General features: G+C 34.5%; 46 protein-coding genes (1 of these 46 running past the window's edge). 22 read left to right on the top strand and 24 right to left on the bottom strand.

Annotated features, from left to right (window positions below; all coding sequences use genetic code 11):
• A partial coding sequence (locus BSF42_RS22530; protein ID WP_216360290.1) for a hypothetical protein occupies nucleotides 1–2,195 on the top strand: 2,195 nt, incomplete at its 5' end.
• A 45-nt stretch (nucleotides 2,196–2,240) separates the two neighbouring features.
• Nucleotides 2,241–3,491, top strand: a complete 1,251-nt coding sequence (locus BSF42_RS17700) for a gliding motility-associated C-terminal domain-containing protein (protein WP_095954430.1) — start codon at nucleotides 2,241–2,243, stop codon at nucleotides 3,489–3,491.
• Nucleotides 3,492–3,567: 76 nt separating this feature from the next.
• Here BSF42_RS17700 and BSF42_RS17705 read toward each other — a convergent pair whose 3' ends face one another.
• Both BSF42_RS17705 and BSF42_RS17710 read right to left on the bottom strand, forming a co-directional pair.
• The gene (locus tag BSF42_RS17705; protein ID WP_095954431.1) at nucleotides 3,568–3,900 is read right to left on the bottom strand and encodes a YegP family protein; all 333 of its coding nucleotides are present in this window, start codon (nucleotides 3,898–3,900) and stop codon (nucleotides 3,568–3,570) included.
• 157 nt (nucleotides 3,901–4,057) lie between these two features.
• A complete protein-coding gene (locus tag BSF42_RS17710) occupies nucleotides 4,058–4,804 on the bottom strand; it encodes a DUF1349 domain-containing protein (protein ID WP_095954432.1) in 747 nt (248 codons plus the stop codon).
• A 135-nt stretch (nucleotides 4,805–4,939) separates the two neighbouring features.
• Between BSF42_RS17710 and BSF42_RS17715 the strand changes: the two genes are divergently transcribed.
• The 3 genes from BSF42_RS17715 (at nucleotide 4,940) to BSF42_RS17725 (ending at nucleotide 7,486) form a co-directional block, all read left to right on the top strand.
• Nucleotides 4,940–5,683, top strand: coding sequence for a response regulator transcription factor (locus tag BSF42_RS17715; RefSeq protein WP_253251104.1), 744 nt, complete (start codon nucleotides 4,940–4,942; stop codon nucleotides 5,681–5,683).
• A gap of 86 nt (nucleotides 5,684–5,769) precedes the next feature.
• On the top strand, nucleotides 5,770–6,894 hold the full coding sequence (locus BSF42_RS17720; RefSeq protein ID WP_095954434.1) for an XdhC family protein: 1,125 nt from the start codon (nucleotides 5,770–5,772) through the stop codon (nucleotides 6,892–6,894).
• Nucleotides 6,884–7,486: an NTP transferase domain-containing protein gene (locus BSF42_RS17725; protein ID WP_095954435.1), complete on the top strand. Its 603-nt coding sequence runs from the start codon at nucleotides 6,884–6,886 to the stop codon at nucleotides 7,484–7,486. Before BSF42_RS17720 ends, BSF42_RS17725 begins: the two co-directional genes overlap by 11 nt.
• A gap of 383 nt (nucleotides 7,487–7,869) precedes the next feature.
• On the opposite strand, the gene BSF42_RS17730 is transcribed toward BSF42_RS17725, so the two are convergent.
• The gene (locus BSF42_RS17730; protein ID WP_095954436.1) at nucleotides 7,870–9,021 is read right to left on the bottom strand and encodes a cysteine desulfurase family protein; all 1,152 of its coding nucleotides are present in this window, start codon (nucleotides 9,019–9,021) and stop codon (nucleotides 7,870–7,872) included.
• Nucleotides 9,022–9,346: 325 nt separating this feature from the next.
• On the opposite strand from BSF42_RS17730, the gene BSF42_RS17735 reads away from it, so the two are divergent.
• Genes BSF42_RS17735 through BSF42_RS17745 form a run of 3 tightly spaced genes read left to right on the top strand, consistent with a single transcriptional unit; the run spans nucleotide 9,347 to nucleotide 13,175 of the window.
• Entirely contained in the window at nucleotides 9,347–9,985 is a 639-nt protein-coding gene (locus BSF42_RS17735; protein WP_095954437.1) for a 2Fe-2S iron-sulfur cluster-binding protein, read from the top strand.
• Entirely contained in the window at nucleotides 9,982–10,962 is a 981-nt protein-coding gene (locus BSF42_RS17740) for a xanthine dehydrogenase family protein subunit M (protein WP_095954438.1), read from the top strand. The genes BSF42_RS17735 and BSF42_RS17740 overlap by 4 nt, the downstream gene beginning before the upstream one ends.
• A gap of 8 nt (nucleotides 10,963–10,970) precedes the next feature.
• Nucleotides 10,971–13,175 carry a xanthine dehydrogenase family protein molybdopterin-binding subunit gene (locus BSF42_RS17745; RefSeq protein WP_095954439.1) on the top strand — a complete coding sequence of 735 codons (2,205 nt, stop codon included), beginning with the start codon at nucleotides 10,971–10,973 and terminating at the stop codon, nucleotides 13,173–13,175.
• A gap of 215 nt (nucleotides 13,176–13,390) precedes the next feature.
• On the opposite strand, the gene BSF42_RS17750 is transcribed toward BSF42_RS17745, so the two are convergent.
• The 12 genes from BSF42_RS17750 to BSF42_RS17805 form a co-directional block, all read right to left on the bottom strand.
• A complete protein-coding gene (locus tag BSF42_RS17750) occupies nucleotides 13,391–13,954 on the bottom strand; it encodes a DUF2911 domain-containing protein (protein ID WP_095954440.1) in 564 nt (187 codons plus the stop codon).
• A 218-nt stretch (nucleotides 13,955–14,172) separates the two neighbouring features.
• Nucleotides 14,173–15,972 carry a glycoside hydrolase family 2 protein gene (locus tag BSF42_RS17755; RefSeq protein ID WP_095954441.1) on the bottom strand — a complete coding sequence of 600 codons (1,800 nt, stop codon included), beginning with the start codon at nucleotides 15,970–15,972 and terminating at the stop codon, nucleotides 14,173–14,175.
• Nucleotides 15,973–16,093: 121 nt separating this feature from the next.
• On the bottom strand, nucleotides 16,094–18,514 hold the full coding sequence (locus BSF42_RS17760; protein WP_095954442.1) for a glycoside hydrolase family 2 TIM barrel-domain containing protein: 2,421 nt from the start codon (nucleotides 18,512–18,514) through the stop codon (nucleotides 16,094–16,096).
• A gap of 160 nt (nucleotides 18,515–18,674) precedes the next feature.
• The gene (locus BSF42_RS17765; protein ID WP_095954443.1) at nucleotides 18,675–19,862 is read right to left on the bottom strand and encodes a glycoside hydrolase family 88 protein; all 1,188 of its coding nucleotides are present in this window, start codon (nucleotides 19,860–19,862) and stop codon (nucleotides 18,675–18,677) included.
• 229 nt (nucleotides 19,863–20,091) lie between these two features.
• Nucleotides 20,092–21,612: a RagB/SusD family nutrient uptake outer membrane protein gene (locus BSF42_RS17770; protein WP_095954444.1), complete on the bottom strand. Its 1,521-nt coding sequence runs from the start codon at nucleotides 21,610–21,612 to the stop codon at nucleotides 20,092–20,094.
• A 184-nt stretch (nucleotides 21,613–21,796) separates the two neighbouring features.
• The gene (locus BSF42_RS17775) at nucleotides 21,797–24,799 is read right to left on the bottom strand and encodes a TonB-dependent receptor (protein ID WP_095954445.1); all 3,003 of its coding nucleotides are present in this window, start codon (nucleotides 24,797–24,799) and stop codon (nucleotides 21,797–21,799) included.
• 216 nt (nucleotides 24,800–25,015) lie between these two features.
• A complete protein-coding gene (locus BSF42_RS17780) occupies nucleotides 25,016–29,107 on the bottom strand; it encodes a two-component regulator propeller domain-containing protein (RefSeq protein WP_095954446.1) in 4,092 nt (1,363 codons plus the stop codon).
• Nucleotides 29,108–29,199: 92 nt separating this feature from the next.
• Nucleotides 29,200–30,828: a hypothetical protein gene (locus tag BSF42_RS17785; RefSeq protein WP_095954447.1), complete on the bottom strand. Its 1,629-nt coding sequence runs from the start codon at nucleotides 30,826–30,828 to the stop codon at nucleotides 29,200–29,202.
• Between the two features lie 271 nt (nucleotides 30,829–31,099).
• A complete protein-coding gene (gene uxuA, locus BSF42_RS17790) occupies nucleotides 31,100–32,284 on the bottom strand; it encodes a mannonate dehydratase (protein WP_095954528.1) in 1,185 nt (394 codons plus the stop codon).
• Between the two features lie 129 nt (nucleotides 32,285–32,413).
• Nucleotides 32,414–33,226: an SDR family oxidoreductase gene (locus BSF42_RS17795; protein WP_095954448.1), complete on the bottom strand. Its 813-nt coding sequence runs from the start codon at nucleotides 33,224–33,226 to the stop codon at nucleotides 32,414–32,416.
• Nucleotides 33,227–33,386: 160 nt separating this feature from the next.
• The gene (locus tag BSF42_RS17800; protein WP_095954449.1) at nucleotides 33,387–34,049 is read right to left on the bottom strand and encodes a bifunctional 4-hydroxy-2-oxoglutarate aldolase/2-dehydro-3-deoxy-phosphogluconate aldolase; all 663 of its coding nucleotides are present in this window, start codon (nucleotides 34,047–34,049) and stop codon (nucleotides 33,387–33,389) included.
• Between the two features lie 3 nt (nucleotides 34,050–34,052).
• Nucleotides 34,053–34,502: a YhcH/YjgK/YiaL family protein gene (locus BSF42_RS17805; protein WP_095954450.1), complete on the bottom strand. Its 450-nt coding sequence runs from the start codon at nucleotides 34,500–34,502 to the stop codon at nucleotides 34,053–34,055.
• A 226-nt stretch (nucleotides 34,503–34,728) separates the two neighbouring features.
• Between BSF42_RS17805 and BSF42_RS17810 the strand changes: the two genes are divergently transcribed.
• Nucleotides 34,729–35,736 (top strand): LacI family DNA-binding transcriptional regulator, encoded by a 1,008-nt coding sequence (locus tag BSF42_RS17810; RefSeq protein ID WP_095954451.1) that lies wholly within the window; start codon nucleotides 34,729–34,731, stop codon nucleotides 35,734–35,736.
• A 184-nt stretch (nucleotides 35,737–35,920) separates the two neighbouring features.
• Here BSF42_RS17810 and BSF42_RS17815 read toward each other — a convergent pair whose 3' ends face one another.
• Nucleotides 35,921–37,090 carry a DUF4861 family protein gene (locus BSF42_RS17815; RefSeq protein ID WP_095954452.1) on the bottom strand — a complete coding sequence of 390 codons (1,170 nt, stop codon included), beginning with the start codon at nucleotides 37,088–37,090 and terminating at the stop codon, nucleotides 35,921–35,923.
• Between the two features lie 214 nt (nucleotides 37,091–37,304).
• Between BSF42_RS17815 and BSF42_RS17820 the strand changes: the two genes are divergently transcribed.
• The 3 genes from BSF42_RS17820 to BSF42_RS17830 all read left to right on the top strand — a co-directional run bounded on the left by BSF42_RS17820 (nucleotide 37,305) and on the right by BSF42_RS17830 (nucleotide 40,744).
• Nucleotides 37,305–37,940 carry an HAD family phosphatase gene (locus BSF42_RS17820; RefSeq protein WP_095954453.1) on the top strand — a complete coding sequence of 212 codons (636 nt, stop codon included), beginning with the start codon at nucleotides 37,305–37,307 and terminating at the stop codon, nucleotides 37,938–37,940.
• 126 nt (nucleotides 37,941–38,066) lie between these two features.
• Nucleotides 38,067–39,989, top strand: coding sequence for a metallophosphoesterase (locus BSF42_RS17825; RefSeq protein WP_095954454.1), 1,923 nt, complete (start codon nucleotides 38,067–38,069; stop codon nucleotides 39,987–39,989).
• A 386-nt stretch (nucleotides 39,990–40,375) separates the two neighbouring features.
• Nucleotides 40,376–40,744: an STAS/SEC14 domain-containing protein gene (locus BSF42_RS17830; RefSeq protein ID WP_095954455.1), complete on the top strand. Its 369-nt coding sequence runs from the start codon at nucleotides 40,376–40,378 to the stop codon at nucleotides 40,742–40,744.
• A gap of 69 nt (nucleotides 40,745–40,813) precedes the next feature.
• On the opposite strand, the gene BSF42_RS17835 is transcribed toward BSF42_RS17830, so the two are convergent.
• The 3 genes from BSF42_RS17835 to BSF42_RS17845 are packed head-to-tail and all read right to left on the bottom strand — an operon-like array spanning nucleotide 40,814 to nucleotide 42,034.
• Nucleotides 40,814–41,086 carry a hypothetical protein gene (locus BSF42_RS17835; RefSeq protein WP_095954456.1) on the bottom strand — a complete coding sequence of 91 codons (273 nt, stop codon included), beginning with the start codon at nucleotides 41,084–41,086 and terminating at the stop codon, nucleotides 40,814–40,816.
• A gap of 32 nt (nucleotides 41,087–41,118) precedes the next feature.
• Nucleotides 41,119–41,511: a hypothetical protein gene (locus BSF42_RS17840; RefSeq protein ID WP_095954457.1), complete on the bottom strand. Its 393-nt coding sequence runs from the start codon at nucleotides 41,509–41,511 to the stop codon at nucleotides 41,119–41,121.
• A 40-nt stretch (nucleotides 41,512–41,551) separates the two neighbouring features.
• Nucleotides 41,552–42,034, bottom strand: coding sequence for a hypothetical protein (locus tag BSF42_RS17845; protein ID WP_095954529.1), 483 nt, complete (start codon nucleotides 42,032–42,034; stop codon nucleotides 41,552–41,554).
• A 273-nt stretch (nucleotides 42,035–42,307) separates the two neighbouring features.
• On the opposite strand from BSF42_RS17845, the gene BSF42_RS17850 reads away from it, so the two are divergent.
• Both BSF42_RS17850 and tnpA read left to right on the top strand, forming a co-directional pair.
• Complete coding sequence (locus BSF42_RS17850) at nucleotides 42,308–42,781, top strand: CinA family protein (protein ID WP_095954458.1); 474 nt, start codon at nucleotides 42,308–42,310, stop codon at nucleotides 42,779–42,781.
• Nucleotides 42,782–42,996: 215 nt separating this feature from the next.
• Nucleotides 42,997–43,458 carry an IS200/IS605 family transposase gene (gene tnpA / locus BSF42_RS17855; protein WP_095954459.1) on the top strand — a complete coding sequence of 154 codons (462 nt, stop codon included), beginning with the start codon at nucleotides 42,997–42,999 and terminating at the stop codon, nucleotides 43,456–43,458.
• Between the two features lie 881 nt (nucleotides 43,459–44,339).
• On the opposite strand, the gene BSF42_RS17860 is transcribed toward tnpA, so the two are convergent.
• Nucleotides 44,340–45,257, bottom strand: a complete 918-nt coding sequence (locus BSF42_RS17860; protein WP_095954530.1) for a DsbA family protein — start codon at nucleotides 45,255–45,257, stop codon at nucleotides 44,340–44,342.
• Between the two features lie 282 nt (nucleotides 45,258–45,539).
• On the opposite strand from BSF42_RS17860, the gene BSF42_RS17865 reads away from it, so the two are divergent.
• From BSF42_RS17865 to BSF42_RS17885, 5 genes are all read left to right on the top strand, one after another.
• Nucleotides 45,540–46,238 (top strand): hypothetical protein, encoded by a 699-nt coding sequence (locus BSF42_RS17865; RefSeq protein WP_095954460.1) that lies wholly within the window; start codon nucleotides 45,540–45,542, stop codon nucleotides 46,236–46,238.
• Between the two features lie 57 nt (nucleotides 46,239–46,295).
• A complete protein-coding gene (locus tag BSF42_RS17870; protein ID WP_095954531.1) occupies nucleotides 46,296–47,018 on the top strand; it encodes a DUF1963 domain-containing protein in 723 nt (240 codons plus the stop codon).
• 18 nt (nucleotides 47,019–47,036) lie between these two features.
• Complete coding sequence (locus BSF42_RS17875; protein ID WP_095954461.1) at nucleotides 47,037–47,786, top strand: DKNYY domain-containing protein; 750 nt, start codon at nucleotides 47,037–47,039, stop codon at nucleotides 47,784–47,786.
• 126 nt (nucleotides 47,787–47,912) lie between these two features.
• Nucleotides 47,913–48,389, top strand: coding sequence for a TlpA family protein disulfide reductase (locus BSF42_RS17880; RefSeq protein WP_095954462.1), 477 nt, complete (start codon nucleotides 47,913–47,915; stop codon nucleotides 48,387–48,389).
• An 11-nt stretch (nucleotides 48,390–48,400) separates the two neighbouring features.
• Nucleotides 48,401–49,015 (top strand): thioredoxin family protein, encoded by a 615-nt coding sequence (locus BSF42_RS17885; RefSeq protein ID WP_095954463.1) that lies wholly within the window; start codon nucleotides 48,401–48,403, stop codon nucleotides 49,013–49,015.
• 142 nt (nucleotides 49,016–49,157) lie between these two features.
• Here the strand turns inward: BSF42_RS17885 and BSF42_RS17890 are convergent, their stop codons facing one another.
• The 4 genes from BSF42_RS17890 to BSF42_RS17910 form a co-directional block, all read right to left on the bottom strand.
• On the bottom strand, nucleotides 49,158–50,390 hold the full coding sequence (locus tag BSF42_RS17890; protein WP_095954464.1) for a PQQ-dependent sugar dehydrogenase: 1,233 nt from the start codon (nucleotides 50,388–50,390) through the stop codon (nucleotides 49,158–49,160).
• Nucleotides 50,391–50,743: 353 nt separating this feature from the next.
• Nucleotides 50,744–51,037, bottom strand: coding sequence for a DUF3861 domain-containing protein (locus BSF42_RS17900; RefSeq protein WP_095954532.1), 294 nt, complete (start codon nucleotides 51,035–51,037; stop codon nucleotides 50,744–50,746).
• 19 nt (nucleotides 51,038–51,056) lie between these two features.
• A complete protein-coding gene (locus BSF42_RS17905) occupies nucleotides 51,057–51,788 on the bottom strand; it encodes a LytTR family DNA-binding domain-containing protein (RefSeq protein ID WP_095954466.1) in 732 nt (243 codons plus the stop codon).
• Complete coding sequence (locus BSF42_RS17910) at nucleotides 51,785–52,834, bottom strand: sensor histidine kinase (RefSeq protein WP_095954533.1); 1,050 nt, start codon at nucleotides 52,832–52,834, stop codon at nucleotides 51,785–51,787. Before BSF42_RS17910 ends, BSF42_RS17905 begins: the two co-directional genes overlap by 4 nt.
• A 264-nt stretch (nucleotides 52,835–53,098) precedes the next feature.
• Here BSF42_RS17910 and BSF42_RS17915 point away from each other — a divergent pair, with 264 nt between their 5' ends.
• The 3 genes in view from BSF42_RS17915 to BSF42_RS17925 are tightly spaced (at most 19 nt apart) and all read left to right on the top strand, a layout consistent with a single transcriptional unit that may run on beyond the window.
• A complete protein-coding gene (locus BSF42_RS17915; RefSeq protein WP_095954467.1) occupies nucleotides 53,099–54,259 on the top strand; it encodes an efflux RND transporter periplasmic adaptor subunit in 1,161 nt (386 codons plus the stop codon).
• A 5-nt stretch (nucleotides 54,260–54,264) separates the two neighbouring features.
• Nucleotides 54,265–57,435 carry an efflux RND transporter permease subunit gene (locus tag BSF42_RS17920; RefSeq protein WP_095954468.1) on the top strand — a complete coding sequence of 1,057 codons (3,171 nt, stop codon included), beginning with the start codon at nucleotides 54,265–54,267 and terminating at the stop codon, nucleotides 57,433–57,435.
• 19 nt (nucleotides 57,436–57,454) lie between these two features.
• A protein-coding gene (locus BSF42_RS17925) for an efflux transporter outer membrane subunit (protein WP_095954469.1) crosses the window boundary here: on the top strand, nucleotides 57,455–57,671 show its 5' portion. The gene runs 1,190 nt beyond the window's last position; only the first 217 of its 1,407 coding nucleotides appear in the window; the start codon lies at nucleotides 57,455–57,457; the stop codon falls past the right edge of the window.

The raw sequence follows: 57,671 nt of genomic DNA on the forward strand, positions 1-57,671 counted from the left end.
TTATAAACAGCAATGAAATTTCGGTAACAGGATCGAGCTTGACTTCTACCGTAAACGGAGTGGCAAGTACTGCTTTGGATTTAGCACCTATAATTTCTGCAGCTACCACCAATACACTAAGCCTCTCGGGCAATACTTTAACTTCAGATGTAAATGGGGTAGCTTCAACTACAGATGCTGTTGAAAGTGTTTCTAACGCATCAGCAGTAAATACAGCAACGGTTACTGTAAATGGAATTGCCAGTACGGGAGCTCCAATAATAAACAGCAATGAAATTTCGGTAACAGGATCAAGCTTAACTTCAACCGTAAACGGAGTGGCAAGTACGGCCTTGGATTTAACGTCTGTCATTTCTGCAGCTACTACAAATACATTAAGCCTCTCAGGCAATACTTTAACTTCAGATGTAAATGGGGTAGCTTCAACTACAGATGCTGTAGGAAGTGTTTCTAACGCATCAGCAGTAAATACGGCGACGGTTACTGTAAATGGAATTGCCAGTACGGGAGCTCCAATTATAAACAGCAATGAAATTTCGGTAACAGGATCAAGCTTGACTTCTACCGTAAACGGAGTGGCAAGTACGGCCTTGGATTTAACGTCTGTCATTTCTGCAGCTACTACAAATACATTAAGCCTTTCTGGTAATACTTTAACTTCAGATGTAAATGGGGTAGCTTCAACTACAGATGCTGTAGGAAGTGTTTCTAACGCATCAGCAGTAAATACGGCGACGGTTACTGTAAATGGAATTGCCAGTACGGGAGCTCCAATTATAAACAGCAATGAAATTTCGGTAACAGGATCAAGCTTGACTTCTACCGTAAACGGAGTGGCAAGTACGGCCTTGGATTTAACGTCTGTCATTTCTGCTGCTACAACAAATGATTTAACAGCACTAAATGGAAATCTAATATCAACGGTAAACGGTGTCGCGTCGACTCCTGCTGTTCCAATTTTAGTAACGGCAGATAATGGATTAACAACTACAAACGGAAATGTGCAATTAGGAGGAACACTAACAAGCCCGACAACAATTATAACAGACCCAACAAATACTTTATCTATTCAAGGATTGACGTTTGGAAATCCGTTTGATGATGTGATTGTCATTGATCAATTTGGACTACTAAGATCACTTCCTTCAAAAGAATTGAACATGAATGATTGGAGCATTAATGGGAATATGAACATTCAGTCGTCATTTCAATTTTTAGGAACACTAGACGATGCCGATTTAGTTTTTAGAAGAAATAATATTTTATCAGGAAGACTACAAACTAACAATACTTCCTTCGGAGTGAATGCTTTGGTTGATTCTTCAGGCGGAGCTGATAATGTTGCTGTAGGAACATCAGCGCTTGAAAATAATAATTCAGGTCAACGTAATAGCGCATTAGGTTTCTCTGCAATGGCAGAAAATACCACAGGAACAGAAAATACTGGAGTTGGTTATTATGCACTTAATTCCAATACTATTGGAGGTCAAAATACTGCTTTTGGTAATTATGCATTTCAAGGGAATACAACAGGAAATCGTAATACATCCATAGGTTATTATTCTGGTTATATGGGAGTTGGGGAAGATATTACTCTGCTAGGGGCTTTTACGACATTTACAGATGGAATAGTTAATGCTACAGCAATAGGATCTGGAGCTAGTGTGAACACAAGTAATAGTTTGGTTCTAGGGGCTCTTGAAACTAATATAGGTATAGGCACTTATTCGCCAACGAATCCATTGCATGTAATAACGTACGACAATTTGGATCCAATTCGTTTTGAAGGATTAAAACCAAGTACCTCAAGCAGCGATTTAGCGGTTGTCATAGATGCAACAGGAGTTTTAAAAACTAAGGCTGTAGTCACTGGAATTAGATCAATTTCGGGTAATTACGCATTTACTCCAGATGATTACACAATTATAGCTAGAAATCTAACAAATGATATTACCATTACACTTCCTGATGCACCGCTGAATAGTGGCAGAATTTTAATAATCAACCAATTTAATTTAGTAAAACCAGATACCTCACCTCTTGTAGTTAATTTTAATGTACCCGTAATTTATTCAGATACGGAAGCATTTCCATACATCTCGACAAGTATTTTTGGAGGCCCTAGGGGACAAAGTGTAAAAATTACATTGCAGTCTGATGGAGTTGATTGGTATGTAGTAAGTTATACTATATGATTGGGTAAATTGCAGGTAAATTTTTGAAAAATAAATTAAAAGATTATGAAGAAGATCTATATAAAAATAAGTATTACATCACTGTTTTTTATCGGGAATCTCACGGCACAAACTGTCAATGTTGGAGATCTATCGATCTTAAATAATACTGATTTTTCAACGCTGTTCAATTTTGAGAATACAGCAGATGGAGATGTACTAAATGACGGAAGATTATATGCTTATGCCAACTTTAAAAATGATGGTCTGGTTACTTTTACAAATACAGAAAATGGAACAACTTTTTTTACAGGAACACAAATTCAGTTAATAGAAGGTTCTCAAAATGCTCACTTTCAGAATATTGTTTTTGATAATACATCGGCAATTGCCCCGTTTCATTTAAAAACGATAATTAATGTGGGTAAAAATGCATCTTTTAAAAACGGAATTGTTGATGCTGAAAGTTTTAATGGTAAAATGGTTTTTGAAGAAAATGCATTTCATTCTGATGCAAGTAACCTTAGTTTTGTTGATGGAAAAGTAGAGAATCTGGGGAATTTAAAATTTGAATTTCCTATTGGAGACGATGTTTATTTCAGACCCTCAATACACGACAAAGCAGACGATTCTCAAAATGTTTATACTACACAATATCAGTTTAAAAACGCTGGACCTGCTTATCCGTATACGAGTAAGGAAGAAGGAATTATTTCAATTGATGAAATGGAATATTGGAACTTAACTCAGGATCAGGGAACCGAAAAAATTGTATTAAGCCTTACTTTAGATGCTAATACAACTCCAGCCTTGTTTTTTCAGGAAGATGCAGATACAGAACTTGCTATAGTTCGCTGGGACAATACAACATCAAAATGGATTAACGAAAAAGGGGTAACGACAGATTTATTGACTGGTGCAGATTACACCAAAATGGTCACAACCCAAGTAAGCGGTTATGGAATTTTTACCATTGCGATAGTAGAAAAAGCCAATCCAGAGCCACCCGGAGATTTGGAAATTTTCAATGCCCTTTCTCCAAATGGAGACGGTATAAATGATAGTTTTCATATAAAGGGAATAGTTAATTACCCAGATAATAGAGTGGAAATTTACAATCGCTGGGGCGTAAAAGTTTATGACGCGCAGTCTTATAATGAAAGCGATGTTATGTTTAAAGGATATTCTGATGGACGAGGAACAGTAAAAAGAAGCGAAGGTCTTCCAGCAGGAACTTATTTTTATATTTTAAAATATGTAAAAGATTCGAAAACAATAGAAAAAACGGGATATCTCTATATTGGTATTGATAATTAGAGAGAGCTTTTTAGCATTTTGCATAAAAAAAAACGAGACTAAAATAGTCTCGTTTTTTACTTTTTATATTTTGAAATTATGTTGTCTGATCATCTGTTGCAGCGTCTGGAGCATTGGTTTTAACCGATTCAATACCTTTATCTCTTGCAGAAGTGCTTTCATACATTTCACTTGAACCAATGATCTGGCCGTTTCCAGCTTTTAAAGTAAAATAAGGTTTTCCGCTTTTAGATTCCTCTTTGCTATAACGACTTTCATCCTGCGAGTTTGTTTTTACAGAATCAATGCCGTTTTTACAACCATCTTTTGAGGCATAACCTTCACTTGTTAAAATTGTCTGACCGTTGCCGGCTTTTAAATTAAATTGAAATTCCCCATTGGTTCTTTTAGTAATTACAAATTTTCCCATATAGTTTTTTATTTTAGTTAGGTAATAATTTATTTTTGATAGTCATAAAAATACAAAACTTAGTCATATAAATCATACGTTAATTTGAAAAAATCATTACCTAAACAATAAAAAAAATAGCATAAGTATTTATAAAAGAGTCTTTTCTGAAAACTAATTATATTCCTAAACGAAAATCAGAAACACTTTTTTCTTCCAGACTGATTTCTTCAAAAACACTTTGAGTTCCTTTATCGACGGGACATTGCGTACTGATTCCCGTCCAGATTTCTTTTGGATAATTGTTTTTATACAGACGCACCATCTGCCAGTTTTTCTTATCAAGAGAATAATAACTAGCAACAGTTTTAGTATCAGATGAAATTTTCATGTAAACAGAAGGCTCTTTTACAACATCGTGATTGTTATCATCAGAAGTTCCCATCGTGCGTACCGTTACCATTCTGTGATTACCTCTTTCGTCTTGTTCAAAACAAAACTTCTGGTATAAATTATCATTCGCATAAATATATAATACACCAGCATTATACAATCCCTTTGCTTTAAATTCAGGAGTTACTTTTGCTGTAAGCGTAAATGGTTTTGTGTTGTCTATTTTAGATAAAAGCATTGGCGCGGTTGTATTTGATAATTTCCCGTCTGGGTCTGAGAAATAATCTGATTTTTCGCCTGCTTTAAAGACAATTTTTTCACCTGCCTCAGTTTTTATAAGTGTGTCAGCACCATTAACCGCTTTTGTAAAGTGAATCCCTGATAATTTAATATCGCAAGGAGAACCATTTACAAACGCTGAATCTTTAGAATTTGCTGCACTCGTCGTTTTTGCTGTTTCATTTTTAGAATTACAGCTGATCAATAAAGATAGGCTTAGGATAACAATTGATTTGTCAAAAAATGTTTTCATAAATTATTTTTTTGGGATAGAAAGTGATATTTTTAGTTTTCCAAAAATAGAATTGCTTTTAAAAATGGGCAATACGTAAAATTAACCAATTATACTTTCTAAATGCCACAGAATCTCTCCATCGAAAATCAATTAATGACTACGTTTTTAGAACAAAAATTTGAAATAGGAGAATCGAATGATATAGAAATGTATAGGCAGTTTGTAAGCAATTATGTAAAGATTGAACAATGTGTGGCTGTTTTGTCTGATTTTCGATCGGACTGCAGTTATATTTATGCAGGAAGTTTTGGGTCTGTTTTTGGACTTCCAAATGAAAATTCAGAAATTGATTCTGCTTTTGAAGAATGCATTTTTACCAAAATCAATCCAGATGATTTGGTCGAACGTCATGCATTAGAACTTCATTTTTATCAATTCTTAAAAGAAATTCCTACAGAAGAATATAGCAATTACAGTACTTCCAGTCGTCTTAGAATGCGAGATTCACCTGAAAAAAGTACGTATATAAATCATCGTACAATTTATCTCAAAACCTTTAGCAACGGAAGTATTTCTCTGGCGTTATGTCTGTATCTGCCATCTACAGATTTACAGCCTCGAACTGGTATCGATGGCAAAATTATCAATATCCAAACAGGTGAAGTAATTGAATCCGATAAATATAAAAAGCATGCAGAAAATATACTTTCAAAAAGAGAACTAGAAGTACTAAATAGCGTAGCAAAAGGAAATAAAAGCGAACAAATTGCCGGCGAAATGAATATTTCAGTTTATACCGTTAGACGCCACAGACAGAATATTATAGAAAAACTAAAAGTTACCAATACAGCAGAAGCAGTTCAAACTGCTTTTGTCATGGGAATTATATCCATTTAAATACGTGATCTCTTTTTATTAATTTGTATTTTTATAATAGATTACACAAAATACATCAACGCCAATTTTGTTGATGCAAATTATTTATGAAAGAAATCAACCAAATACTTAAAGCATATTCAAAGGCAAAATTATCAGGAAAAAAAACAGCTTTGGCCACAGTCGTTAAAGTTGAAGGATCATCTTATCGGCAGCCTGGCGCACGCATGCTTGTAACTGAAGATGGTGAACTTACAGGCGCTATCAGCGGAGGCTGTCTGGAAGGAGATGCACTTCGAAAAGCACTTCTTTCTATCCATCAAAAGCAAAATAAACTAATTACTTACAATACCAGTAATGAAGATGATGCCGAAGTCGGTTTACAGCTTGGATGCAACGGAATTGTACATATTCTGTTTGAATTTATTGAAGATGCCGTTGAGCATAATCCAATTCAGCTTTTACAGCAATTAGAATTAGAAAGAAAAGAAGCCGTAATAGTTACCGTTTTTTCCCTAAAAAGAAATGCTTTTCAGATAGGAACAACATTGTTTTTTAGAAAAGATAGTCCGATTTTAAATCATAACAACGAAGTTTTGAGTTTAGTTTCGGAGTTAAAAGAAGTTCTTGAAACCAAAATATCTGTCGTAAAAAAACTGCAGCAGGAAAATGATAATGAAGCTTTAATCGAATATATAAAACCGCCAATTTCGCTCGTTATTGCAGGTGCAGGAAATGATGTACAGCCTTTAGTACAAATGGCATCCATTTTAGGGTGGAAAATTACTGTTGGTGAAGGCCGAATTGCCCATTCATCAATAAAGCGCTTTCCTAAAGCAGATCAGGTGTTTACTGCAAAATCCGAACAATTTTTAGAAAATATTACAGTAGATAATCAAACCTATTTTGTTTTGATGACGCACAATTACAAATACGATTTGGGAGTTCTAAAATTACTCTTAGAAACAAATTGTCAATATATTGGAATTTTAGGCCCAAAATCAAAACTAAATCGAATGATCGGTGATCTGGAAAAGGAAGGGGTTTATGTAAATGAAGAACAGCTGAAAAGAATTTACAGCCCAGTAGGATTAGATGTTGGTGCCGAAACAGCAGAAGAAATTGCACTTTCAATTGTGTCTGAAATTAAAGCATTTTCTACCGAAAGATTTGGTACTTCTTTAAAATATAAAGCGGGAAAAATTCACGACGAAATCGAGTATGAAAAATAAATTTCATGATAAAACAGGAATTGTCATTTTAGCTGCAGGAAATTCATCACGACTTGGCAGACCAAAACAGTTGTTAGAATATAAAGAATCTACACTTTTAAAAAACACGATTTCAGAAGCTCTAAATGTTCCAAATTCATTTGTAATAGTCGTAACAGGTGCAAACAATCAAAACATCGAAAAGGACCTTGATTCTGCTGCAATTACATTATGTTTTAATGAAGATTGGGAAACTGGAATGTCATCTTCAATCGTAAAAGGATTAAAAGAAATATTGCATTTAAACTCAGATTCTGAAAATTGTATTCTAGCAGTTTGTGACCAGCCTTTTGTTACGAGTTCAATATTTGAAAATCTTATAAGCGAATATCATAAAACCCAAAAAGGAATTGTCACTTCAGCTTATTCTGAAACCTTAGGAACTCCGGTTTTATTTCATAAAAAATATTTCAATGAATTGTTGGATTTGAAAGGGCAGGAAGGAGCGAAAAAAATCATTAAAAAATATTTAGAAGATACAGTTTCAGTTCCTTTTGCAAAAGGCAATATTGATATTGATACGGAAGAAGATTATACTACGTTGATTTCTTGATTTCTTGATTTTAAGGTTTAAGGTTTAGAGGGACAAAGGGACAGAGGAGCAAAGGTGTGCAGAGGTTCAAATATTTTTATATTTCGCTCCGCTGGAGCTATTTAACTTTGGCTATTTTTGTTTCTATAAATATAACGCCCTCCTAGGGCTTGGTAAACTCTTTTTTAAATTATTAAATAAAGCTTTTTCAAGCTTTGGTAGCAAACTCCTTTAGGAGTGTAATATTTATAGAATAGATTAAGATTTTTATTTCTAAGCCCCATTGGGGCGATATCTTACTACGGATTAAAGTTTTATACCATAATTGCAAAAAATAAAAAAATTGCTCCCGAAGCATCGGGACGGTGTCTTTGCGAGATTATTCGTAAAAACAAAATAAAAACTTAGTGCCCTAGCGCCTTTGTGGCAAATTCACCAGCCAAAGCCAAAACCCGGTCTACAGCGATCTCAATTTCCTCCAAAGTTGTAAAACGCCCCAGACTAAAACGAATTGAACTCAAAGCCTCTTCATTCGATAATCCCATCGCTTTTAAAACATGAGATGGTTCAGAAGTTACCGCCGAGCACGAAGCCCCATTTGAAACCGAAATATTCCCCAAAGCCATAATTAGATGCTCTGAATTTACATTTGGAAAACAGATATTTGTAGTATTATAAATTCGGTTTTCTGTATTTCCGTTTACAAAAGAACCTTCAAATTGAAGTAAACCAACTTCTAATGTATTGCGTAACAGTTCGATTCTTTTTTTATCTTCTTCTAATTGATTTAAAGCAACTTCAGATGCTTTACCTAAACCAATTATTCCAGGAACATTGAGAGTGCCGCTACGTAATTTACGTTGCTGTCCGCCGCCTGTAATTTGAGGAAGCAGTTTTAATTTGGCTTTCGCCGAAATATACAAAGCCCCAATTCCTTTTGGACCGTAAAATTTATGTGCAGAAAGGGCTAAAAGGTCAATTCCTAAAGTTTTAACGTCAATTGGAATTTTTCCAGCAGCCTGCGTAGCATCACATAGAAAAAGTACATTTTGGGCTTTAAGTATTTTAGAAATCTCACTGATATTTTGTAAGACGCCAGTTTCATTATTAGAAAACATTCCGATGAAAACCAGTGTTTTATCTGTTATTGCTTCATTTAAAAGATTAAGGTCTAAAAGTCCGTCTTTAGCGACTTGTAAATACGTTATTTCAAAACCAATGCGCTCCATAAACTGGCAGGTTTCGAGTACAGCTTTGTGTTCAGTAGCAACAGTCACGATATGTTTTCGATCCTGATCAGCCAGACCTTTAATTGCTAAATTAATTGCTTCTGTCGCACCCGATGTAAAGGTTATTTCTTCTGCATCAGCATTAATTAAATTAGCGGTTTGCCAGTATGCATTTTCCACAGCTTCATTTACGGTTAATCCCGCAATGTGCTGACTTGTAGAATTGGCATAAAGATCAGAAAAATAAGGAAGCATAGCTTCAAGAACCCTTTCATCAACGCGAGTTGTTGCATTATTATCCAGATAAATATTTTGATTTTGAAACATAATTTTGACTTGATTTAGTAAAAATACAAATAAAAAAATAAGAACTCAATCCGATTTACTTAACCGCAAAGCACGCAAGTTTTTTTTATTTTGAAATTTAAATAAACTCAAGTTCACAAAGCTGTAATTGACAAAGCTTTGCGAATTTTGTGTTTTTAATCACTACTAAAGATTAAAAACTTTAGCACTCTTTTCGGTAAAATTCAACGAAATCATAATAATTCTAAATAACGATCATGTTTGAATTTTATAACTTTTTGTGAATTAAGATGGTTAAATTTGTTAGAATCCCCAAGTGATTTTGCTAATTTAAAAGATAGACTGAATGGCTTCTAAGAAAACAAATCCGAATAAAGTATCTCCGGAAGACTCAAATTCCCGCCGTGACTTTATAAAAAAATCAGGACTTTTTACCGCTCTCGCTTTGACACCGCCGTCATTGGTAATGGCATCCGAGAATAAATGGGACGAAAAAATAGCGGAATATTTAGAGACAGTACCGCTTTCTATTGAAGTAAATGGTAAAAAGCACAATCTTAACATCGAACCCAGAACCACTTTATTGGATTTGTTAAGAGAGCAATTGCAACTTACTGGAACTAAAAAAGGCTGTGACCACGGTCAGTGTGGTGCTTGTACAGTTCACGTAAACGGAACTAGAATTTTGTCATGCTTATCTTTGGCATCCATGCAACAAAATGCGCAGGTTACCACAATTGAAGGACTTTCAAATGGAAAAAAACTTCACCCAATGCAGGAGGCTTTTATCAAACATGATGGTTTCCAGTGCGGCTATTGTACTCCAGGACAAATCATGTCTGGAATAGCCTGCATAAAAGAAGGACATGCTAACAGCAGAGAAGAAATAAGTGAATATATGAGCGGTAACATTTGCAGATGCGGTGCGTATCACAATATTGTTGATGCTATAACAGAAGTTAAGGAAGGAGGAAAGGAATTATGAAAAACTTTCAGATAATTAGAGCTTTATCAGCATCTTCTGCTGTTTCAAATATAAAAAAAGAAAGTGATGCCATGTTTATTGCCGGTGGCACAAACTTGGTGGATTTAATGAAAAAGAATGTGGTCGCTCCAGATAAATTGGTCGATATTACGGCTTTGGATTTAAAACAAATTGAATTTTTAAAAGGAAAAGTTTCGATAGGTGCATTGGCAAAAAATAGTCAGGTTGCCGAAGATGCATCCATCAAAGAAAAACATCCTTTGCTGGCTTTGGCTTTAGCGGCCGGAGCATCGCAGCAAATACGACATATGGCAACGGTTGGAGGTAATATGCTCCAGCGAACACGTTGTTCTTATTTCTACAACACCGATATGCCCTGCAATAAACGCGTTCCGAAAAGTGGCTGCGGAGCTATTGGAGGAGCAAATAGAATGCACGCTGTTTTTGGAGCTTCAGAAAGCTGCATTGCAGTTCACCCAAGTGATATGTGTGTGGCGCTTGCCGCATTAGATGCCACTGTTTTGGTGGAAGGACCAAAAGGAAAACGACAAATTAAATTTACCGATTTTCATCGTCTTCCAGGGAATACACCAGAAAAAGACAATACTCTAGAAAATAAAGAATTAATTACTTCAGTTGAAATTCCGGATAATAATTTTACTAAAAATGTACATTATCTAAAAGTCCGAGATAGAAGCAGTTATGCATTTGCATTGGTTTCTATTGCTGTGGCTTTAGATTTGAAAAATAATAAGATCAATGATGTCAGACTTGCTATGGGCGGTGTGGCACATAAACCATGGCGATTAACTGAGGCTGAAGAATTTCTGAAAGGAAAAACAATTTCAGAAGAATTATTCAAACAAGCAGCACATTTATCGATGAGAGACGCAAGAGGATACGGTGACAATGATTTTAAATTGACACTTGGAGCCAATGCCATAACAGAAGCACTTACAATAGCAGCATCAAAATAATTAGAATTATGAGCAAGACAAGTAATATTAATAGAGTTGACGGATTTGCTAAAGTAACAGGTTCTGCAACATATTCTGCCGAATACAAAATGCCTGGAGTTGTATATGCCTGTTTGGTTGGAAGTACAATTGCCAAAGGAAGAATCAAAACCATTGATACTAAAAAAGCAGAATGGGCGCCGGGAGTTTTGGCTGTCATTACGCATTTAAATGTAGATAAACCTGCTGGGTATCAAAAAGCAAAAGACAAAAATAATTTTGGTCAGCCGCTGCAGATTTTTAAAGATGATTCGGTATTGTATTATGATCAGCCAATTGCATTGGTTATTGCTGATACTTTCGAGAGAATGCAATATGCGGCAAGTTTAATTAAAGCCGATTATTTAAAAGAAGAACATTCGACTGAACTTAAAAAAGCAGCAGATAAAGAGAAAAAAGTTGAGACTGATAAAGGAAATGATTACCATCGCGGGGAACATGACGGTTATAAAAATGCAGAAGTAGTTTTAGAAGCCGAATATACTATTCCGACTGAAGTTCATAACCCAATGGAACTTGCAAATATTATAGCAAAATGGGACGGAAATAAACCGACTTTATATACCAAAAGTCAAGGTGTCGAAGGAACGCGTAAAAGTGTTGCCGGAGTTTTTGGAGTGCCAATTGAAGATGTTGAGGTTCACTCCGAATATCTTGGTGGTGCATTTGGAATGGGATTGCACACTTGGCCGTATGAAATTGCAGCTTTAATTGGTGCAAAGAAATTGAATAAACCTGTAAAATTAGTTTTGCATCGCGAGCAGATGTTTACAAACGTTGGCTTTAGACCTTACACGATTCAGAAAATGGGTCTAGGCGCTACAAAAGCTGGAAAATTAACGGGTTTAACGCATGAAGCCGTTGCAATGACTTCCAGCTATGAAGATTTCATGGAAGGAACCGTAAACATGTCACGATTTATTTATGATTGTGCCAATGTTTCAACACGTTACAGAATTGTTCCTCTAGATACTTGTACACCAATTTGGATGCGTGGTCCAGGTGAAGCGACAGGTTCTTTTGCCTTAGAATCGGCTATGGATGAATTGGCGCATAAATTAAATATGGATCCGATTGAGTTTCGAAAATTAAATTATGCCGAAAAAGATCTGGAACAAAATAAACCGTGGAGCAGTAAATATCTTTTAGAATGTTACGAAGGCGGCATGGAACGCATTGGCTGGAAAAACCGTAAAAATAAACCAGGATCAGTTAAAGAAGGCGAGTGGCTTGTGGGCTACGGAATGGGAACGGGAACTTTTGGTTCTTATAGAAATCCAACTTCTGTAAAAGCTAAATTTTTGTCCGATGGGAATTTAGTACTGCAATGCAGTGTAAATGACATGGGTCCCGGAACAGCAACTATGATGACAGCAATTGGTGCCGAAATAACTGGAATCCCATCAGAAAATGTTATTATCGAAATGGGAAAAAGCGGCTTACCAAAAGGGCCAACACAGGGAGGATCGGCAACAACTTCATCTGTAGGTTCTGCGGTTCATGATTCTTGTAATTTGCTAATAAGTAAACTATTAGGTTTAGCTGTAGAAAATCCTGCATTTAAAGGAACTGCGATTACAGATTTATCTTTTTCGAATGGATTGATATCTTCTAAAAAAGACAAATCCAAAACCCTCACTTTGACTTCTTTATTTAGCACAAATAAATTAGACGGATTAGAAGTAGAAAATTTATCAAAAGGAACCGAAGAAGCTAAGAAATATTCGATTTATTCGTTTTCAGTTCACTTTGTAAAAGTATTAGTGAATCCGAATTTGGGAAAAATAAGACTGGCGCATGTGGTTTCCTGTGCAGATATTGGAACGGTTATCAACCAAAAAACATCTGCTGGACAAATGTACGGCGGTGCTGTAGGCGGAATGGGAATGGGATTAATGGAAGCTTTAGAAATCGATCATCGTTTCGGCCGTCCGATAAACAACAATTTTGCTGATTATCATGTTCCCGTAAATGCGGATATTGAAAAACAAGAAGTTTTCTTCGTTAATAAAAAAGATCCAATCAGCAACCCGATGGGAACAAAAGGATTAGGAGAAACAGCTTTGGTTGGAATGGCACCCGCAATTGCAAATGCGGTTTTCAATGCAACCGGAAAACGTGTACGAGATTTACCAATTACGCTGGATAAAATTATAGAAACCGTTAAGGTTTAGGAATAAAACAATTACAAAAATCCCTTTAAAAATAAGATTTTAAAGGGATTTTTTTGTTATGAAGATATCTTGCAAAATAGACGAGAGATAAAGTTTTTTTGCGTGATAAAGCTTTGAGATCTTGCGTAAATCTGCTCTTTGCTGTTAAATAAAAAAAATCGCAAAGCTTAAAAAACTTTGCGACTTTGTGCCTTCGTGGCATATATCATTAAAACTTATTTAATCGTAATTGGCAATTCAACTGTCGTTTTATCCCATCCAATAACAAGATTTGTTACAGAACCTTGAGTTGTAAAAGCGATTGATAAAGCTTCTATAGGAGTAGAAACTGCTTTAACAGGAACAGAAACTCTTACAATATCTTTACTTTCATCGTAAGCATAGCCACCCCATAAATCCAATTCTTTATTGATAATAATCGTCCATTTATCTTTTTCAGGAATAGCAAATAAACTATAGTATCCAGCTGGAATATTTTTACCGCCAATTGTTACCGCTTTGTAGAATTTGATTTCTGTATTTTCGTTAGCACCAACTCTCCAAACTTCTCCAAACTTCACGATGTCACCAAAAATCGTACGTCCTTTTGCAGAAGGTCTTGCGTAAGTAACCTTTACAACTGGATTTGGATTATCTGTTTTTTTGAATTTAACAGCTTTGTTTGGGAAATAAGAAATATCAACCGGACTTGCATCAAGCGGAGCAAATTTTACTACGTCCTGGGCTTGAACGGTAAAAGCAGCGAACAAAGTAACTGCCAATAAACTAAATTTTTTCATAGGATTACAATTTTTAGAATTACTACAAAGTAAGTTAATAATGAAGAAAAATCATATAATTACAGTTTGTTTTTTGTTAATGAATTGATAACAGATTTGACAATATAATTTTATTTTCGTTCAATTTTCTGTAGAGACGCACTGCAGTGCGTCTAACACATTGCGGATAATAGTTGCGTAGACGCACTGCAGTGCGTCTCTACAAATAAACTTTGTGTTTAATATTCATTTTTCTTTTTTTCGTACCAATTCTGCATAATATAAAAAGCTTTCTTCTTTTCACCATCATTTGAAATTAGACCTTTACGGTTGTAACCATCCTGAATGCCTGGAAGAAGTCGTTTAGGAGATCTAAAATCGACTAAAATCCACGGGCTTAATCCGCTTAAATGCGGAATTTTTTCTATCATTTTCAAATTCTGAATGTATAAATATTCCTGATATTCTTCTGTCCAGCGCTCGTCTTTCTCTCCATGAAAGCCTGCTTTTGCATCTCCGCCAAATTCAGAAACAACAACAGGTTTATTATATGGCGTATTCCAAAACGTTTTTTCAGCATTTTCCAAATTGCCGCCGTACCAGCCTAAATATTGGTTGAAAGCAATAATATCAAGTGATTTACCAATTTCATCATCAATCATTCCATTATGCGTTAACAGAGCCGCACTGATTAATCTTGTATTATCCAATGATTTTGTATGAGTTACTAAATTCGTGATAAAAGTATTTCTAGCGTCAGAAATTGGAGTTTCATTTGCCATCGACCAAATCACAATACTTGCCCTGTTTTTATCTCTTGTAATTGCCGCTGTTAATTGATCTTCTGCATTTTTATATGTTTCTTTATTGGTAAATTCAACCGTCCAGTAAACCGGAATTTCTTCCCAAACCATTAAGCCCATTTTATCAGCCATGCGAACCATGTTTTCGTTATGCGGATAATGCGCCAGGCGAACATAATTACAACCCAATTCTTTTGCCCAATTCAATAAGCGTAAAGCATCTTCTTCAGAATTAGCTCGTCCGCCTTTTGAATTTTCTTCATGAATGGAAATGCCTCGTAAAAATATTGGTTTTCCGTTTAATAGAATTTTATCTTCTTTTGTTTCAATGGTTCTAAAACCAATTTTATCATTTAATTTCTTTCCGTTAAAATCAATTGTAACCTCATATAATTTCGGATTTTCAGGCGACCAGTATGATATTTTTTTTGCTGGAATTTCAAAATTTAAAATACCTTCAGCGCCAATTTTTCCTTTGTAATTAATTTTTAATTCTGGAATGGAAACTGAAACCTGATTTTGTGCCAGATTGAAATTGTTGATTTTGATAAACCCAGAAATAACAGAATAATTGTTCTTTTTAAGCTGTATATTGTAATCTTCAACAAATGAATTTTCTTCTTCAATTAAAGTCACATCACGTGTTATACCTCCATAATTCCACCAATCGGTATTGATTGTAGGAACATCTTCTTTATGGCGCGTATTATCTACTTTAATGACCAAATAATTATCTTTTGTTTTTACAATAGAAGTAATTTCGTAATTAAAAGGTGTAAAACCTCCAATATGAGTTCCTAGTTTTTTGCCGTTCAAATAGACATCGGCTTTGTAATTTACGGCTCCCAAATAAACGAAAAGGCGTTTATTCGCTCCCAAATTATAATCAAAAGACTTTTTGAACCAGACATTTCCTTCGTAATATTTCAGTTCAGGAACCTGAGAATTCCAATCGCCTGGAATATTAATTTGAGGTGATTTATCAAAATCATATTCTACCAATTCCTGTTTGTTTTCCGCATGATAATTATTGAAAAATGCGCCTTTTGCTGGTTTTTCCTGTTTGTCGTATTGATCAAGGTGAAAGCTGTAAAAACCCGTTTGATACGGATCGATAATGTAATTCCAAACACCGTTTAACGAAGTTGTATTTCGGTTTGGAACGTTTGATAGTAAACTTTGCGCTTGTCCAATTACGAAGGATGTTAGGAATAAGAATGTTAGGACTTTTTTCATTTTAATTTTTCATTTTAATTTTTGTGCTGTATTTTAAAGTTTTTTATTTCTCATGCAGATTTGGCAGATTTTTTCTCCTGAATGTAATCTAAAAACAATATGCGTAATTTGCGAGAAACAACTAATTCACTGGAATCTTTAAATATTCCCCTTTAAAACTCTGGTTCAACGCGGTCATTTCGATCGGCAGACCAGAACCATCCGGAATAACTTCAATCGAAGCTTTTCCGTTTGCCATTTTGATGGATTCACTTCCAGTTGGTGTACCTTGATTTTTTAAGGTTTTACCACCTTTCAGACATTGAAAATAAACACTTTCTTCATAATCCAGACAACGTAAGTTATTATTATCGATTGCAATTGCCGTAACCAGATAATTGCCGTTTTTTAATTTTTCTGAAGATAATTGCAAAGACGAAGCCGCATCATTTTTAGTAAAGCGATAATTCACTTTTATCGTATCAGAAACTGTTTTTCCATCTTTGTTTTTACCAATGGCAAGTAATACATTATCTCCTTTTAAAAAATTGACATCCCAATTTAAACCATTTGCTGGATAAAGCGAAAGATTTCTTTGTTTTTCGCCAAGAGATTTCCCTTCGTGATACAGCGTTACTTTCTCACAGTTACTAAAAACACTGATCTTTCTTGGTGTATTTTCAGGTCCTTGACGCTCTGTCCAAGTATGCGATTCAATGTAGGCGAAAGGCTCTTTTGCCCAATAACTTTTAAAAACATAATACGCATCTTTTGGATTTCCATTTCGGTCAACCAATCCTTTTTGATTCATGTACGGAATATCATCTTCTGGACGCAAAGGCGTGGCAAAATCCTTAAAAGCCCATTGTACATTTCCCACAAACTGCGGATCATTTTCGGAGATATGCAAATGCCAGTCAAATAAGTCAACGATATAATTTTCGCTCCAGTCGCCAATTTGGGCGATGTTGGCCACTTTTGTCTGTACAATTGCCTCTTCCCAGCCTTCAGCTTTTATGACATTTTCGCCCGTTACTGGATTTTCGCTGTGACGGCCTACGTGACTGTCGCCTCCATATTCGGCGTGAATGAAATGTTTGTATTCTTTTTTATAAACATCGATTGCTTTTTGATAACTTTTATAACTTCCAGAATACCAGCCAGACCAGATAGAAGGGGAGAAGACGTCAACAATTTGTGAGCCTTCGTAATATTTTCTGATCGCCGTTTTTCTGGTTGGATCCAGTTTATGCGCAATGTCGTTTAATTCGGTTAAAAAAACATTTGTTTTCTCTGTATTATCGCCGTCAGGAAAATCGGGAAGCCAATTCATTTCGTTTCCAAGCGACCAGATTATAATACTTGGGTGATTGTAATTTTGATTGATAATTTCTTCGAGCATATTTTTTGTATTCGTCTGCCAAACTTCATTTCCAATGCCGCCGCGACACCAAGGAAGTTCATCCCAAACCAATAAACCAAGTTCATCACAAGCTTTGTAAATCTCAGGATCTTGCGGATAATGCGCCAGACGAACAAAATTGGCACCCATATTTTTAATGGATTTCATATCTGACCAATGCTGCTCGTTGCTCATCGCCGCGCCAACGCCTGCCTGCTCTTCATGGCGATGTGTACCGCGAATCAATAAACGTTTTCCATTTAAATAAAACGGACCGTGATCTTTAAATTCAAACCATCTGAAACCTACTTTTTCAGAAAGACTATCTCTAATTTGATTTTTTTCTGATAAAACAGCAGTTAGCGTATATAAGTTCGGATTTTCAGTATCCCAAAGTTCTGGATTTTTGATGTTGTCGAAAGTAATTTTAGAAGTTTTGTCTGAAATAGAAATGGTTTTGCTGGTAACTTTTTTTCCTTTCGGATTTTTAAGTGTTAGGGTTAAGGATAAATGTTTTGAATTATCCGGATTGATAAAGGAAGAAATGATTTGTAAAGAAGCTTTTTTAGCCGAAACTTCTGGAGTTGTAATCTTAAGGTTTCCAATGTGATTTTTGTATTTTGAAACCAGCCAGACGTCGCGCGTAATTCCTCCGTAAATAAAGAAATCACTTTTTTGCGACGGAATGATTTCGATGTCATAGCTATTATCAACACGAATAAAAATATCGTTGTTTCCTTCTTTTATAAAGTTGGTAATATCGATCGAAAAACCAATATAACCGCCAATGTGATTTCCTGCTTCTCTGCCATTTACATAGACTTTTGTGGTAACATTTGAGCCTTCAAAATACAAGGAGTAAACTTGATTTTTATCTATCTGCGGGATATTTAATTTCTTTTGATACCAGCTTGCGTCGCGTCTGTAACCCGGATTTAAATCGGTTGCATCTTCTGCGTTCCAAGTGTGTGGTAAATTCAGAGAAGTCCAGTTTGAGGCTTTCTTTGCTTCGGTGAGGTTTGGTGTGTGATTTTCTAAATAGAGCCAATTGTCATTAATATTCATTTTTGTCTGAGCAAAACTGCTGCTCAGACAAATTTGAAACAAAACAAAAAGCGCAAAAATTGAAAATGTATTATTTTGATATAATGATTTCTTCATAAGTTATTTTTTTAGGCTCAAAGGTGCAGGGGAGCAGAGGTTCAAAGATTCAAACGTGCAGAGGTTCAAAGGCTAAAAAACTTTGTCGCTTTTAACCTTTGTTACTTTGTTACTTTTTTCTTAAAGGTTCAAAGGCTGAAAAACTTTGCCACTTTGTACCTCAGAACCTTTGCTCCTTCTTTCTTAATAATGCTTCCAGAAAATAATAATCAGCATAAATTATAGGTTCGTCTATTTCGTCGTGTTTTGGCCAGTTTCCTGTGCTGTGATCGAGTAAAAAAGGAGCTTTTATTTTTGGATCTAAAATGTATTGATCCGTTTGAACGGAAGCCATTACTTTATCGGCGAAAGCCAAATAATTGTCCTTTTTTGTGTAAGTGTATAATTCATATAATGCAGACGCCATAACCATTGCAGCTGAAACATCTCGAGGAGAATTTGGAATATCAGGATCTTTAAAATCCCAATACGGAATTCCGTCTTCGGGCAGTTTTTTATTCGTTATAAAAAAGTCTGCTGTTGCTTCAGCTTGTTTGAGATAGGCGGGATCTTTAGTATATCGGTACGACATTGTGAATCCATAAACGGCCCAAGCCTGACCACGCGCCCAAACCGAATCATCATTATATCCCTGCAAAGTAGTTTTCTTTCTAACTTCACCCGTATTCGGATTATAATCAATAACATGATAGCACGAGTTGTCTGCTCTAAATTGATTTTTTAAAGTGGTATTAGCGTGTTGAACTGCAACATCACGATATTTTGGATTTCCAGATAATTTTGAAGCTTCAAAAAGCAATTCCAGATTCATCATATTATCGATGATTACCGGATAATCCCAAATTGCGGCGTTGAAATCCCAGGAACGGATAGAACCCACTTTGGGATTAAACCTTTTGCATAAAGTTTCGGCACCTCTAATAACTACGGCTTCGTATTCTTTCTTGTTTTCCACTTTTAGGGCCTCTCCAAAACTGCAAAACACTTTAAAACCTACGTCATGCGAATTACTATTAACACTTTCTTTCTTGCTGAAAGGAGTCCATTTTTGAGCTTGTTCTTTGTACTTAGAATCGCCTGTTAATCGGTATAACTGCCAAAGATTTCCGGCAAAAAAACCGCTTGTCCAATCTCTCGAAGGGACTTTGCGAATCTCATTGGTTTTGCTATTCATACTTCTTGGCATCGACATAGAATCAACCGGATAGTCCAATAGCATTTTATATCGGGTTTCCAGAAGATTTCCTGCCGCTGCAGAAGTTTTGGTCTGAGAATTAATTCCGGATTTGCACGCTGTCCCAAGCAGTGCAAACCCAAGAATTAAAGAAATGAAACTGACATTCTTCATACTTACGTATTATTTTTTATTTTAAATTAAAAATTAAAAATCGACTATACTTTTTTATTCCGATTTCTATAATAAAATCGATTTTTTTTTGAAGCTATTCCCGCTATCCGTTCCAATCTTTTGTGGCGAACCCCGCCACAAAAGGATTTCCACTTCTATCGGGGCTAGGAACTCTTTTTCATAAAACAGTGCTATTTTTAATTTTAATTCTAAATTTTTAATTTATTGTTTAGTAACCAGGATTATTTGGTTTTAAATTCGGATTAATAGCCAATTCGGTTCCTGGTAAAGGCCATAAATAATCTTTGTTTGGATCAAAGTTAGCGTGCGGTTCTAAGCCGGCTGGGCCAAATACTTCTGATCCAATTTTTAATCTTTTAATGTCATACCATCTGATGTATTCAAATGCTAGTTCCAATCTTCTTTCATCAATAACCATTTTTCTGAAATCGGTTTGAGACAATCCCGGCGTTACGTTTGCAGGAAATGAAACCAATTTTCCAGCTTTGTTTCTCGCTCTTGCACGAACTCGGTTTACATAGCCATCAGCCTCAGTGGTTCCCGGATTAATTTCGTTTAAAGCTTCTGCTGCCGTAAGCAATACTTCTGCAAAACGCATCGTAATATAATTGTGCTGCGAAGTTCTTCCGTTGGCACCAGCTTTTCCCGGAAAACGGTAATATTTTGCAATATGCGGACGCGGCGCTTTTTCATTATCACTTGAAGGATAAATTTGTAATGCTCCGCCTGGACCAGTTTTCTTTCTGATGATAGTATCAAAACTTACCGCTCTTCTGTAATCTCTTTGATCCCAAGTATTGAATACTTTTAAGGAAGGAACAGCAACAGAAAATCCTTGGCCGTAGCTGTAACTGTCATCTTTTAAGGAACCTGTAAAAAATGCAGTATAATCCTGACCGTAATTTCCAGAAGTTAAGTTGTTAAAATCGATTGTAAATAATGGTTCTTTTAAAGAAGCTGTTTTTGCAGCGTTAAATAAATCTTGAAAATCTGCATCCAGACCTAAACCAAATTTGGCTTCGTTTGTAATTACAAATTTGGCTTCATCATAGGCTTTTTGATAATTCCCTAAAGTCAAATAAACAGAAGCTAAATAACCTGCAGCAGTACCTTTTCCGGGAACGGCTTTTACTTTTGGTTTATCTTCCAGCCACTGTTTTGCAAATTCTAAATCGGCGATAATTTTTGGATAAACATCTGCTTCTTTTGTCCTGCTTAGAGAATTTACCTGAGCAACATCATTTACAACAAAATCAACATACGGAATATCTCCAAAAAGACGTACCAAATGATAATATGTAAAAGCTCTTGCAAAATAAGCCTGAGCCACAATTGCATTTACTTTTGCAGGATCTCCCGGTGTTTTTTTAGCGCCTTCAATCGCCTGATTTGCCGCCGTTATAATCACATACGACTGCGGCCAAAAGTTGGCCACAAGTGCGTTAGTGTCATTCATGCTCATATCGTTAACATCGATACGCGCAGCCTGCGTGGTTCTGTCTCCAATATCAGACATATCATCTCGAAGCATTAAGGCAATTGTAAATTCTCTTCCCCAGTAATTATTGTGGGCTATATTGGCAAAAGCTCCGTTTACAGCGGCCTGTAAATCATCTGTGTTATTAAAAAAGTTATCTGGACGAATTATTCCTACTGGTTTTTCTTCCAGATCAGAACATCCAAAAAAAGCGAGTGTTCCGAAGAATAGAAAAGCGATATATTTTTTCATAGTATTATTTTTAGGTATTAGGTGTATAATTGAACACATAGAAACATGGCTTTTAGGAACGATAATTAAGGCGTTTCATTTGCATTACTAATCATAGCATTTTGCGTTTAGCTATTTGTAAAACTGGTTTTTTAATTTTCCTCTTTGACAAAAAAATCTATATTTCTATGTGTTTACTATTAGACTAAAATTTCACATTAAATCCAGCAGTGAACGTTCTTACGTTTGGATATCCTCCATAGTCCAATCCTAAATTGGTATTACTACGTGAATTAGTGTCGTTTAAGTAATTGGTTTCAGGATCTGAACCAGGATAATCTGTAATTGTCCAAAGGTTTTGTACACTGATGTAAAAACGAACTTTGCTTAGTCCCATCTTAGTAACAATTTTCTCGTCTAAGCTATATCCTAAAGAGATGTTTTTTAAACGAATATAACTTCCATCATAAACAAATCTTGAAGTAATTCTTTTGGTTCTTGCGGCATTTGCAGGAACGTTCGTATCTGTATTTGTTGGAGTCCACGCATCTAAAACTTCAGTTGTAGCATTGTTGTTTCCAGAAGCCAGTTCCATCAAAGTATAATTTAAGATTTGATTGCCTTGTGAACCTTGAAAGAAAATATTTAGGTCCAGATTTTTATACGTAAAATCATTATTGAATCCGAAGATGAAATCAGGATTTGGATTACCAATGATCGTTTTATCTTGTGAATCTAATTTTCCGTCACCATTTACATCTCTAAATTTTTCACCGCCCGCTGCAGTTTCAAAATTCCCTGGTAAAACCGTTTCTCCCTGCTGAATTACGCCATCATAAATAAATCCGAAGAATGAACCAACTGGCTGACCGACTCTGAGAATCTGAGATTCAGTTGCTAAAAAGTGCCCTGGAGCAGAATTGATTAAAAGGTCTTTATTATCAGCGAGTTTCAATACTTTGTTTTTGTTTGAAGAAATATTAAAATTAGTTGACCAAGTAAAATCGGCGCCAACAAAGTTTTTCGTAGTAATTCCTAATTCCCATCCTTTATTTTCTAATTCTCCAACGTTTTGAAGTTGTGAAGCAATTCCTGAAATTCCTGGAAGAGGTCTGTTAAATAATAAATCTTTGGTAATTGTTTTATAATAATCTGCCGTAATACTAATTCGGTTATCAAACAAACCTAAATCGATTCCGTAATCCTGCTGATAAGAGGTCTCCCATTTCAAATTCGGATTATCCAAAGAAGTTAACTGAACTGCATTTACAATTACATCACCGCTTACATCATAAATTTCAGAAAATCTTGACAACGTAGAGTACGCGCCAATTGACGGATTTCCTGTTGCACCATAACTGGCTCTTAATTTTAAGTTTGAAACTGTTTTACTGTCTTTTAAGAAGTTTTCTTTTCCTAAATTCCAACCAATTGCTCCAGAAGGGAAAGTTCCGTATTTGTAGTTTTTGCTAAAGCTCGAAGAACCATCTCGTCTGGCAGTAAACGTTAGCAAATATTTATCATCATAATCAAAATTCAACCTTCCGAAAGCAGAGATTAATTCGGTTTCAGATAAATTAGAATCTGGTTTTAAGAATACTGTTCCTGCTCCAAGATTACGATACGAATTGGTATTAGTCAAAAATCCTCTTGAAGCTGCATACGAACTTTCGTTTTTGTTCTTTTGATAAGAATATCCTCCAAGAACGGTTAACATCCCTTTTTCAATAATTTCACGTTTAAAAGTCAAATAATTCTCTGTCAGGAAAGAAGAAAATCTAGTGTTGTTTACAGAAGCTTCTCCTTTAATATTTTTTCCTGCAATTAAAGTAGAAGGAATAAATCTTCCAGTTTGCGAATTATTGTCGGTTAAACCTAATGTCGTTTTAAAATCAAGATCTTTTGTAATTTGATATTGAGCAAAGAAATTGTTTCGGTTTACGATCGAAACCGTTTCCAGAATGTTCTCCATTGCCGTTGCGTACGGATTATCAATATCATCTCCAATTGGTGCCGTTGTAGTGTAAGTTCCATCGGTATTATAAATTCCTTTGTCAGGCATAAATCTATAAGCTGCCGCAATAACACCTGCTGCACCCGTTCCGCCTGCACCAGTCTGACTGATGATTCCTTCTTTGTTTTGTTTGCTTGTAAAAGTGTTTAAGCCTACTTTTAATTTCGGAGACAAATCGGCTTCAAGATTACTTACAATAGTGTATTTATCAATTCCTGAATTAATTACGACTCCATCTTGATTAAAATACGTTCCAGAAACATAATATTTTACAGTATCAGAACCGCCTGAAAATGACAATTGCGTATTCGAAATCATTCCGTCACGATAAATGATGTCCTGCCAGTCAGAATTTGCCGGCCCTTGCGTATGGGTTGTAAAACTTTGTCTGTAAGCAGCAAACTGATCTGCATTTAATAAATGCAATTTGTTGTTTACCGATTGTACAGAAGTCGAATTACTGAATTCAATTACAGGTTTTCCAGGTTTTCCTTTTTTGGTCGTTACCATAATAACCCCGTTTGAACCTCTGGATCCGTAAATTGCCGTCGCCGAAGCATCTTTTAAAACTTCAATAGAAGCAATGTCCTGAGGAGCGGGCATAGAAACTCCTGCAAAACCATCAACGACAATAAGCGCATCACCGCTGGCATTGATTGAAGTACCGCCACGAACCCTGATTTTTACAGGCGCACCTGGTTCACCGCCATTATTGGACATTACAGAAACTCCCGCAGCACGGCCTTGTAAGGCTTGTTCTGCATTTAAAACAGGATAAGCTGTTAATTCTTTTGCCGTTACCGAAGATACAGAACCTGTAATATCACTCTTCTTACGCGTTCCGTAACCTACAACAATTACTTCTTCAAGAGCTTTAGTATCTGGCTTTAAACTTACATTGATTACGGTTTTGTTTCCAACTGGAATTTCAACAGTTTGAAAGCCCACAAAATTGAAAACTAATACAGCATTTTTTTCTGAAACAATAACAGTATAATTTCCATCCATATCTGCAGACGCTCCAACAGAGGAATTTTTAATATAGACATTCGCACCAGGAAGTCCGAGTAAATCTTCGCTCGAAGTAACTTTTCCGGTTACTTTTCGTTCCTGCGCATTCATAATGAAATTTACTAGTAAGAAAGATACCAGTAAACACCATTTAAACGGTTTGTTTTTTTGGTTTGTAAACATTCATTTTTTGGTTTTAAGGTTAATAAGTTAGATAAAGTAGAAAAGCAATAAACTCATTCCGATTATCACAATGACAAATAGGATTTGCAGCAATAAGAAGTTTGTTTTTTTGATTTTCATATCGCAAATGTAGAAGCCAAAAAAGAAATAGAAATACAAAAAAGGGTATCTAAAAATACAGATACCCTTTTTTAAGCCTTTAAAAATGAGGAATTTTTAAGATACAGTCGAAGATTTATAAAATTTGTCTGCATATTGAGACGGCGTTTCTCCGTATTTTTTTTGAAAGCATTTGCTAAAGTATTTCGGATTGTTGAAACCAACTTTATAACTGATTTCTGAAACGTTTAACTTATTTTGTTCCAATAATTGAGCAGCACGTTTTAATCGGATTTCATGAATGAATTCATTTGGTGTAAAATTCGTCCAGGCTTTAACTTTTAAAAATAGCATGGTACGGCTTACACCTAATTCTGAACAGAAAAACGGAATATCAAATTGTTCGTTCGAAATATTTTCTTCTACAATTTTAAATGCTTTTTTCAAAAGTTCTTCATCCAAAGACGAAACCGTAATTTCTGATGGAATAAAACTGTCTTCACTTGAAAATTTCAATTTTAAACGTTCGGTTGAGTTTAAAAGATTTTTAACGCGAAGTTTAAATTCCATTAAATTGAATGGTTTACTTATGTAATCATCGGCGCCGCTTTCTAATCCTTCAAATTTATAAACTAATGAAGATCGGGAAGTCAATAAAATAACCGGAATATGACTGGTTTTGATGTTTTCTTTGATTTTAGAACAAAGTTCCGTTCCCACCATTTCGGGCATAATAACATCGCTGATAATCAAATTCGGAACAAATTTTAAAGCTTTGTCCAATGCGATTTTTCCGTTTTCCGCTTCAATAATGTTATAGTCTTTTTTGAGCAGGTTTTTCATGAACTTTCTCAAAATCTTATGATCTTCAACAATCAGAATAGTTTGCTTTTCATCGTTGACAAGTAAGTCTTCGATGTCTTCGTTTTCAATTGTTTCCGAAGACTCTAACTGCGCCGTATATTGCGAAATATCGTCACTGATTTTAAAATCAGTAATAATTTCATTGTCTGAAAGATGATTTCGCCCAAGCGGAAGTGCGACTTTAAAAATAACACCGCCCGAAGTTTTATTAGTAACATTGATAGTTCCTTTATGCAGTTTTACAATGTTTTTTACAATTGAAAGTCCAATTCCAGTTCCTTTATTGTAGTTTTTCTGAACTTGATTGTGCATCGGAATTTCAAAAAACAAATTAAAAATCTTATCAATATGTTCTTCTGAAATGCCAACTCCCGAATCTTCAACCGCAATAAATAGATTTTCGTGATCGTGATTGATTTTAATATGAATTGAACCGCCTTTTGGCGTATAGCGAAACGCATTGGAAATCAAATTATAAAATACACGTTCAAGTTTGTATCGGTCAAAATAAACCAGAATTTCTTCCTCTGAAGTTTCAAATGAATAATCATAACCGCCGTCTTTCGCATATTCTATAAACGATAGAAATATTTCTTTTGTGAATTTTACGACATTTCCATTTGCCGTTTCCAGCGTTGCCTGATCGTTTTCGAGTTTTCTAAAATCCATTAAACGATTAATCAAGCCCAATAAATGATTGGCACTTCCTTCAATCACCAGCAGTTTTTTGTACATTTCGTTTGTTCCGTTATAATCGGCTAGAATTTGCTGTAACGGACCTAAAATCAAAGTTAAAGGCGTTCTAAATTCATGTGAAATATTGGTAAAGAAATCCAGCTTTGCACGGTTATTTTCTTCAATACGTTTACTTTCCAGATATTCCAGTTCTAATTTTTGCTTCAGTCTGGCTTTCGATTTCATAATCCAGATTAAACCGTATAAACCAAGACCAATTATAATTCCGTACAGTAAAAAAGCCCAGATACTGCGCCAAGGTGCCGGATTTACAATAACCGTAAGCGTGGTTGGGGTTTTGTTCCAAACGCCGTCGTTATTTGCACCGCGAACTTCAAAAGTATAAGTTCCCGGATTTTGAATGGCAAAATTGGCTTCGGAATTTTTGGTCGTTGTCCAGTTATTTTCCAAACCTGTTAAACGATAACTGTATTGATTGTTTTTGGATCGAATGTAATTTGGAATCGCAAAGTTTATAGAGAAATTGGCCTTATCATAATCCAGTGTAATTGTTTGGGTAAAGCCAATGCTTTTTTCTAAAATCCCGTTTTTATCACTAGCATTTATCATTTCATTTTTGATTTTCAAATCAGTAATTAGAACCTGCGGAGCATATTGATTTAGGGAAATTTTTGAAGCATCAAAATATGTGGCACCAGACGGACTTCCGAAATAAAACTGATTCGAATCTAATTTTAAAGCCGAATTATCGTTGAATTCATTACTTGCCAATCCGTCTTTTTGATCGTAAATGACAGTATTTTTTTGAGTAGTATTGTATTTGATGATTCCCTGATTGGTGCTGATCCATAAGTTTTTATCGTCATCTTCTAAAATAGAATGTATAGAAGTGATTACGGTATTCCCAATTTTGAGATTGATTTGGCTGAATTTTTTTCCGTCGAAATAATGCAGTCCTTTTGCTTTTGTTCCCACCCAGATTCGATTTTTAGAATCCTGAAACAAAGTCAAAATATCATCGCCCGATAAAGCCGAATGATCGTAAAAGAAATGCTGAATTGTATATTTATGCAGATTGAAGTTTTGGAGCGGAATCCGGTTCAAACCATTTTGAGTTCCTACCCAAAGTGCATTTTGTTTGTCAACTAAAATTGTTCGGATAATATTATTGGTCAGAAAAACCGATTTTGTATTATCACTTCCCATAATATGAAAAGTTTTATTTCCTGTGTTATACCGAATTAAACCTTTTCCGAAAGTTCCAATCCATAAAATTTGGTTTTCGGTTTTAAGAGAATAAACGCCGGTTTCTTTTAATAAATCAATTAACTCAGGATTAATTCGGTTATCTTCAATTCTTTTTGAAATCGTATTGTAGGCAGATAATCCTTTAGAAAAAGTTCCAATCCATAAAATATGATCATCAGAAAGACACATTGCTTTGATATCATTTTTATTGCTTTGCCCAGTTTTACTGTTGATGTAGCTTACAGCCTCAGTCTTTTTATTGTAAATCGTGATACCGCCGCCTTCTGTTCCAAAGTAAATATTTTGATTTTTATCGGCAATTATTGAACTGACAACATCAAAACTCATCGGAATCTTTTTTGAATTCTGATTGTAATTTGAGAAATTGACATTAGAAACGTCCCAAAGATTCACACCTTTGTAATAACAGCCAATCCAGATCGAACCTTTTTTATCCATAAAAACCGACTTTACTTTGTCGATTCCGTTGCTGTTATTGCTGTTATTTATTTTTTGCAGACTTTTGTCTTTCCCTAAAATGTAAATTCCGTCATAAGCGCCAATCCACAAAGATCCTTGATTATCAATTACTAAAGACCTGATATCTGGATTTATTTCTTTGTATTTTTCATTCGATAAAAAAGAATCAAAAGTTTTCTGTTTTTGATCAAATTTTAAAAGTCCTTTGTTTTTGGTTCCAATCCATAAATTACCGTTTTTATCCTCAATAACCGATTGTACATTTAATAAATCTGCAGCATTAAGCGGATAATTTTTAAATGAAAATCTGCCGTTTTTTCGACTTGTTAACTGACATAAACCTTTTGTAGTTCCAATCCAGATTTCGCCTTTTGTAGTTTTTAAAATGCTGAGAATATTATTGCTCGGAAGAGTAGAAGTATCTGTATCTGAATGAAAAACCGAAGTAAAGTTTCCAGTTTTTTTATTGAGAATCGTTAATCCTTTTGAAGTTCCAAACCACATTTCACCTCCAATTTCTTTAATACTCCAAACAGCATTATTGCTTATAGTATGATTGGCCTTTGTATGAAGATATCTTGTAAATTTATTCGAAACAGGATCGTAGCAATTGAGCCCGTTATAAGTTCCCACCCACATTTTTCCTGAACTGTCTTCTTCAATTGCCAAAATATCATTGTTGCTGATAGAAGATTTATCATTGGCATCATTTCTAAAAATAGTAAATCGGCTGCCGTCGTATTTATTGAGCCCGTCGCGCGTACCAAACCACATCTGCCCAAATTTATCCTGATGAATTGCAATAACAGAACTCTGCGATAGTCCGTCAGTTGTGGAGATGTTTTTAAGACGATATTTATTTTGGGAAAATAGATTTCCTGAAATAAAAAGCAAAACCAGAAAGACTATTTTGTATTTCATAGTGTTTTTTTAAGGTTCGAAGAGGCAAAGGCTCTGAGGTTCATGGGCTGTCAAAAAAACCTTTGCACCTTTGTACCTCTGAGCCTTTGAAACTATTTTAAACGTTTACTTAATTGATAATCATACAACGACGGAATTTTTTCTATTCCCGTATTCAAAAATTCAATATAAGGATCGACGTCGTATTTGATTTCAAATTTAGTGTTTCCGTGTACGCCAATGATTCTAGCAAAAGCTCCGTCTTTCATTCCGTATAATAAAACCGGTTTCGTTTGATTTGGATTTTCGACTTGAACATTTAAATTCCAAAATGTACTGAAAGGCGCGTGTGAAGGTTTCCAATATGCAGCACCGCCGCCTCCAAATAAATAGTAACTATTGTTTTTATCAGCCGTAATATGAACCGTAATATTATCAAATAAATTTTGATGATTTGCTCCCGAATGCTGATCTAAAAGCGGATCAGCAAATAATTCACAATTCTGATAAACGTTTTTGGTCGCAAAAGTGTTGAAACTTAATGGATGAACCGTTTTATTGTAAATTTTTAAATTTTTCACCAAAATATTATGAACACCGCCTAAAGTTACGGTATAATGTGATAAATGCGGGCCATCGGTAGTAATATCCTGAACGGTTACATTTGAAACTTCTTCGGCTAGAATACCGCTGTCAGCATTGGTGATTTTAATATCTTTTACCCAGCTGTTAAAAAGGCGCGTTAAGAAAATTGCATTATTTCCTGGTTCTACATGATGTGCCACTCTCGGAATATCAGGAAAAGTAAAGCGAAGATGTTCAATTCCAACTTCATTTAAATGTTTCCATTCCACCAATTGCGCTTGATAACTCGGTTTTACCGAAATAGTTAAGGGCGTTTTTAAAGTGATTTTTGAACCCGAAATTTTAAGAATTTCAACCTGCTGTCTCACAATTGGAAGTTTTGGAAATTGCCAATGATGCGAACCTGGTTTTACTTTAGCACCTTGATATAAGTCTTTAATAATTTCACCGTTTTCGCCGTCTTTATTAAACAATTGTAATTCGACAATATCGCCGACTTTTAAGTTTTTAACTTCAGAAACCGTAATAATATGTTCGCCCATTTTTCCAGAACTGACCTTCGCCAAAACATTAGGTTCGGGTTCGTATTTATCCAAATACGATTTTACACGTTCACCCGGAATCTGTGTCCAGATAAAACCGCCAGACCAAGCATATTGTGAGAAAGGCAAATCGATATTGTTTTCTGTTTCGCGTTGTCTTTTATCAAAAGTGGTTAAATACTCACGAAGTTCTGCCAGAGATTTTGGATCTTTTAAATACATCATCGGTCGTGGGCAGTAGATTTCAGTTCCGTTTTCGTCAGAACCTGCGCCGCGAAGTACAAAATTACTTCTTTCGATGTAAAGAATATCACTCAGAATAATTCTGCCTGCAGGCAATTGCAGGACTACATTTCCACTAATAGAATTTGCTGTTTCAAAGGCTTTTAACAATGCTTTTGAATCATCTAAATTGTCATTTGCTTTAACGCCAAAATCTACGGCATTAATAATTTGTCCGTTTGATACTGGAATCTGGCTTTCGCCGAAGTGATATCCAGCATAACTAAAATCAGGTAAATAGTTTGTTTTTGATTGAAGAATATTGGGTAGTTCCTGCGCCATTGTAGTATTTACAACAAGGCTGCAAAAGGTGATAATGGCTTGGCGAATCATGGTTTTGTGATTGTTTGTGGTTAGTTAGTTTTTTTGATTTTGCCACGAAGGCAGTAAGGCGCAAAGTTTTTTTTAAGCTCATTTTTGTCACCCTGACGAAGGAAGGATCACACTCGAAACTCCGCAATCAAAATCGCCAATCTTTGTAGAATTACGCGTGTGATCATTCGTTCCTCATGATGACAAAGTAAACTTCACATTATTTTAAGTAAATCTGCTCAATCTGAGAGAAAAAAAACTTTCCGCCTTAGCGTCTTCGTGGCAAAACAACTTATAAAGATCGCTTAATCCCTAATTCAAGCCCGCGCAGTTCTGCTAAACCTCTTAAACGGCCAATGGCAGAATACCCTGGATTTGTTTTTTTCTTTAAATCGTCTAACATTTGGTGTCCGTGATCTGGGCGCATTGGCAGTTTGGTATTGTTTCTTTTCTCCACTTCCAAAATCGCTTTTACGACTTCATACATATCAACATCGCCTTCCAAATGATTGGCTTCGTAGAAACTTCCTTCTTCGTCTCTTTGCGTACTTCTTAAATGAATAAAATTCATTTTATCCCCGTGACGTCTTACAATGCCGGGTAAATCGTTATCAGCACGAACGCCGTAAGAACCTGTACACATTGTAAATCCGTTTGATTTTGAAGGCGCAGCATTCATTAATTCGATTAAATCTTCTTCGGTGCTTACAACTCTTGGTAAACCTAAAATAGGGTAGGGTGGATCGTCAGGATGAATCGCCATCAAAACGCCTTTACTTTCGGCAACTGGAATAATTTCCTTTAAAAAGAAGAAAAGATTATCTTTTAAAGTTTGTCTGTCAATATGATTGTAAGCACTTAATGTAACTAAGAAATCTTCAACTGTGTATGCTTCTTCTGCACCCGGAAGTCCTGCCAGAATATTTCGCTGCAATTTTATTTTATCTTCATCATTCAAAGCTTCAAAATAGCTTTTTGCTTTTTGAGTCTGTTCAGCAGAATATTCTTTGTCAGCGCCAGGTCTTTTTAAAATAAACAATTCAAACGCTGCAAATGCATTGATGTCAAAACGAAGTGCTTTTGAACCGTCTTCAACCGTGTACGACAAATCGGTTCTTGACCAGTCTAAAACCGGCATAAAATTGTAACACACACATTTGATACCGCATAAAGCCAGATTACGAATGCTTTCTTTATAATTTTCAATGTATTGAAGATAATTTCCAGTTTGCTTTTTAATGTCTTCATGAACTGGAATACTTTCTACAACCGACCAAGTTAAACCTGAAGCACCTTTTTTAGGATCGCCGTCTTCGTGTTCAATTTCTACTTTTCGTTTAATAATTTCGTCAATGCTCCAAACTTCTCCATTTGGAATATGATGTAATGCTGTTACAATTCCGGTTGCGCCGGTTTGCTTAATATCTTGTAAAGAAACGGGGTCATTTGGTCCGAACCATCTTAATGTTTGTTCCATTTTATTTGTTTTTGTTTTGATTTCCTGCAAGGTTTCCAAAACCTTGTAGGTTTAAATTACACATCTAGATAAATAAAAATAATACCTGCAAGGTTTGAAAATCTTGCAGGAGAGATCGTAACTAAAAAATTAAATGCTAGTTGCAGCAAATCCGCCGTCAACTTTTAAGATTGTTCCCGTAACGAATTTCGACATGTCGCTGCATAAAAATAAAAGAGCGCCGTCGATATCTTCTGGTGTTCCAAATCTTCCCATTGGCGTGTGGTCGATAATTTTTTCACCTCTTGGAGTCAGTTTTCCTTCTGGAGTTAATAATAAAGCTCTGTTTTGTTCTCCAATAAAGAAACCTGGGGAAATAGCATTTACACGAATTCCTTCGCCATATTTTTGTGCTAATTCAACTGCCATCCATTGTGTAAAGTTGTCAATAGCCGCTTTTGAAGCAGAATAACCTACAACTCTCGTTAAAGGTCTTTGCGCCGATGCAGATGAAATATTAATGATGTTTCCTGATTTTTGTTTTGCAAAAAGTGCTGCAAAAACCTGTGTAGGAAGCATGGTTCCAATGATATTCAAATCGACAACTTTTTGCAAATCATCTGTTTTCATATCATAAACTGCTTGATCCGGCTGAATTGTCGCCCCCGGCATATTTCCGCCTGCAGCATTAATTAAGATATCCAGTCGGCCATATTTTTCAGCGATAAAATCTTTTGCTTTTTCTAATTCTTCTTTGTTTAAAACATTGGCTTGAATAGCAAAGGCCTGTCCGCCGTTAGCTTCTATGTTTTTTACTGTTTTCTCTGCTTTCTCAAGTGATTGCGAAACGATTCCGACAATAACGCCTTGTTTTGCCAAAACGTTTGCAAAGTTGCTCCCTAATACTCCTGCACCACCTGTAATAAGTGCAATCTTTCCTTTTAAATTGAATATTGAATCCATTTATTAATTTATTTTTAAATTCAATACTTTAAATTCCAAATTCCAATTTGAAAAATAAGGTATTTATACTATTTGTTTTTTGAAATTCCAATATAGAAATGAAAATCCATATGTGTTTGATTCCTCGCTTTCGGAATTTGGAATTTCAAAATTTGGAATTTCACTTTCTGATGTTATCAATTAGTTCCAAAACTCTTATCGTTTCTTTTTCGATTGTGTCGTAAGCTTCATAATCCATTACTTTTTTGCTGATTAATTTGCTTCCCATTCCAACTGCAGAAACCCCAGCATTAAACCAAGTTTCAATACTTTGACGAGTAGTGTCTACACCTCCGGTTGGCATAAAAATTAGGTTTGGAAAAATATCTTTGATACCGCTCATAAAATCAGGTCCTAAAATATTTCCAGGGAAAAGCTTAATAAATTTTACTCCGGCGTTTTCAGCAGTAATAATTTCTGTTGGAGTCATACATCCTGGTGCGTACAAAACTTCTTTACCAATTAGGAATGAAGCAACTTCAGGAACGAAACCCGGACTTATAAAAAAATCAGCTCCAGCTAAAAAATAAGTTTCTGCCTGAGCTAAGTTTTTGATGGTGCCAATTCCTAATAACATTCCCGGCATTTCAGCATTTCTAATTTCAATTAATTTCTTAAAGTTGGAAAGCGCTTCTGGACCTCTGCTGGTATATTCTACAGCTCTTATGCCGCTATTATAGAGTGTTTTTAAAACAGCAATACTTTTCGATTCGTCCGCATTAAAATATAAAGGAAGCATTCCTTGTTTTAGAATCACTTCTATCGAATTTTGAATAGTACTCATGACTTATATTTTTACTTTAATTACAATCTTTTTCAATTCTCCTTCACCAATCATTGCTGTGTGTACATCCTCTGGAAATAATATGGCAAATTGTTTTTCCTGCATTTGAAAAAACGTATCTGGTGCATCATGAAAAAAGCGAACATCTCGTTCGTCGCTGTAATCGCCATTTGGATTTACACATTTTTCCCTTGGTTTCCAGGCAAAAGTTTCTGGTCCTTTGATTGAAATCTGAATGTCAATATTTTTATCATGGCATTCAAATCCTTTAACGGCTTCTTCTTTTGTATTTCCCTGTCCGACAATTACAATTAGTTTTAAACCTTCACCAATTTCAAATGTGCCTTCTTCAAGGTTTGCAATATCAGTTTGATTTACATAGTCGAATGCCTTTTTAAAGTTCGGATGCAGGCCGTAGTATTTTGCTGCATTATGGAGTGAATCTAGTATCATCTCGTTAGATAGTATTTTGGTTTTTAATAGTGTTTTTAGTTGATTAACAGAAAAAAGAATTGTTTTCTTACTGTTATGTGTATATTTGCGTGTGCGTACACGGTACTTTACAAATGTATGTAAAATGAAGTGTAAAACAACTTATTTTTGATAAAATAAATTAATTTTACCGCACTGCTTTTATTTTTTTAACTTAAAAAGAATCAATATCATAACAATTAAAAAAATTGCTGAATTAGCGAATGTTTCGCCGGGAACAGTTGATAGAATTATACACAAGCGCGGGCAGGTGGCGCAGGAAACTGTGGATAAGGTCAATGCAATAATTGAAGAGTTTGGTTATAAACGAAATATACTGGCAAGTAATCTGGCTTTAAATAAGAAATTTCATTTTGCTGTTTTTCTTCCAAAATCAGAAACTTTGGAATATTGGAAAAGTCAGGTTGATGGAATCGAAAAAGCAGCTGTTGAGTTTAGTAAATTCGGAATAGTCTTAGATTATTTTTTCTACGATTATAATCTTACATCTTTTAAAGAATCTTCGCAAAAAGTATTAGAATTTGATTGCGACGGACTTTTATTTGCACCCATTTTTTATGAAGATTCTGTTCGTTTTTTGAATGAATATCAAAAGAAAAATATTCCAGTTGTCATGATTGACTCCAATATTTCCGAAGGGAATGATCACGCGTATGTGGGACAGGATGCTTTTCAAAGCGGTTATTTGGCTGGAAGGTTAATTAGTTTTGCAGTAAAAAATGAAAGACAGGTTTTGATTTTTAAAATTACAAGAGAAATTGAAAGTACATCGGTTTATTTACAGCGTATCGACGGATTTTATTCTTATTTTAAAGATCATAACGAACTGACTAATTTTAAATTTTCTGAAGTGACTTTAAAAGATTCTAGAATCGATCAGTTGAGTTTGGAAATGTTTTCTGGCGTAAGCAGCATTTTTGTTCCAAATTCAAGAGCTTATATAGTTGCTGAATTTTTAGAAAAAAATAATATAAAAGGTGTTAGAATCATTGGTTTTGATTTGCTGAAAGAAAATATTGAATATTTAAACAAAGGCATAATCGATTTTTTAATTAACCAAAGACCCGAAGACCAAGGTTATATGGGGATTAATTATTTATACAAAAAACTGGTTTTACAAGAAGATGTTGAAAGCACCAATTATATTCCGCTTGAAATTATTTTAAAGGAGAATTATTTTCCTGTTAGGAACTAAAATTTTTCACGAAGTTTTTTCGATTATAAATTACGATCTCAATATTTTCACATAGCCCAGGGTTGAAACCGCGGGAGACGAAAGAGCAATGATGCATTGCGTTCTAACGATTGAAACAGCGAGAGACGAATCTGCGATGATGCATTGCGTTCCCACGGTTGAAACCGCGGGCTATATTTTATAATCAATTCTTAATTTTTACAATCAATGGATTATTAATTTTCTCAGCAAAAGAGGTTAAATAATTTTCCCATTCTTGTTTGGTTTGGAACGGACTTCCTTTTTTCCATCCAAAACCAACATAATAAACAGCCTTATTGTTTTTAACAGGGATGCTTCCATAGAGATTACTTAAATCTTTTTCATCGGTTACATGATTGTCAAAACTAATTAATGAACCTTTTGGAGCCACCAAACCTAAACCAATTTCAGAATCGTCAATTGGTTCCCAATAACTCAGCCATCCTTTTTTAAGATTTGTACCAATTGTGCCTTTTTTGTCGTGAAGTGTCAATCCCGCGGCAATAGTTTTAGTTCCTGTAATATTGATTTCGAAACGTGAAAGCTGACTTCCATAATCCAAACTAATTAATTTCGATTCGTTTATTTTATTGCCTTTAGCATCCCAGTCGGCGTAGGTTAAAATAAAACTGGTTCTAATTGGTCCATTTGTGATGGTTTTCCAACTGATAAAATTTTTAGAAAAATAATATTTTCCATCAACATTTACAGCAATTCCGCCCACACCGCGACTGTCGCCTACGTGAAAATTATCCAAACCTTCTCCCGTATCTTTATGGTATGTTCCAGTTCCGTTTGTGGCTTTTTCGTACCATTTATTAATAATTGGATAATCGACTCTTTTTAGCCATGCATCAATGCCACTGGTTAAAGTGCCGCCTGGAATATTCTCTTCTACCATTTTTTGTGCGACAGGGCCATAAGTCCTAAAAGCGACTTTATTATTTTCCCACGCATAATCATCCGTTCTTTCAGGAACAAATCTCGAATAGCAATTGATTGTTTTTGATGCCGAAGTATTTGTTCCACCTATAACTTGAAAATCCTGTTTAGAAGAAGCTTTTATTTTTGGCTGAAACAAAAGAACATCCATAATTCCGTCACCATCATTGTCTACTGTTTGTGTTTCTAAAAAGGAGTATGAACTTAAATCTTTTACAGCATAATCTTCCAGTTTTGCATTAGAATTTAAGCCGAGCATTTTTTTAGTTAATTCAATAGTTTCAAATTCTCTGTCAATCGACAAATTATTAGAAATCGTAATGATTTTATTTTGCGAAATCGCAGCTAAATTACCTGCAAGAATGGCGAGGAATAAAATATGTTTTTTCAAAATGTAGTGTTTTAATATTTTATATGCGGGTTTGATAGTATTCCATAAAAGTACAAATCGAAAATTAAATGAAAATACAAATAAGGTGTAATTCTGTACAGAAGCTTGTAAATCAGAAAGAAAACTTTAGAAAAAGAATAGATTATTTTTTCGTAAATTTCAATACTTGGCTTTTGTGCAAGTAAGAATTGTAATTAAATGAAAATCAACAAAAATGGTTAAATGTATTATTTTCGATTGTGATGGAGTTTTAGTCGATACAGAAAAAATAGGCAACGGAATATTGCTTGAAATGGCATCGGAGCACGGATTCAAAATGGAAATTGAAGATGCTTATCGCAGTTTTAACGGCCGTAATTTAAAAGATTGTTTTAGACATATTGAAGAAGCAATTGATCAAAAACTTCCTGAAAATTTTGAAACAGAATACCGTCAAAAAAGTTTTGAAGCTTTCAAAACGCAGGTTAAACCTATGGAAGGCGTGGTTGAATTTATAGAAAAATTAAAAATCCCCTATTGCGTAGCTTCCAGTGGCCCCGAAGATAAAATTAGATTAAATCTCGAAGTTGCCGGATTATTAGATAAATTCGAAAATAAAATATTTAGTTCCTATCAAATCAAGAGCTGGAAACCAGATCCAGGAATATTTCTGCATGCCGCAAAAGAAATGAGTTTTGATGTAAAAGATTGTGTCGTTTTAGAAGACAGTAAAGCTGGAGTAAAAGCAGGCGTTAGCGGTGGCTTTAAGGTGTATGGTTTTGCAAATGGTTTCAATAACGAAGATTTAGAAGAAGAAGGCGCGGTACTTTTTCATACCTATGAGGAATTATACGCTTTACTTAATTTTTAGCGTACACAAATATTATCTTTCGATAACAATAGGATAAACACAAGTTGTATTAGAATCGATAAAATTGCATTTCTATTTTTAGAATATAAAATTATAAATCGCCCATTTCTATACCTTAAACTATTTATGCGAATTAGAGTTATTTTATTATTGAATATATGTATCGTTTTTCTTTTTTCTATTTCTTCGATTAGCGCGCAGAAAAAACAAAATTTAAACGGAACACAAGTTGCTTTTTTATCCGATGTTCATCTGCAGGATTTGTTTGGAGAATTCTCAGATTCAGATTATCGAGGCATTCTAAACCCTAAGACAGGACAATATACATTGGTGCGAACAATGTCGTCGCAGCTTCATTCTACCCGAATTTTTAACGAAAATTATTTTGCTTTTTTAGCTGCATTAGAAGATATCGCCAAGCGAAAGATCAAATACGTGGCACTTCCGGGTGATTATACCGATGATGGTCAGCCCATTCACGTTCGCGGATTAGCCAGAATTTTAGAACAATACAGTAAAAAGTACGGAATAGAATTTTTTATTACGACAGGAAATCACGATCCAGTCGGCCCTTTTGCACAGGAATCGGGGAAAGAAGATTTTTTAGGAAAAGAAGGTAAAAGTCAGCCCATTTATAGCAAAGAAGGCATGTATAAGCCAAATTTAAACATAGAACAGCCTGTTGTTGTAACGGCCGATATTGCTAAAATGGGTTATTTGGGAATAACGGACAATCTTAAAGATTTTGGTTTTTATCCGAATAAGAAATATAAATTCTGGGCAACTCCTTTTTCAAAATATACCAGTGAAAATTACAGTTTTGATAAAGCTTCAGAAAGCGCATTGTTAACTAATCGTATTTACGAAGTGGAGCCAGGTTATCAAGTTCCAGATGTAAGCTATGTCGTAGAACCAATTGAAGGACTTTGGTTAATGGCTATTGACGGAAACGTTTACATCCCGAAGAAAAATGATGGAGATCCAAAAGATTCCAAAAGTTATTCTGAAGCAAGTACGGGCTATAATAATGTGCTTTCAAACAAAAAACATTTAATTAAATGGGTCGAAGAGATTTCGGCTCAAGCCAAAAAACAAGGAAAAACTTTAGTTGCCTTCAGCCATTTTCCTATGATTGATTTTAATGATGACGCTTCCGCAGAAATAAAAGAACTATTAGGCCCTAATAAATGGCAGTTAAACAGAGTTCCAGTTGAAGAAGTAGCGCAGCTTTTTGCAGATGCTGGATTGCAGATTCATTTTGGCGGACACATGCATATTAACGATACAGGAGTGCGTACAACTAAAAAAGGAAATACTTTGGTAAACATCCAGACGCCGTCGCTTGCCGCTTACATTCCAGCCTATAAATTACTTACGCTAAAAAAAGATAATGTAGTAGATATTCAAACTATTACAATCGACGAAGTTCCAAGATACGATGAACTTTTCGATTTGTATAAAATGGAATATCAATTTTTAGAAAGTCAGAAGTTCAAAGACATTTGGAATATCGACATTTTGAAAACCAAAAATTACCACGATTTTACCGATTTTCATTTGAAAGAATTAGTCCGTCTTAGATTTTTAAAAGACGATTGGCCTTCTGCTTTCAAGGATTTTATTTTAAACGTTTCTGCTCAGGATTTATTGGTTTTAGCAAACATACAATCTACCAAAGATTTTGATTTTATCTTAAAAAACAAAAGTCAATTTGAAAAAGAATGGAAAACAGCAGAAGAAAAAGCGACAGCGATTTTAAAGAAAAACAACCTCAAAAAAGAAGATTTTAATTGGACAGGAAATGATCTTTTAATTGACTTTTATCGTTTTAGAAGTGCCGATGAACTGGCTCTTGCCGATGTTTCAGAAAAGAGAGTGAAGACTTATCAAGTTTTATCAAAATTGATTTTAGATTCAAAAGACGAGACTTCTAAACCTTTGCAAAAACAAATGAAATTGTCCTTTATTATCTTCAATAAATTCATGCATGAAGTTCCTGCAGATCACTTTACTGTTGATTTGAAGACTGGAAAGATCAACCGAAAATAAGGCTGATCAATTGGGCGTGCCACCATCCCGATAAGAGGGCAAAAATACTTTGCGCTTATACGCCCTCTTATCGTGATGCTGTCGGGCTATTCGCACCGCGGCGGCGGTTTGCTGCTATCCCTCACGCAGCAAAAATCACAAGAAAATTTCGAAATTTATTTTTCAAAAAAACAAAGAAGTCAAATTGAATGATAATCAATGAATTATATAAAAAAGAATTTTATAGGCATTAAAAAACTATAAGAAACAAATGATAAAATATAATATCTAACTGCTGTATAATCAGTATATTTGAGTTGAATTTTTAAGTTTTACGTTAAGATTTTTCTTAAATAAAAATAAAATCGAAACAAATATTAAAATAACTCAAATAAGTATTACGCATTATGATACATCAAATAGATACCACAGATAATATTGTTGCCTTTAGAGCATTGGCAGAAGTAACAAAAGAAGATTTCTTAACAGCAGTTGTTCCCGCTGTTGAGCATTTGGTTAAGCAGATAAACGAAATTAATTTTTTATTGGTCTTGGATACAGATATTAAAAACTTTACGGCAGGAGCTTGGCTTGAAGATGCACTTCTCGGATTAAAACATTTGGGAAAATGGAATCGAGCAGCAATAGTTACAGATACAGAAGAAATTATATCTTTTACAAACGGATTTAGTTATATCGTTCCAGGAGAATTTCGCGGTTACAAAAAAATAGAATTTAATAAAGCTTTAAATTGGGTAGAAGGTAATATTTCTTAATTTGAGCAAATTCAGGAACATAAAAAAAGAGCACTAATAGTGCTCTTTTTTATGATATGAGATTGATTTTTAGTGATTGTATTCAATCCCACTGCTAGATTTAGCATCAATTTTATCTTTACTAACCTGATTGAATTTTTTATAGCAAGCTGATACTATTATAGGCAGTGCAATACTTCCTACAACAGCACTAGCTTTTGTATGACCTGTTTTTTTTAGAACTGCAGAAGCTAAAAGTGCACCAACTCCTGCGCATAGCATTTGTTTAACCGAAATATTAGGAGATTGACTCTCTGGTGTAATTCCGTGCAATAATGGATCTATGAAATTTAAATTCTCCATGATAATAATTTGTTTAGTTATACTTTTTAATTTTATTCTTTTTCGATTTCAGTTTCACTTTCGATTTTCTCGATTTCAACTTTTTCTTTTTTAATTGCCTGACGCAACAAAGCAAAAAGACTCATATAGACGTTTGCCATAAAAACCAGAGAAAACCCTGCCAAAATATAGCCCCGCCAATCATTTAACAAAAGTTTATAATCACAAAGAATCAAAAATGCGATTGTGACATAATGGCTAAAACAATACTCACAGGTAAAGAGGTAGAAGAACTTTCTAGTTACTAAAAATCTATCATTTTTAGAACGTCTGACACACCATTCGTGCGGTTCTCTAAAAATCTCTTCGTGTGTTACAGTCCAGCTGATGCAGGCAATTGGAATTGCTAAAACAAAAAGCCAGACAATTTGAGTTGCTATAGTCATAAATGATTCTTTTTATAAACCTCTATAAGCCAATTATCTTTTATTCTCTAGGATGATTTTCTGGATAATGCTCTGCATCAAAATCATCAAGTTCTTCTTCGTTGTCTAGGTCACCGTCCTTTTCGACATCATTTTCTAAATCTAATTCAGGATCGTATTCATCGTTCAAATCACTTTCCGTGTCATCATTAGTAATGGCATCATCTTCATTGATAATTCTTTCCTCATTCGGAATATTTTCTGCCTTTACAATTTCTTTATCAGAAGCGTCTTCTATGAAGTCGTTGTTACCAATATATTCTTCTTGATATTTATACGGATCTTCTGCAAGCGCATAGTTATCATTGTCAACTGGTGTATTTTGTTCGTAAACGTCGGGATCACTTTGTCCAAACTCTACATTATCTCTTTTAAGCTCTTGTTTGTATTCATCTTCAACTGAATAAGTTCCGTCTACAAGAGTATTTTGATCTATATAATCAGGGTCAAATTGACCATAATCATGGTTTTTTTGCTTTTCCATAATACTATTTTTTAGATTATTATTTTTTGCCTCGGAGTTCATAATATCATTATCTGCCCTTAATTTAATTATTGTTTACCATTAAAGGCTTTGACATTTTTACATGTTTTACAAATTTAACGAGGACATACAAAAAACTCCTTACAAGAAAATTAATTATAGCTGCATAATTAACAGTTACTTATAATATAATAATTGTAAGAAATCATGTAAGATCAGCATTCGACAAACATTTTATTTTTGATATAAAGGTTTAACCAAAATCTAAATCATATGGCATCTGAGAAAGTTACCGCCTGCTGTCAAGCTTTAATAACAAATAATTTGACGATTTCATTTGCAGAAAGTGCTTCTGCTGGAAAAATGTGTTATGAGTTTTCGACCGTTTTTAATTCTGGACGAATATTAATAGGAGGGATGGTATGCTATCATTCTTCTATGAAAGAAGACTTACTGCATATTCCTTGGGGAACTATAGAAAAGTATAGCGCAGAATCTGCAGAAGTTACACAACTAATGGCACAGAATTTTTATCGATATATAAATTCAGATATTTGTGTCGGTTTAACGGGACTTACCACGCCCGGCGGAAGCGAGACTGAAGAAAAACCCGTAGGAACTATTTTTATCCATATTATATTTTCAGATAAAGAAATAGCAAGACGTTTCGAATTTGATGGAAATCAAGAAAGTATAATAAATCAGGCTATTGATGCCGTCGCTGAATTGATTTTAGAAGAGATTTAAAATTTCATAATTATACACGCAAAGCCACAATGTTTATTCGTTGTGGCTTTTTTTTGGATAAAACGATTTGACTTAAAATGATATTTTAATGGCTTTTATGAGATATGTGAATTATTCAGTTAATAGAAATTTGCTGTAATTCAATTATGTTCTATCGGAAAATTTTATTAATGGAAATTATTTTTTATCGTTCTATAAAAAGCGTTTGATATATTATGGCCAACACCTATACACAAATACACGTACAATTTGTTTTTGCAGTAAAGTACAGAAAAGCATTAATTGCAAATGAATGGAAAGATAGATTGCATAAATACATAACTGGTATTGTTCAATCAAATCATCATAAAATGATTTGTATTAATAGTATGCCGGATCACATTCATATTTTTATAGGTATGCGTCCAACGCAATCTATTTCGTCTCTAATTCAAAATATTAAAACAGAGACTAGTAAATGGATTAAAGAAGAGAAACTGTCCAAAGGATTTGCTTGGCAAGAAGGTTACGGCGCTTTTTCGTATTCCAGAAGCCATGTTCCGAATGTAATTCGATATATCCAAAATCAAGAAGAACATCATAAAAAAGAAACATTTTTGGAAGAATATCAAAAACAGTTAAAAGCATTTGAAATAGAATATGATCTTCAATATATTTTTAAAGAGCCAATTTTATAATCCCAAACGTCCCTACGGGACGAAACGAAAAAAAACATATTTTTTTCTACCAATGAGATGTTCCTATGGAACATGTTTTTGGTTTAATTTTTTTTTAGAAGAAGAGGAAATTAATACGATGATTCTATTTTAAGCAATATTAATAATTGTTCCGTAGGAACATTTCATTGGTATAAAATTGAATATTTATCCGTTTTTTCGTTCCGTAGGAACGTTTGAATTATTAATTATTTAAATGTCAATAAATTAAAAACAATCAATTTTGTAAACCAAACGTCCCTACGGAACGACACAAAAAAAAATGTTTTTTTTCTACCGACGAAATGTTCCTATGGAACATTTTTTTATTTTTTAATTGTTGTTAAATAAATAGAATAACAAGAAATTAATACAAGGATTCTATTTTGAGCAATATTAATAATTGTTCCGTAGGAATATTTCATTGGTAGAAAATTGAATATTTATCCGTTTTTTCGTTCCTTAGGAACGTTTGAATTATTAATTATTTAAATGTCAATAAATTAAAAACAAACAATTTTGTAAACCAAACGCCCTGCGGGGCGACACAAAAAAAAATGTCTACCGACGAAATGTTCCTATGAAACATATTTTTATTTTTTAATTGTTGTTAAATAAATAGAATAACAGGAAATTAATACGAGGATTCTATTTTAAGCAATATTAATAATTGTTCCGTAGGAACATTTCATTGGTAGAAAATTGAATATTTGTCCGTTTTTTTCGTTCCGTAGGAACGTTTGAATTATTAATTATTTAAATGTCAATAAATTAAAAACAATAAATTTTGTTAACCAAACGACCTTATGAGACGAAACAAAACCTATGAAATGTTCCTATCGAACAGAAATTACTATCTAAAATCACTTTTTAATATAAAGCGTCCCATTTTTTATAGACGTTTTATTTAATTTCCCCTTTTCGTATAATTCTTCTAGAATAATTTTTGCATCATTAACAGAAATATCGTGGATTACAGCACACTCTTTTGGCGCCAGCGTAGGATATATTTCAAACAAGGCTAAGGTATTTGTATTTGAAATGTTTTTCTTTTTAGCTTCTGGAAATAAAGCTGACAAAGCATTTTCATAAGAAGCATAAGGCTTAGAACCGTAAACGGTTAATTTATTATTGTTTGCATCAGCGAAAAACAAAGTTGGAAAACCTCTTACTGCAAGAGTTTTTCCATAATTTAAATCTTCTTGAAAAAGTTTTTTGGCATCACCATCATAGTCAGCTTTTAACTTTTCTATATCAAGGTCAGCAATTTTCGCAGCTTCGACTATGTTTTCCCATTTTGCTATGTTTTTCTTTTCGAGATATAATTTTTCACGAAGGATTCTCATAAACTTTACCGCCTTTTCTTCACTCTGGATTTGTGCTGCCTTGAAAGCTATACATGACGGATAAGAAGAATCTAACGGATCTTCAAGCCAGACATCTCCATCAATCGGCATTTCATAATGTAAACTAGCTTCATCCCAATGATGTGCAACGTCGGAAGGTTTACTAATGCGGCCACTGTTGTAACTCCAATCTGGAAGCAGACCGCCCATTCTGTACTCAATGTCAAAATAATCGCCATATTCTAGTTTTAGTTTTCTAAGCTGCGGTTCAATTCCCCAACAAGAGGAACAAATAGGATCTGTGTAATAAATGATTTTTATTGGTTTATTTTTGGTTAAAATATTGGCCGTTTCAATAGATTTTTCACTTATAGGCATTTCACACGTCCCAGTTACAGGATCGCACAATAATGGATTTGTTTGACTTTTACTCATTTTTGAATTCATTTGCGATTGACAGCTTGTGCTGTAAATCAAGATTAACAACAGCGACAGTATTTTCATAGACGTTTTTATACACTATCGAAATTTAAATTTCTTACAAATTTCCTTTGAATTTTGTAACGAGTCAATTAGTCAAGAAAACATGACTAGAAAATAATTCAAACTTTAATGAATTATTATTTTTATAAAAAGTTAGAAATCGATTTATAAAGTAATTGCAATCTTACAATTAATTATGTATTTTCACATTTGATAAAAATTTAAAAGCCTCAAATGAATTATATCCAAAAGATTAAACGCCTTTACGATCTTTCTGAAAACAAAAACTACGGATTTTCAGAAAATCAAATTCTTACTCTTGAGAAAAAACTCGACATAGAACTTCCCATAAAATTTAAAGAATATTATTTAGAATTAGGTATAGAAGAAAATCTTAATTATAGCTTTAATAGACTTTTAAAGCCTGAAAATGAAATAGGATTTTCAGATGATAGCTTTCTTGTTTTTTATGAAGAACATCAAAACGTGGCTTTCTGGGGAATTAAAAAAGAAGACTTACTACAGGGTAATCCGCCAATCTACGGCAATTATGATACTGTTGAAAAATTGCATTGGGAAATTGAAACTTCATCAATTGAAAACTTCTTTTTATTAATGGCTGTTTTTAATGGGACTTTGGGCGGACTTCCATATAATGGAAACTATTTTGGAGAAGTCGATCCAGAAATTGTAAATTTTATTGCAGCAAATTATACTCTAATTTCTGAAATCAGTAAAGAAAATCAAAAAGTTTATACCGATCAATTTTACGATGTAATTATTCTTTCTTTCGATAAAGATACTAATTGCAGTGGTGCTTTTATCGGAACCAGTAATCAAGAACGTTTTGATTCTATTCTGGAGCAGTTGGATATCGATTGGTCCTATCTTTCCTATGATGATGAAGAAGATCATAATGAAGAGCAGCTCTAATAAACTTTTTTTGAGTTGAAGAAAAAATAAATAAAGTTGACTATAAAATTAAACCAAATGATACAACAGACATTTGATATTATTGAACTTCGTCCTGGAACAAAACATTACTATGGAGACAGTTTAGAAATGCCGGATATATTATTAGAAGATGGTTTGCTGGTGAAAGCGGGCACGATTGATATTCCTATAGGACATTCCCGTTACGGCGGACCAATTGCAGATCTTCCAAAAGATTTTGAATATCCAAAAGATCTACGTTTTGCAGCTCAGCTGGATTTGAAGAAAATTGCACCGCATGATCCATCTGGACTTTTACCTAAAACGGGACATCTATTCTTTTTTGCCGATATAATAAAAGATAAAGGTATGGTTGTATATGCCGATGTTGAAAACGATGAATTGGTAAGAGTAGTAAAAGATCATGAAGATCATTTTTTTGAGGGAGTTTTGATAAAAGAAGTTTTTGCTGCAACAGAAAAACTTTCTAGTCGTTACCGACAGCCTGAAGATGATTACGAGGAAGATGATGCCAATGAAGATGGAGTATTATGGGACTATTTTCAGGGAAGTGAAACTTCTAAAATTTTCGGAATTTTTACACATTGCCAGTTGCACGAAGAAGAAATATTAGAAATTGTTAATTCTAATAAAGTAGTATTACTGCAAATTGGAGAAAACGGATTTAATGAAGAAGGTGTATTTAGTGTATTAATTGAAGAGGAGGATCTTAAGGAACTAAATTTTAATAATTGTAGTTTTTACTGGGGACAATCTTAAATACGAAAAGCTAATATTATGATTAAAGATTTAGGTTACGGTTATAAAATCATTGACAATAGTTTTATACTTTTTTATGAGAGTGAAGTCTTTAAGAAATTTTATAAAATTATCGACTTCGAGAACTTTAAGATTATTGCAAATAATGCTGAAACAGTTGATGATTATGCTTCTACGATTTATTTCGCAGATAAAAATCATATTTATTTACAGAGTGCATTTTGTAGTTTTTGTATTTTAGAAAATGCAGATCCAAAAGATTTTAAGGTGATTGATATTGATAAGGGATATGTTTTTTCAAATGGAAATTATTACCGCCATAATGATCAAATGCCTTTTGATTGGAGCAAAGCCAACTATATAAATGATTACTATGCTGAGGCTGATAACAAATTATATTTTGCAGATATAAATTTGGTTGAGAATGTTAATATCGAATCATTTACTGTTCCCTATCCAGAACGTATTGGAAATCTAGGAATGGATAAAAATTATGTATTCTTTAAAGGGAAAATAATTCCCGACGCAAATCCAAAAACCTTTAAGATTTTGGAAGGTTGTTTGGATGGAACATATTATCTGGAATGTGATAATGCTTTTTATGCTAAAGATGATAAACTTGCTTATTTTGTGAGAACCATTAGCAATGAGGTAAAGGTTATCAAAAGCAAAAGTCTGAATGATTTTCATTTTAAAGTGATAGACGAAAGAGGTTATGCCTTCGATAAAGAATACAGCTATTATATGGGGAAAAGAACCAAACTTTAAATTAAATATCAACTATTTTAATACCATCTATCTTTATTTGATGCCATTAAACTTTTATTAACAAAAAGTAAGATTTCATTATTTTATATTTGTAAGGCACAACATAACACTAAAGCTTTCAAGCTCATGAAAATCAAGTCTTTTCTTTATATATTTCTATTTAGTATTTTTTCCGTTTCAGGGTTTAGCCAGAATGTAAAGCTTTTAACTATCGATCAGTTAAATGAGAGAATTCAAAACGGAAAAGACAGTACTTATGTGGTCAATTTTTGGGCAACTTGGTGCGCTCCGTGTATAAAAGAGTTACCTTATTTTGAAAAACTAAGTGCAGAAAATAAATCAGATAAACTGGCTGTTTTATTGGTAAGCCTTGATTTTAAATCAAAACTGACTTCAAATGTTATTCCATTTGTGAAAAAGAAAAATTTAAAAAGCCAAGTTTTTCTATTAAACGAAAGCAGTCCGCAAGAATTTATTGACCGAATAGATCCAAGCTGGTCAGGAAGTATTCCAGCCACGCTTTTCATTAAGGGCGACAAGCGAAAATTTGTTGAAAGTGAATTTACATACGAACAATTAATAACTGAATATAAAAAACTATAAATCCGAAAACCATGAAAAAAATAATCTTATTAGTAGCATTGGCATTTTCTGCCTTTCTTTCTCAGGCACAAAATGCAGTAACCCTAAAAGCGGGTGATAAAGCACCAGATTTTAAACTAAAAAATGTAGACAACAAAGAAGTTTCTTTTGGAACTTTCAAAGACGCAAAAGGTTTTATCGTTGTTTTTACCTGTAATACATGTCCGTATGCAATTGGTTACGAACAAAGAATTATCGACTTAGATAAAAAATTCAGACCGCAGGGATATCCAGTAATTGCAATTAATCCAAACGATCCTGAGGCTTCTACAGCAGATACTTTTGCAAAAATGCAGGATTTGGCAAAAGATAAAAAATATCCTTTTCCATATTTATTTGACCCAGGGCAAAAAATTACAGACGAGTATGGAGCAAAACGCACACCGCATGTATTTATCGTTTCTAAAACGGCAAAAGGAAATGTTGTAGAGTACGTTGGAGCAATCGACAATGATCCAGAAGGAAATAAAGCAGACAAAGTAAAATATGCTGAAGAGGTTATTGCGTCTTTAAAAAGCGGCCAAAAACCAGCAGTTACACAAACTAAAGAAATTGGCTGTACTGTAAAAAGAAAAGCAAAAGCTTAAAAAATATGTTTTGTAAAGTTTCAGGTTTTAAGTTTCAAGTTGCTCACTTAACGTCTAAACTGAAACTTGAAACAAAATAATTCATAAAATACGAAACGCCCCAATTGGGGCGTTTTTTGGCATGTATAATGAACAAGTTTACTTAATTCTGTTTTTTATCAATCTTGTAAAGTCTTCCTTGATCAGTTACGGCGTATAATGCTTCATCTTTTCCTTGTGTAATATCTCTAAATCTTTGTCCTTCTCCGGCCAATAATCTTTCTTCTCCAGCCACTTTATTGTCTTTAATTGCTAAACGAACAATATGTGAACCGCTTAAAGAACCTATAAAAAGATTATTCTGCCATTCAGGAACACGGTTTCCTGCATAAAATGTCATACCACTTGGCGAAACAACTGGGTCCCAATAATAAACTGGTTGTTCCATTCCGGTCTGCTGTGTAATACCATCACCAATTTTGGCTCCTCCATATTCAATTCCGTACGTAATAGTTGGCCATCCGTAGTTTGCTCCAGCAGTAATTCTGTTAAGTTCGTCACCACCTCTTGGTCCATGTTCACTCTGCCATAATTCTCCAGTTGTTGGATGAATAGCCAATCCCTGCGGATTTCTATGTCCAATAGTGTATAATTCTGGTAAAGCTCCCGTTTGTGTAAATGCTGGATTTCCAGAAGTAGCTTGACCTCCGGTTGTAATACGTACAATTTTACCCAAACTGCTGGTTACAGCCTGTGCAAGCGGACGCGTTTGTAAAACAGATCTTTCGCCAATACTTACAAATAAATTTCCACTTTTGTCAAATAAAACACGGCTTCCGTAGTGAAGTGTACTGCTGTTTGGCGTGTTAGAACGATAAATTACGGTTACATTTTCAATTGCGGCATCGTTATTTGCCAGTCTTCCTTTAGCGACAGCGGTAATATTACCACCAGCAACAGCTTCAGAAAATGTCCAATAAATCATTCGGTTAGTTTCAAAAGCAGGATCGAGGCAAATGCCAAGTAAACCACCTTGATCTGCTGGATTTACTGCTGGTACTCCTGTTAAGGCAGTACTAATTACTCCAGCTTGTGTTACAATTTTTATGTTACCTGCTTTTTCTGTTACTAGAAGGCGACCGTCAGGAAGATAGGCAACTCCCCAAGGAGCGCTTAAACCGTTGGTGATAACTTTAGATTCAATTTCTGTTGTAGTTTGAATGCTTCCTGCGCGTGTTTGTCCAGAAAATGCGGGAGTGTAAGTTGTATTTGCTGTACCAGTTTCTACAGGCGGACCAGTTGGTCCAACGTTGGTATCATCATTATTATCATTGTTGGAACAGCTGCTTAAAGCTAAAATTCCAGCAAGAAGAAAAATACTTTTTTTGATTATCATAATGCTTCATTTTAATGGTTAGAAAATAATTTTTGCATTATCCCAAACACATCAAAAGAGAATATTTTTTGAAGAGAATTACTAAATAAAGAGGTTTGCTTTAAGAGTAATTCTCCAGTTTTATTTTCAATTAATATTGCCTAAATGCTAACGCCATTTTTATGAAGCAAAATAATTTCAGAATGGAAATTAAACTTCTTTTGGAAAAGCATCTAGTGGGACATGCACTATTTTTAACGGAAAAACGCTGCAAAATATTGCTGGTAAGAATTAGATTGTTTTTTATTTGTAGAAAATTTAACAATCTAATTGTAAAATTTAGTAAGTGGGAAGCCCCGCTTTTAAAGGAGTTTTTACAGACTTTTTAGTTTCTTCATGAAAATTGGAAAAACTTCATTTAATTCGTCAAAAAGAGGATTTTTTCGATTTTTTAATTTGATTTCGCTGAATAATTTTAATCCCAAAGCAAATTGAACAGCCTCTGATTGATCGGCAAAAATGTTCTTTTCTTTGATTTTTTCAATGATATTAAAAATTTCATCGTGATTGTCAAATTCGATTCCTAGTTCTTTTGCAGGCTCAGTTTCGCCGTTTGCATATTGCTTAAGACTTAATGTCAAGTAATATTTGTTTGATCTTTTTTCCATTTTTTTTATAATTATAATTTTATTTAAGCCATTTATCGACAACTATTTTAAAGGCTTCTTTGTATTGCTCGCCAACGGTAATTTCTATTTTATCTATAAAAATTGAATTTTTACTAATAGCGCTGATCTTATCGAGAGAAACGATAAAAGAACGGTGAACGCGCATGAATTTTGAAGACGGTAGTTTTTCCTCCAAAGCTTTAAGTGAAATAAGGGATAAGAGAGCTTTTTGAGAATCTTCAAGATGTACTTTTACATAATCTTTCAAACTTTCGATGTAGCAAATATCTTTCAGTGAAATTCTTACCCATTGATATTCGACTTTTAAGAAGATAAATTCATCATCGGCCGCGATGTTTTGAAACTGATTATTAGCTTCTTCAGATAATTGTAGAACCTTGCTGGATGCACGCAGAAATTCTTCGTAGCTAAAAGGTTTTAAAAGATAATCAACGGCATTTACTTTGTAACCTTCAATTGCGTAATGATTGTAAGCAGTTGTAAAAATGATTTTTGGTAATGGCCCAGCTTGATCTTGTATAAGTCTGGCGAGTTCCATTCCCGTTAAATTGGGCATATTAATATCTAAAAAGACGATATCTGGTTTCGTTTCCCGAATGACGCCCATAGCCTCTACAGCATTGTCACAGGAAGCAATTAATTCTAAAAAAGGAGTCTGTTGTATAAACGTTTCTACGAGTTTTAAAGCCAGCGGTTCATCATCTACTGCTATACATTTTAATATGGTCATTGCTCTAAAGTTATTTTCAATTTAATTTTATATGTTCCGTGATCGGTAACTCCAAAAGTAATAACATGATGATTTGGGTAAATCAAATGTAATCTTCGTTTGGTATTTGTTAAACCAATGCCGCCTTCATCAGAAACTTTTGTTTTTTCGAAGAAAGTATTTTCTACTTCAAATTCAAGCTCAGTATCTTTTTGTGAAAGTTTAATGTGTATTTCGCTTTTATCAGTGGCATGAACCCCGTGTTTAAAAGCATTTTCTACTAAAGGTAATAATAACATTGGAACAATTGGGTAGTCGTGCAGTTTTTCAGGGATTTCTGTAGTAATAGTCAATTTCCTGTTGGCACGAAGTTTCATTAAAGCAATAAAATCTTTTAGAAATTCTACTTCCTTTAATAAAGTTGTTCTTTCTCCTTCGGTACTGTACAGTAAATATCGCATCATACGGCTTAAAGTATGCAGTGCATTTCTAGAATCTTCTATATCGGTATAAGTAAGCGAATAAATACTATTAAGTGAATTAAAGAAAAAATGCGGATTTATCTGTGCTTTCAACATCGCTAATTCTGCCACTGTTTTATCTTGTTCTAATTTTTGTTTGTGCTGTGCGGCTTTCTGCCAATATTGCAGCATTGCCCAGCTGGTACTTATTCCTAAAACTAAAAGCGTAAGGGTAAAAACGTAATTATCGAAATAAGGATTTCTGTATTTTGTAAAACCAATTGCCTTACTAATTTGATTGTGAAGATCTGTTTGAGAAGTATAAAAATAGGCAATTATCTGCATGCTGAAAATCGCTGAAAATGCCCAAAATAAGAATAGTGATGTGTTGTCTTTAATGATGGTTTTAGGGACAATAATTTTTGCTGTGGAATAAAAAACAACAATCAGTAAAAATAGAATAATACTCTGCCAAAGCCAAAATGCTGACGGAAGCACTACATTCCAAGTTAGGGGAATATAAAACAGCATAAGATACCCTAGTAAAAACCATCCCAGTATGTGTAATCCGGTAAATAAATAGGGTCTAAAGAAGGTTGGTGTCATTGCAATTTGTGATTTTAATGGCAATATTACAGTTTATTTGAACGTAAATTTTGAGCAATCGCCCAATGCGGATTCAGAGTCTCTAAAAAGCATTTTAGAGCCGATAAGTCAAAAATTAAACACTTGTTTAATATTTTAAAAAAACCATCGGTTGTGAAGCTACCTTTATCGATTATTTTTTACTCTTCGTCTATTTGAAAATTTTTGCTTGTTATATTTTACTTATTTTGTATTCATATAATCGATAATTACACATTTTTCACAATGAATAAGCAATCATTTTTAAGTATTCTCGCAGCATCAATTATTATCGCTTCTTGCGGTAAAAATGATAAATCGGCTCAGGCCGGCGGCGCACCACAGATAAAAGAGTATAAGACTGTGACATTACAGCCGGAATCAGCTACATTAAACAGCGATTTTCCAGCTAGTATTCAAGGACAGCAAAATATAGAAATCCGTCCAAGAGTTGAAGGATACATTGATAAAATTTTTGTAGATGAAGGAGCAGTTGTAAAAGCTGGACAGCCTTTATTTAAAATCAGTGCTCCAGAATATGAGCAGCAAGTAAGAACGGCTACAGCTAGTATTAAAAGTGCTCAAGCAGATTTAAGCGCTGCTAAATTGGCTGTAAATAAAGTAAAACCTTTGGTTGAAAAAGGAATCATCAGTAAATACGATTTAGAATCGGCACAATATACTTATGAGTCGGCTCAGGCAAATTTAGCACAAGCAAATGCTGCTTTAGTAAATGCTAAAACCAATTTAGGATATACAACCGTTACAAGTCCTGTAAATGGAGTTGTAGGTTCAATTCCATTTCGTTTAGGAAGTTTGGTAAGTTCTAATACAGCAGATCCTTTAACAACAGTTTCAAGTATTGGAAATGTTTATGCTTACTTCGCAATGAACGAAAAAATGCTTTTGAACTTTACTCAAAACAATACTACAGGAGCATCTCTAGCACAAAAAATCAAAAGTATGCCGGCAGTTTCTTTATTGCTTTCTGATGGATCAACTTATGATGAAAAAGGGCATATTGAAACTGTAAACGGATTGATTAATACAGAGACAGGTTCTGTTAACATTAGAGCGCGTTTTCCAAATTCAAAAGGAATTATCAGAAGCGGAAGCAGCACAACAGTTCGTATCCCAACTGATGTGAAAGATGCTATAATTGTACCGCAAAGTGCGACTTTTGAACTTCAGGATAAAATTTTCGCTGTAGTTTTAGGAAAAGACGGAAAAACAAGAAATGCTAATATTACGATCCTTGACAATTCAGCAGGAAATTATTACGTAGTAACAGAAGGCTTAAAAGCAGGAGACGAAATTGTATTAGAAGGAGTAGCTTCTTTAAAAGAAGGAAGTGAGATTAAAGCTCAAAATCAAAAACCAGAAACGGTTTATGCTGACTTAAAATAAAAAAAATGTTTAAAAAATTTATACAAAGACCTGTACTCTCGACGGTAATATCTGTTATTATTGTCATTTTAGGTGTTTTAGGCCTAATTGAGTTACCTATTTCTCAATATCCAGATATTGCACCGCCAACCGTAAACGTGGCAGCAAGTTATACAGGAGCCAATGCAGATGTGGTACTAAAAAGTATTGTAATTCCGTTGGAAGAGCAGATTAATGGTGTAGAAAACATGACTTACATGACTTCTACAGCAACTAATGATGGTAACGCTTCGATCAAAATTTTCTTTAAAGTAGGAACAAATCCTGATTTAGCAGCGGTAAACGTTCAAAACAGGGTTTCTAGAGCAACAAGTTTATTGCCGGTTGAGGTAACTCAGGCGGGGGTTACAGTAACAAAGAGTCAGAGTAGTAACTTATTGATTTTCTCTTTATACAGTGATGATAAAGCTTACGATCAGACGTTTCTTCAAAATTATGCTAAAATCAACCTTGTACCGCAGATTCAGCGTGTAGTTGGGGTGGGAGACGTAACCGTATTTGGTGCAAAAGATTACTCTATGAGAATCTGGCTGAAACCAGATATAATGCAGCAATACAAATTGATTCCAAGTGATATTTCGGCTGCTTTGGCAGAGCAGAATATCGAAGCGGCACCAGGTAAATTTGGTGAAAATGGAGATCAAGCTTTTCAATATGTAATTAAATACAAAGGTCGTTTAACAAGTGCTCAGGAATTTGAGGATATTGTTATCAAATCTGTTGGAAACGGACAAATGCTTCGTCTTAAAGATGTTGCTAAAGTTGAGTTAGGATCTTTGAGTTATTCATCAACAATTAAAACAAACGGTGTTGAATCGGCAGCGATGGCAATCAGCCAGACTCCTGGATCTAATGCACGTGACGTAATTATCAATTCTAAAAAGTTGATTGAAGAAGCAGCAAAGAGTTTTCCAAAAGGAATGAAATATACCATTATGGTGGATGTCAACGAAAATTTGGATGCCTCTATTGAAAAAGTAATTCACACCTTGATCGAAGCCTTTATATTAGTTTTCATCGTGGTATTTATTTTCCTTCAGGATTTTAGATCAACATTAATTCCAGCTATTGCGGTTCCAGTTGCGATTGTAGGAACATTTTTCTTCCTGAATTTATTCGGATTTACCATTAACTTATTGACGCTTTTTGCGATGGTTCTAGCCATTGGTATTGTGGTCGATGATGCAATTGTCGTCGTCGAGGCCGTTCACGCGAAACTCGATACCGGTTATAAATCGGCTAAAAAAGCGACTATTCATGCAATGGACGAAATTTCAGGAGCGATTATTTCGATTACATTAGTAATGGCTGCGGTATTTATTCCAGTAACTTTTATTACTGGTTCGACAGGGGTTTTCTATAAACAGTTTGGTATTACACTGGCGGTTGCGATTATTCTTTCTGCAGTAAATGCCTTGACGCTGAGCCCTGCTTTGTGTGCCCTTTTACTAAAACCGCATGCAGACGATCATAAACATAAAAGTTATTTACAGCGTTTTTATACCTCATTTAACGTTGCATTTGATAATGTAACCGAAAGATACAAACGTTCAGTAAGTTTCCTTTCTGTAAAAAAATGGATTGTATTAGCTTCTATTTTGATTGCTGGTTTGGCCTTATTTTATATGATGAAAACTACGCCGTCTGCTTTCGTTCCTTCGGAAGATCAGGGAACTGTTTTTGCTAACATTAGTTTACCGCCATCAGCTTCTATGGAACGTTCTGATATAATGGCTAAAAAAGTAGACAGTATTGCGAAGACTATTCCAGGAGTTAGAAATACACTTCGCATTGTGGGGCAGAACTTTACAGCAGGTGCGGGTAGTGCCTACAGTATGGTTATTGTGAAGTTATACCCTTGGGATCAGCGTGATTTAAGTGTTGATGACGTAATTGGACAGCTTTTCGCTAAAACAAGCGGTATTCGTGAAGCTAGTATCTTCTTTATTTCGCCTCCAACCATTCAAGGTTTTGGTCAAAGTGGTGGATTCGAATTTCAATTACAGGATAAAGGAGGACATAGTACAGCTGAGTTCTTTAAAGTAAATAACGAATTCCTTGCAAAACTAGCAGAACGTCCAGAAATACAATACGCGACAACGCCATTTAATCCTGGATTCCCTCAGTATATGATGGATATTAATTTAGCGAAAGCGAAAGATGCAGGAGTTTCTGTAAACACGATTTTGTCAACCATGCAGGGTTATTATGGTGGATTGTATGCTTCGAATTTCAACAAATTCGGAAAACAATACCGTGTAATGATTCAGGCAGCACCAGAGTTTAGAACAAATACACAAGGATTAAATAAAATATTTGTTCGTAATAGTGCAGGAAATATGGCGCCAATTACCGAGTTTGTAAAAATGACGAGAGTTTTTGGACCAGAATCTATTTCGAGATTTAACTTATTTACGTCTATTGCAATTACAGGAGCACCAAAACCAGGTTACAGTTCTGGAGATGCTATTAAAGCTATTCAGGAAGTTGCTGCAGAAAATCTGCCGGCAGGTTATGGTTATGAATTCTCTGGATTAACACGTGAGGAATTAGCTTCTGGAAGTGAAACGATTTTCATCTTTATTTTGTGTTTGGTTTTCGTTTACTTCTTATTAAGTGCTCAATACGAAAGTTATATTCTTCCGTTTGCGGTATTATTCTCCATTCCGTTTGGATTGGCTGGAGCTTATTTATTCTCGATTATTTTCAAATTGAATAGTAATATTTATTTACAGATTTCCTTGATCATGTTGATTGGACTTCTTGCCAAGAACGGTATTTTGATTGTCGAATTTGCTTTGGACAGAAGACGTAAAGGTCTGCCAGTTGTACAAGCAGCAATCGAAGGAGCCGTAGCACGTTTACGTCCAATTTTGATGACCTCTTTCGCCTTTATTTTAGGACTTGTTCCGTTGATGTTTGCTTCTGGAGCAGGTGCAGTTGGTAACAAATCCATTGGTACTGGAGCCGTAGGAGGTATGTTAATCGGAACCATTTTAGGAGTATTCGTTATTCCGGTTCTATTTATCATATTCCAAAATTTACAGGAAAAAATAAGCGGTCCCGCAAAGGATGGTTATGACGACGACGATGATGATGAAGAGGAAATTCATTTATTAGAAGCTCATAAAGAGTAAAATTTAATTAAAAACAGAGATGACGAATAGTTCAAATAAATATATTCTTATGGTAATTACAGCCGCACTTTTAAGTGCGTGCTCGATTACCAAAAAGTACGAACGCCCAACTACACTCTCGACAGATAAGCTTTATCGTGATGAGGTTTCTACCGATTCAACTACGATTGCTAATATGCCGTGGCAGAGCGTTTTTAAAGATCAAAAACTAAATGCATTAATTCAGAAAGGTTTAG

The organism is Flavobacterium sp. ACN6, assembly GCF_002304005.1.
GTDB lineage: Bacteria > Bacteroidota > Bacteroidia > Flavobacteriales > Flavobacteriaceae > Flavobacterium.

Excerpts from the sequence above, each read along its gene's own strand:
- BSF42_RS17720 (WP_095954434.1), top strand. The coding sequence starts at position 5,770 with ATGAAAGAAATCAACCAAATACTTAAAGCATATTCAAAGGCAAAATTA.
- BSF42_RS17905 (WP_095954466.1), bottom strand. The coding sequence starts at position 51,788 with ATGACCATATTAAAATGTATAGCAGTAGATGATGAACCGCTGGCTTTA.
- BSF42_RS17750 (WP_095954440.1), bottom strand. The coding sequence starts at position 13,954 with ATGAAAAAATTTAGTTTATTGGCAGTTACTTTGTTCGCTGCTTTTACC.
- BSF42_RS17710 (WP_095954432.1), bottom strand. The coding sequence starts at position 4,804 with ATGAAAACATTTTTTGACAAATCAATTGTTATCCTAAGCCTATCTTTA.
- BSF42_RS17840 (WP_095954457.1), bottom strand. The coding sequence starts at position 41,511 with ATGACTATAGCAACTCAAATTGTCTGGCTTTTTGTTTTAGCAATTCCA.
- BSF42_RS17775 (WP_095954445.1), bottom strand. The coding sequence starts at position 24,799 with ATGTTTACAAACCAAAAAAACAAACCGTTTAAATGGTGTTTACTGGTA.
- BSF42_RS17715 (WP_253251104.1), top strand. The coding sequence starts at position 4,940 with ATGACTACGTTTTTAGAACAAAAATTTGAAATAGGAGAATCGAATGAT.
- BSF42_RS17845 (WP_095954529.1), bottom strand. The coding sequence starts at position 42,034 with ATGGAAAAGCAAAAAAACCATGATTATGGTCAATTTGACCCTGATTAT.
- BSF42_RS17915 (WP_095954467.1), top strand. The coding sequence starts at position 53,099 with ATGAATAAGCAATCATTTTTAAGTATTCTCGCAGCATCAATTATTATC.
- BSF42_RS17850 (WP_095954458.1), top strand. The coding sequence starts at position 42,308 with ATGGCATCTGAGAAAGTTACCGCCTGCTGTCAAGCTTTAATAACAAAT.
- BSF42_RS17760 (WP_095954442.1), bottom strand. The coding sequence starts at position 18,514 with ATGAAGAAATCATTATATCAAAATAATACATTTTCAATTTTTGCGCTT.
- BSF42_RS17865 (WP_095954460.1), top strand. The coding sequence starts at position 45,540 with ATGAATTATATCCAAAAGATTAAACGCCTTTACGATCTTTCTGAAAAC.
- BSF42_RS17805 (WP_095954450.1), bottom strand. The coding sequence starts at position 34,502 with ATGATACTAGATTCACTCCATAATGCAGCAAAATACTACGGCCTGCAT.
- BSF42_RS17765 (WP_095954443.1), bottom strand. The coding sequence starts at position 19,862 with ATGAAGAATGTCAGTTTCATTTCTTTAATTCTTGGGTTTGCACTGCTT.
- BSF42_RS17705 (WP_095954431.1), bottom strand. The coding sequence starts at position 3,900 with ATGGGAAAATTTGTAATTACTAAAAGAACCAATGGGGAATTTCAATTT.
- BSF42_RS17820 (WP_095954453.1), top strand. The coding sequence starts at position 37,305 with ATGGTTAAATGTATTATTTTCGATTGTGATGGAGTTTTAGTCGATACA.
- BSF42_RS17755 (WP_095954441.1), bottom strand. The coding sequence starts at position 15,972 with ATGAAAAAAGTCCTAACATTCTTATTCCTAACATCCTTCGTAATTGGA.
- BSF42_RS17885 (WP_095954463.1), top strand. The coding sequence starts at position 48,401 with ATGAAAAAAATAATCTTATTAGTAGCATTGGCATTTTCTGCCTTTCTT.
- BSF42_RS17730 (WP_095954436.1), bottom strand. The coding sequence starts at position 9,021 with ATGTTTCAAAATCAAAATATTTATCTGGATAATAATGCAACAACTCGC.
- BSF42_RS17860 (WP_095954530.1), bottom strand. The coding sequence starts at position 45,257 with ATGAGTAAAAGTCAAACAAATCCATTATTGTGCGATCCTGTAACTGGG.
- BSF42_RS17825 (WP_095954454.1), top strand. The coding sequence starts at position 38,067 with ATGCGAATTAGAGTTATTTTATTATTGAATATATGTATCGTTTTTCTT.
- BSF42_RS17835 (WP_095954456.1), bottom strand. The coding sequence starts at position 41,086 with ATGGAGAATTTAAATTTCATAGATCCATTATTGCACGGAATTACACCA.
- BSF42_RS17900 (WP_095954532.1), bottom strand. The coding sequence starts at position 51,037 with ATGGAAAAAAGATCAAACAAATATTACTTGACATTAAGTCTTAAGCAA.
- BSF42_RS17780 (WP_095954446.1), bottom strand. The coding sequence starts at position 29,107 with ATGAAATACAAAATAGTCTTTCTGGTTTTGCTTTTTATTTCAGGAAAT.
- BSF42_RS17870 (WP_095954531.1), top strand. The coding sequence starts at position 46,296 with ATGATACAACAGACATTTGATATTATTGAACTTCGTCCTGGAACAAAA.
- BSF42_RS17770 (WP_095954444.1), bottom strand. The coding sequence starts at position 21,612 with ATGAAAAAATATATCGCTTTTCTATTCTTCGGAACACTCGCTTTTTTT.
- BSF42_RS17890 (WP_095954464.1), bottom strand. The coding sequence starts at position 50,390 with ATGATAATCAAAAAAAGTATTTTTCTTCTTGCTGGAATTTTAGCTTTA.
- tnpA (WP_095954459.1), top strand. The coding sequence starts at position 42,997 with ATGGCCAACACCTATACACAAATACACGTACAATTTGTTTTTGCAGTA.
- BSF42_RS17785 (WP_095954447.1), bottom strand. The coding sequence starts at position 30,828 with ATGATTCGCCAAGCCATTATCACCTTTTGCAGCCTTGTTGTAAATACT.
- BSF42_RS17910 (WP_095954533.1), bottom strand. The coding sequence starts at position 52,834 with ATGACACCAACCTTCTTTAGACCCTATTTATTTACCGGATTACACATA.
- BSF42_RS17875 (WP_095954461.1), top strand. The coding sequence starts at position 47,037 with ATGATTAAAGATTTAGGTTACGGTTATAAAATCATTGACAATAGTTTT.
- BSF42_RS17830 (WP_095954455.1), top strand. The coding sequence starts at position 40,376 with ATGATACATCAAATAGATACCACAGATAATATTGTTGCCTTTAGAGCA.
- BSF42_RS17920 (WP_095954468.1), top strand. The coding sequence starts at position 54,265 with ATGTTTAAAAAATTTATACAAAGACCTGTACTCTCGACGGTAATATCT.
- BSF42_RS17795 (WP_095954448.1), bottom strand. The coding sequence starts at position 33,226 with ATGGATTCAATATTCAATTTAAAAGGAAAGATTGCACTTATTACAGGT.
- BSF42_RS17700 (WP_095954430.1), top strand. The coding sequence starts at position 2,241 with ATGAAGAAGATCTATATAAAAATAAGTATTACATCACTGTTTTTTATC.
- BSF42_RS17735 (WP_095954437.1), top strand. The coding sequence starts at position 9,347 with ATGGCTTCTAAGAAAACAAATCCGAATAAAGTATCTCCGGAAGACTCA.
- BSF42_RS17725 (WP_095954435.1), top strand. The coding sequence starts at position 6,884 with ATGAAAAATAAATTTCATGATAAAACAGGAATTGTCATTTTAGCTGCA.
- BSF42_RS17800 (WP_095954449.1), bottom strand. The coding sequence starts at position 34,049 with ATGAGTACTATTCAAAATTCGATAGAAGTGATTCTAAAACAAGGAATG.
- BSF42_RS17740 (WP_095954438.1), top strand. The coding sequence starts at position 9,982 with ATGAAAAACTTTCAGATAATTAGAGCTTTATCAGCATCTTCTGCTGTT.
- uxuA (WP_095954528.1), bottom strand. The coding sequence starts at position 32,284 with ATGGAACAAACATTAAGATGGTTCGGACCAAATGACCCCGTTTCTTTA.
- BSF42_RS17880 (WP_095954462.1), top strand. The coding sequence starts at position 47,913 with ATGAAAATCAAGTCTTTTCTTTATATATTTCTATTTAGTATTTTTTCC.
- BSF42_RS17745 (WP_095954439.1), top strand. The coding sequence starts at position 10,971 with ATGAGCAAGACAAGTAATATTAATAGAGTTGACGGATTTGCTAAAGTA.